Origin of the sequence: Paenibacillus sp. FSL H7-0716 (genome assembly GCF_038002705.1) — a bacterium.
GTDB classification, from domain to species: Bacteria; Bacillota; Bacilli; order Paenibacillales; family Paenibacillaceae; genus Paenibacillus_AQ; species Paenibacillus_AQ odorifer.
The window spans coordinates 115344-173014 of record NZ_JBBODA010000004.1 but is presented as its reverse complement, the minus strand read 5'-3'; the positions used below and the strand labels follow the sequence as shown (position 1 = coordinate 173014).

General features: G+C 42.4%; 56 protein-coding genes, 1 pseudogene and 1 riboswitch (2 of these 58 cut by a window edge). Of the genes and pseudogenes, 18 read left to right on the top strand and 39 right to left on the bottom strand.

What is annotated here, in order from left to right:
• From MHH60_RS07350 to MHH60_RS07335, 4 genes are all read right to left on the bottom strand, one after another.
• Positions 1 to 772 carry the start of an NPCBM/NEW2 domain-containing protein gene (locus tag MHH60_RS07350; RefSeq protein ID WP_076132779.1) on the bottom strand. 5042 nt of this gene lie to the left of the window's left edge, so 772 of the gene's 5814 nt are visible here — the first part of the coding sequence; it begins with the start codon at positions 770 to 772; its stop codon lies off the left edge, out of view.
• A 258-nt stretch (positions 773 to 1030) separates the two neighbouring features.
• Positions 1031 to 1117, bottom strand: a riboswitch (cyclic di-GMP riboswitch).
• A gap of 157 nt (positions 1118 to 1274) precedes the next feature.
• Positions 1275 to 1841 (bottom strand): hypothetical protein, encoded by a 567-nt coding sequence (locus MHH60_RS07345; RefSeq protein WP_076132953.1) that lies wholly within the window; start codon positions 1839 to 1841, stop codon positions 1275 to 1277.
• Positions 1842 to 1956: 115 nt separating this feature from the next.
• Positions 1957 to 2805: an EAL domain-containing protein gene (locus MHH60_RS07340; protein WP_306081646.1), complete on the bottom strand. Its 849-nt coding sequence runs from the start codon at positions 2803 to 2805 to the stop codon at positions 1957 to 1959.
• A gap of 190 nt (positions 2806 to 2995) precedes the next feature.
• Positions 2996 to 3679: a Crp/Fnr family transcriptional regulator gene (locus MHH60_RS07335; RefSeq protein ID WP_076132781.1), complete on the bottom strand. Its 684-nt coding sequence runs from the start codon at positions 3677 to 3679 to the stop codon at positions 2996 to 2998.
• Between the two features lie 135 nt (positions 3680 to 3814).
• Here MHH60_RS07335 and MHH60_RS07330 point away from each other — a divergent pair, with 135 nt between their 5' ends.
• Complete coding sequence (locus MHH60_RS07330; protein WP_076132783.1) at positions 3815 to 4666, top strand: leucine-rich repeat domain-containing protein; 852 nt, start codon at positions 3815 to 3817, stop codon at positions 4664 to 4666.
• Positions 4667 to 4683: 17 nt separating this feature from the next.
• Here the strand turns inward: MHH60_RS07330 and MHH60_RS07325 are convergent, their stop codons facing one another.
• The 3 genes from MHH60_RS07325 to MHH60_RS07315 all read right to left on the bottom strand — a co-directional run bounded on the left by MHH60_RS07325 (position 4684) and on the right by MHH60_RS07315 (position 7694).
• Entirely contained in the window at positions 4684 to 5673 is a 990-nt protein-coding gene (locus MHH60_RS07325) for a sensor domain-containing diguanylate cyclase (protein ID WP_076132785.1), read from the bottom strand.
• 38 nt (positions 5674 to 5711) lie between these two features.
• Positions 5712 to 6506 (bottom strand): alpha/beta fold hydrolase, encoded by a 795-nt coding sequence (locus MHH60_RS07320; protein WP_076132786.1) that lies wholly within the window; start codon positions 6504 to 6506, stop codon positions 5712 to 5714.
• A gap of 426 nt (positions 6507 to 6932) precedes the next feature.
• A complete protein-coding gene (locus MHH60_RS07315) occupies positions 6933 to 7694 on the bottom strand; it encodes an SDR family oxidoreductase (protein ID WP_076132788.1) in 762 nt (253 codons plus the stop codon).
• A 203-nt stretch (positions 7695 to 7897) separates the two neighbouring features.
• Here MHH60_RS07315 and MHH60_RS07310 point away from each other — a divergent pair, with 203 nt between their 5' ends.
• On the top strand, positions 7898 to 8530 hold the full coding sequence (locus tag MHH60_RS07310) for a TetR/AcrR family transcriptional regulator (RefSeq protein ID WP_256715032.1): 633 nt from the start codon (positions 7898 to 7900) through the stop codon (positions 8528 to 8530).
• Between the two features lie 67 nt (positions 8531 to 8597).
• Here the strand turns inward: MHH60_RS07310 and MHH60_RS07305 are convergent, their stop codons facing one another.
• Genes MHH60_RS07305 through MHH60_RS07295 form a run of 3 tightly spaced genes read right to left on the bottom strand, consistent with a single transcriptional unit; the run spans position 8598 to position 12110 of the window.
• Entirely contained in the window at positions 8598 to 10670 is a 2073-nt protein-coding gene (locus MHH60_RS07305; RefSeq protein WP_076132790.1) for a carbohydrate-binding domain-containing protein, read from the bottom strand.
• Between the two features lie 23 nt (positions 10671 to 10693).
• The gene (locus MHH60_RS07300) at positions 10694 to 11374 is read right to left on the bottom strand and encodes a DUF4956 domain-containing protein (RefSeq protein ID WP_076132792.1); all 681 of its coding nucleotides are present in this window, start codon (positions 11372 to 11374) and stop codon (positions 10694 to 10696) included.
• Positions 11367 to 12110: a polyphosphate polymerase domain-containing protein gene (locus MHH60_RS07295; RefSeq protein ID WP_076132794.1), complete on the bottom strand. Its 744-nt coding sequence runs from the start codon at positions 12108 to 12110 to the stop codon at positions 11367 to 11369. Before MHH60_RS07295 ends, MHH60_RS07300 begins: the two co-directional genes overlap by 8 nt.
• A 287-nt stretch (positions 12111 to 12397) precedes the next feature.
• Here MHH60_RS07295 and MHH60_RS07290 point away from each other — a divergent pair, with 287 nt between their 5' ends.
• Together MHH60_RS07290 and MHH60_RS07285 are read left to right on the top strand one after the other, a co-directional pair.
• Positions 12398 to 13075 (top strand): response regulator transcription factor, encoded by a 678-nt coding sequence (locus MHH60_RS07290; protein ID WP_076132795.1) that lies wholly within the window; start codon positions 12398 to 12400, stop codon positions 13073 to 13075.
• A complete protein-coding gene (locus MHH60_RS07285) occupies positions 13075 to 14349 on the top strand; it encodes a sensor histidine kinase (RefSeq protein WP_036682290.1) in 1275 nt (424 codons plus the stop codon). The genes MHH60_RS07290 and MHH60_RS07285 overlap by 1 nt, the downstream gene beginning before the upstream one ends.
• Before the next feature lie 59 nt (positions 14350 to 14408).
• Here the strand turns inward: MHH60_RS07285 and MHH60_RS07280 are convergent, their stop codons facing one another.
• Positions 14409 to 15164 carry a class I SAM-dependent methyltransferase gene (locus tag MHH60_RS07280; protein ID WP_076132797.1) on the bottom strand — a complete coding sequence of 252 codons (756 nt, stop codon included), beginning with the start codon at positions 15162 to 15164 and terminating at the stop codon, positions 14409 to 14411.
• A complete protein-coding gene (locus tag MHH60_RS07275) occupies positions 15161 to 15721 on the bottom strand; it encodes a hypothetical protein (protein WP_036682293.1) in 561 nt (186 codons plus the stop codon). The genes MHH60_RS07280 and MHH60_RS07275 overlap by 4 nt, the downstream gene beginning before the upstream one ends.
• A 95-nt stretch (positions 15722 to 15816) precedes the next feature.
• Between MHH60_RS07275 and MHH60_RS07270 the strand changes: the two genes are divergently transcribed.
• A complete protein-coding gene (locus MHH60_RS07270; RefSeq protein WP_076132799.1) occupies positions 15817 to 16731 on the top strand; it encodes a phosphatidate cytidylyltransferase in 915 nt (304 codons plus the stop codon).
• A 22-nt stretch (positions 16732 to 16753) separates the two neighbouring features.
• On the opposite strand, the gene MHH60_RS07265 is transcribed toward MHH60_RS07270, so the two are convergent.
• From MHH60_RS07265 to MHH60_RS07240, 6 genes are all read right to left on the bottom strand, one after another.
• Positions 16754 to 17413: a uracil-DNA glycosylase family protein gene (locus MHH60_RS07265; protein ID WP_256715033.1), complete on the bottom strand. Its 660-nt coding sequence runs from the start codon at positions 17411 to 17413 to the stop codon at positions 16754 to 16756.
• Between the two features lie 97 nt (positions 17414 to 17510).
• Positions 17511 to 18749, bottom strand: coding sequence for an amidohydrolase (locus MHH60_RS07260; RefSeq protein ID WP_076132803.1), 1239 nt, complete (start codon positions 18747 to 18749; stop codon positions 17511 to 17513).
• Between the two features lie 104 nt (positions 18750 to 18853).
• Complete coding sequence (locus tag MHH60_RS07255) at positions 18854 to 19618, bottom strand: polysaccharide deacetylase family protein (RefSeq protein ID WP_076132805.1); 765 nt, start codon at positions 19616 to 19618, stop codon at positions 18854 to 18856.
• The gene (locus MHH60_RS07250; protein WP_232061482.1) at positions 19618 to 20223 is read right to left on the bottom strand and encodes a YkoP family protein; all 606 of its coding nucleotides are present in this window, start codon (positions 20221 to 20223) and stop codon (positions 19618 to 19620) included. Before MHH60_RS07250 ends, MHH60_RS07255 begins: the two co-directional genes overlap by 1 nt.
• Before the next feature lie 23 nt (positions 20224 to 20246).
• The gene (locus MHH60_RS07245) at positions 20247 to 20843 is read right to left on the bottom strand and encodes a sensor domain-containing protein (protein ID WP_076132958.1); all 597 of its coding nucleotides are present in this window, start codon (positions 20841 to 20843) and stop codon (positions 20247 to 20249) included.
• A gap of 182 nt (positions 20844 to 21025) precedes the next feature.
• Positions 21026 to 22816: a helix-turn-helix transcriptional regulator gene (locus MHH60_RS07240; RefSeq protein WP_076132809.1), complete on the bottom strand. Its 1791-nt coding sequence runs from the start codon at positions 22814 to 22816 to the stop codon at positions 21026 to 21028.
• 270 nt (positions 22817 to 23086) lie between these two features.
• Here MHH60_RS07240 and MHH60_RS07235 point away from each other — a divergent pair, with 270 nt between their 5' ends.
• The 3 genes from MHH60_RS07235 to MHH60_RS07225 all read left to right on the top strand — a co-directional run bounded on the left by MHH60_RS07235 (position 23087) and on the right by MHH60_RS07225 (position 25871).
• Positions 23087 to 23695, top strand: coding sequence for a LysE/ArgO family amino acid transporter (locus MHH60_RS07235; RefSeq protein WP_076132810.1), 609 nt, complete (start codon positions 23087 to 23089; stop codon positions 23693 to 23695).
• Between the two features lie 166 nt (positions 23696 to 23861).
• A complete protein-coding gene (gene guaC / locus MHH60_RS07230) occupies positions 23862 to 24845 on the top strand; it encodes a GMP reductase (protein ID WP_036682307.1) in 984 nt (327 codons plus the stop codon).
• Positions 24846 to 24980: 135 nt separating this feature from the next.
• Complete coding sequence (locus tag MHH60_RS07225; RefSeq protein WP_076132812.1) at positions 24981 to 25871, top strand: diacylglycerol/lipid kinase family protein; 891 nt, start codon at positions 24981 to 24983, stop codon at positions 25869 to 25871.
• 103 nt (positions 25872 to 25974) lie between these two features.
• On the opposite strand, the gene MHH60_RS07220 is transcribed toward MHH60_RS07225, so the two are convergent.
• The 3 genes from MHH60_RS07220 to MHH60_RS07210 all read right to left on the bottom strand — a co-directional run bounded on the left by MHH60_RS07220 (position 25975) and on the right by MHH60_RS07210 (position 28527).
• Positions 25975 to 27156, bottom strand: coding sequence for a multidrug effflux MFS transporter (locus tag MHH60_RS07220; protein ID WP_076132814.1), 1182 nt, complete (start codon positions 27154 to 27156; stop codon positions 25975 to 25977).
• A 271-nt stretch (positions 27157 to 27427) separates the two neighbouring features.
• Positions 27428 to 27964, bottom strand: coding sequence for a DUF2798 domain-containing protein (locus MHH60_RS07215; RefSeq protein ID WP_076132815.1), 537 nt, complete (start codon positions 27962 to 27964; stop codon positions 27428 to 27430).
• On the bottom strand, positions 27961 to 28527 hold the full coding sequence (locus MHH60_RS07210; RefSeq protein WP_076132817.1) for a TetR/AcrR family transcriptional regulator: 567 nt from the start codon (positions 28525 to 28527) through the stop codon (positions 27961 to 27963). Before MHH60_RS07210 ends, MHH60_RS07215 begins: the two co-directional genes overlap by 4 nt.
• Positions 28528 to 28940: 413 nt before the next feature.
• Between MHH60_RS07210 and MHH60_RS07205 the strand changes: the two genes are divergently transcribed.
• Positions 28941 to 29342 carry a RidA family protein gene (locus MHH60_RS07205; RefSeq protein WP_076132819.1) on the top strand — a complete coding sequence of 134 codons (402 nt, stop codon included), beginning with the start codon at positions 28941 to 28943 and terminating at the stop codon, positions 29340 to 29342.
• Positions 29343 to 29480: 138 nt separating this feature from the next.
• Here MHH60_RS07205 and MHH60_RS07200 read toward each other — a convergent pair whose 3' ends face one another.
• Entirely contained in the window at positions 29481 to 30893 is a 1413-nt protein-coding gene (locus MHH60_RS07200) for an alanine/glycine:cation symporter family protein (protein ID WP_076132821.1), read from the bottom strand.
• Between the two features lie 379 nt (positions 30894 to 31272).
• Positions 31273 to 31860 carry an NAD(P)H-dependent oxidoreductase gene (locus tag MHH60_RS07195; protein WP_036682318.1) on the bottom strand — a complete coding sequence of 196 codons (588 nt, stop codon included), beginning with the start codon at positions 31858 to 31860 and terminating at the stop codon, positions 31273 to 31275.
• 121 nt (positions 31861 to 31981) lie between these two features.
• Here MHH60_RS07195 and MHH60_RS07190 point away from each other — a divergent pair, with 121 nt between their 5' ends.
• Entirely contained in the window at positions 31982 to 32419 is a 438-nt protein-coding gene (locus MHH60_RS07190) for a MarR family winged helix-turn-helix transcriptional regulator (RefSeq protein WP_076124207.1), read from the top strand.
• A gap of 439 nt (positions 32420 to 32858) precedes the next feature.
• Here the strand turns inward: MHH60_RS07190 and MHH60_RS07185 are convergent, their stop codons facing one another.
• The 7 genes and pseudogenes from MHH60_RS07185 to MHH60_RS07155 form a co-directional block, all read right to left on the bottom strand.
• Complete coding sequence (locus MHH60_RS07185) at positions 32859 to 33740, bottom strand: SMI1/KNR4 family protein (RefSeq protein ID WP_076132823.1); 882 nt, start codon at positions 33738 to 33740, stop codon at positions 32859 to 32861.
• Between the two features lie 219 nt (positions 33741 to 33959).
• Positions 33960 to 34877, bottom strand: a complete 918-nt coding sequence (gene hprK, locus MHH60_RS07180) for an HPr(Ser) kinase/phosphatase (RefSeq protein ID WP_076132824.1) — start codon at positions 34875 to 34877, stop codon at positions 33960 to 33962.
• A gap of 118 nt (positions 34878 to 34995) precedes the next feature.
• Complete coding sequence (locus MHH60_RS07175; RefSeq protein WP_076132826.1) at positions 34996 to 36072, bottom strand: ankyrin repeat domain-containing protein; 1077 nt, start codon at positions 36070 to 36072, stop codon at positions 34996 to 34998.
• Between the two features lie 247 nt (positions 36073 to 36319).
• Positions 36320 to 36556, bottom strand: coding sequence for a YiaA/YiaB family inner membrane protein (locus tag MHH60_RS07170; RefSeq protein WP_305953524.1), 237 nt, complete (start codon positions 36554 to 36556; stop codon positions 36320 to 36322).
• Between the two features lie 57 nt (positions 36557 to 36613).
• Positions 36614 to 36796, bottom strand: a pseudogene (locus MHH60_RS07165) (YiaA/YiaB family inner membrane protein); the annotation flags it as partial.
• A gap of 229 nt (positions 36797 to 37025) precedes the next feature.
• Positions 37026 to 37310, bottom strand: coding sequence for an alpha/beta-type small acid-soluble spore protein (locus tag MHH60_RS07160; protein WP_036682328.1), 285 nt, complete (start codon positions 37308 to 37310; stop codon positions 37026 to 37028).
• Between the two features lie 75 nt (positions 37311 to 37385).
• A complete protein-coding gene (locus tag MHH60_RS07155; RefSeq protein ID WP_076132960.1) occupies positions 37386 to 38573 on the bottom strand; it encodes an MFS transporter in 1188 nt (395 codons plus the stop codon).
• Positions 38574 to 38866: 293 nt separating this feature from the next.
• Between MHH60_RS07155 and MHH60_RS07150 the strand changes: the two genes are divergently transcribed.
• Complete coding sequence (locus tag MHH60_RS07150) at positions 38867 to 39448, top strand: TetR/AcrR family transcriptional regulator (RefSeq protein ID WP_076132827.1); 582 nt, start codon at positions 38867 to 38869, stop codon at positions 39446 to 39448.
• Positions 39449 to 39529: 81 nt separating this feature from the next.
• Positions 39530 to 40249 (top strand): DUF4386 domain-containing protein, encoded by a 720-nt coding sequence (locus MHH60_RS07145; RefSeq protein ID WP_076132829.1) that lies wholly within the window; start codon positions 39530 to 39532, stop codon positions 40247 to 40249.
• Between the two features lie 8 nt (positions 40250 to 40257).
• Here MHH60_RS07145 and MHH60_RS07140 read toward each other — a convergent pair whose 3' ends face one another.
• From MHH60_RS07140 to MHH60_RS07105, 8 genes are all read right to left on the bottom strand, one after another.
• Positions 40258 to 40842: a Crp/Fnr family transcriptional regulator gene (locus MHH60_RS07140; protein WP_076132830.1), complete on the bottom strand. Its 585-nt coding sequence runs from the start codon at positions 40840 to 40842 to the stop codon at positions 40258 to 40260.
• A 14-nt stretch (positions 40843 to 40856) separates the two neighbouring features.
• Positions 40857 to 43283: an RNA polymerase recycling motor HelD gene (gene helD / locus MHH60_RS07135; RefSeq protein WP_076132832.1), complete on the bottom strand. Its 2427-nt coding sequence runs from the start codon at positions 43281 to 43283 to the stop codon at positions 40857 to 40859.
• Positions 43284 to 43835: 552 nt separating this feature from the next.
• The gene (locus tag MHH60_RS07130) at positions 43836 to 45422 is read right to left on the bottom strand and encodes an ABC transporter substrate-binding protein (RefSeq protein ID WP_076132834.1); all 1587 of its coding nucleotides are present in this window, start codon (positions 45420 to 45422) and stop codon (positions 43836 to 43838) included.
• Between the two features lie 54 nt (positions 45423 to 45476).
• Positions 45477 to 46358 (bottom strand): carbohydrate ABC transporter permease, encoded by an 882-nt coding sequence (locus MHH60_RS07125; RefSeq protein WP_076132836.1) that lies wholly within the window; start codon positions 46356 to 46358, stop codon positions 45477 to 45479.
• Positions 46359 to 46398: 40 nt separating this feature from the next.
• Positions 46399 to 47319, bottom strand: coding sequence for an ABC transporter permease (locus tag MHH60_RS07120; RefSeq protein ID WP_076132837.1), 921 nt, complete (start codon positions 47317 to 47319; stop codon positions 46399 to 46401).
• Between the two features lie 196 nt (positions 47320 to 47515).
• Positions 47516 to 49096 carry a response regulator gene (locus MHH60_RS07115; protein WP_305953757.1) on the bottom strand — a complete coding sequence of 527 codons (1581 nt, stop codon included), beginning with the start codon at positions 49094 to 49096 and terminating at the stop codon, positions 47516 to 47518.
• 5 nt (positions 49097 to 49101) lie between these two features.
• Entirely contained in the window at positions 49102 to 50838 is a 1737-nt protein-coding gene (locus MHH60_RS07110) for a sensor histidine kinase (RefSeq protein WP_076132839.1), read from the bottom strand.
• Between the two features lie 100 nt (positions 50839 to 50938).
• The gene (locus MHH60_RS07105; RefSeq protein WP_076132841.1) at positions 50939 to 51373 is read right to left on the bottom strand and encodes an Lrp/AsnC family transcriptional regulator; all 435 of its coding nucleotides are present in this window, start codon (positions 51371 to 51373) and stop codon (positions 50939 to 50941) included.
• 158 nt (positions 51374 to 51531) lie between these two features.
• Between MHH60_RS07105 and MHH60_RS07100 the strand changes: the two genes are divergently transcribed.
• The 5 genes from MHH60_RS07100 (at position 51532) to MHH60_RS07080 (ending at position 55819) form a co-directional block, all read left to right on the top strand.
• Complete coding sequence (locus MHH60_RS07100) at positions 51532 to 51996, top strand: VOC family protein (protein WP_076132843.1); 465 nt, start codon at positions 51532 to 51534, stop codon at positions 51994 to 51996.
• A gap of 314 nt (positions 51997 to 52310) precedes the next feature.
• Positions 52311 to 52970 carry a class I SAM-dependent methyltransferase gene (locus MHH60_RS07095; RefSeq protein ID WP_341161124.1) on the top strand — a complete coding sequence of 220 codons (660 nt, stop codon included), beginning with the start codon at positions 52311 to 52313 and terminating at the stop codon, positions 52968 to 52970.
• 224 nt (positions 52971 to 53194) lie between these two features.
• Positions 53195 to 53737, top strand: coding sequence for a sigma-70 family RNA polymerase sigma factor (locus tag MHH60_RS07090; protein ID WP_256715035.1), 543 nt, complete (start codon positions 53195 to 53197; stop codon positions 53735 to 53737).
• A complete protein-coding gene (locus MHH60_RS07085; RefSeq protein WP_076132846.1) occupies positions 53730 to 54890 on the top strand; it encodes a DUF4179 domain-containing protein in 1161 nt (386 codons plus the stop codon). Before MHH60_RS07090 ends, MHH60_RS07085 begins: the two co-directional genes overlap by 8 nt.
• A gap of 23 nt (positions 54891 to 54913) precedes the next feature.
• Positions 54914 to 55819: a DUF5643 domain-containing protein gene (locus MHH60_RS07080; protein WP_076132847.1), complete on the top strand. Its 906-nt coding sequence runs from the start codon at positions 54914 to 54916 to the stop codon at positions 55817 to 55819.
• 106 nt (positions 55820 to 55925) lie between these two features.
• On the opposite strand, the gene MHH60_RS07075 is transcribed toward MHH60_RS07080, so the two are convergent.
• Positions 55926 to 57089, bottom strand: a complete 1164-nt coding sequence (locus tag MHH60_RS07075; protein WP_341161123.1) for a HAMP domain-containing sensor histidine kinase — start codon at positions 57087 to 57089, stop codon at positions 55926 to 55928.
• 453 nt (positions 57090 to 57542) lie between these two features.
• Between MHH60_RS07075 and MHH60_RS07070 the strand changes: the two genes are divergently transcribed.
• A protein-coding gene (locus MHH60_RS07070; protein WP_341161122.1) for a metallophosphoesterase crosses the window boundary here: on the top strand, positions 57543 to 57671 show its beginning. Its footprint extends 843 nt past the window's final position; the window shows 129 of its 972 coding nt (coding positions 1-129); the start codon lies at positions 57543 to 57545; its stop codon lies beyond the right edge, outside the window.

Sequence of the window (57671 nt, the reverse complement as noted above, 5' to 3'; positions counted from 1 at the left end):
CTTCTTTAAACTGCGTATACAGTGGATGTGCCTGCACTTCATTCTCTAAAGCTGTTAATTTCTCTGTCGTATTAAAGGCAGCACTAACTTGGCTCAGGGTATCATCTGTAAATAAATTTTTCATTTTAGCAGAGAGACTATCCTCTTTATAAAAAGAAAACTCAGCCGCACTCGCCCAATCTTGGTTCGCTTTTTTGAAGACAAATTTAAGTCTCTTAAAAACCGTAGGTGCGAACTGAATCTCCACTACATCACCGGTTGAGCCTGTATATTCTCCAGAAGACACGAGCGTAAAATCACCCGCATCGGTAGTGGAGCCATAGATATCAAATTCTTGAGCAAAACCTTTACCTTTAGCACCGGATTGCCTAGCCGCGTATACCATTCTATTTAATTCAGTGGACTCATTGAAAACAAACACAACCTCATTCGTAAACGTTGAACTATTCGGTTTGCCAGTCTCCCAATGCGTGCTCATATCCCCATCCATAGCCTTAGCTATAGGCGAGCCTGAGTAGTTGCCACCGTTATTTGTGATGGATTTAATATTTGCTGGATTCATTCTAAAAACCTCATTATAGGCATTTAGAGCATCCTTGCCGTACAGCTCAAACGGAATAACCGAAGCGTTGCTTAATAAGTTGACCTTACTTTGTGCCACTGTTGTTGTTACATTTACCTTGCTTACCTCACTTGCTAAAGCATAACCTGCCTCACTTGAAAAACTGGCCAACATGGCTGCCGATGTAGCGATCGCAATCATTTTCTTCATCACTTCTTACCCCCAGATGTCATATGAATCTCTCCAGTGCCCAAAAATGGGCACAAAAAAAACTACCCCAAAAGAGTAGCTTGATTGCGTATAAAGTCGCCTAAAAATTAAGACTTAATTTTTATTAAACCTTAACAAGCATAAACACCTGTGGCGTCCTTATAAGGACGGTAAGCGTTTAAGCGAGAAATATAAGATATTAAGTATAGGTGTATAACGTATACTTTCTTATATTTTAACAAAAAGCGTTACACACTCTTTGGCAGCTGGCTGACAATAGTTATGATAACCTTAGTCCCTTTAGCTTTGCGTCCCTACATTTCCATAGGTTTGCCTATGAAGTTTCGAATACATTCAAAGAGTAACATAAGCCTAGATCTGATCGCATGATTAATTGGTATGAAATGAGTATAGGTAATTGCAATTAGTTTTTCTTAGGTGATAGATATTATTTATTGACTATCCCGGAAGAGAAGGGCATCCTTTAGGACTGTAGGTCTACTTAACTCCCCGATCCAAACAAGCGCCGGAACCAATTCCATACATCGCCCGTGACGGGAATTAATCCGAAACCATGTTCGCCAACTGCGATTACACCATATGCCCATTGTCCGATAGCTATGGCACCCCCAGCGATCCTGCCTATCGCTATCGCACCAAACGCCGTATCCCCTATGGCGATGGCCCCCAACGCTTTTTCCGCGATTGCGATCGCTCCTACAGCCACCCCTGCTATCGCAATGGCTCCCACTGCGAAGCCAAGCCAGCTAAGTGCTATCGCTCCAAGGGCTAACCACATTCCTAGTGATATTGCTCCTAAGGATAGTACGCCCACGCTTATCGCACCTATGGAAATCAAGCCTACAGCTACATCTCCAATAGCGATTAATCCAACGGCTGTCTTCACACGGGGTTTACCTCCACGACCATACGCTTGACCTGAGTATCGCCCTAGATTACTGCGAATACTGATGACCGGAAAGGAGGGAGAAGGCCATTGATAATCAATCTCTCGTCCATCAAAGCCCCTAGAATCTGCCCAGCGCGTTACAAATTGATGCCATTTCATATCCATCCCGTCCCCCTTTTCAATTACCTAAATTGTACATCCCATTGAATTATCTGTAATCGGACTCTGACCTGAAATTCATCTCATCCTCTGGACGGATATATACTCATTAGGATTACTGTTTGGGAATAGGATCAGGCTTTCCAAATAAATATCCCTGAAACAACTGATAACCACTCTGCTTAAGCCATTCAAAGTCCTCTCTAAACTCCACCCCTTCTGCTAAAGGAACGGATTGGATTTCTAAAGCTTTTTCTAAAAATTGTTTAGCTATTTTCTGTTTGTTCAGATCGCTGGACACACCCTGAACATATTTCATATCCAGCTTCATGTAATGGGGTTTAAGCTCCAATAACATCTCGATCGTGCTGAAGCCCTCACCAACATCATCTAAAGCGTATTCAAATCCCCGATCCTTGTAATATGTCAAAATAGCTTTCAAATGAGCGAGATCATCCACTTTCTCCGTCTCAACAACTTCAAAGACAAAAAGAGAGGGATCGACGCCTAATTGATTGGCCAGTTCAACGGTTGATCTTAAGCAGAACTCTGGAGCGTAGATCGACGTTGGGATAAAATTAATAAACGTTTTTTTATTTAAGGGTGCAGCATATTTTACAGCGGTCATTCTACATAACCTGTCTAAAGCATATAAACGCCCACGATTCCGTGCCGCCGCAAAGATCTCATTAGGATAGATAAGGGATCCGTCTTCTTTTTTAAATCTGGATAGGATCTCGTATGCAAAAATCTCTTCCCTTACGTTCACAATCGGTTGGAAGTAACAAGTAACAAGACCCTTAGTGATAACCTCATCAATCCACTCCATATCAAGTACAGTGGGTAATTCGGATAGAGGTCTCCATGTTTGGTCATCTATACGGAATTCAACCTGCTCCGATTCCATATGGTCATTACAGAAATCTAGGAAATCCCGCACCCCAGCCTCCTTAATTGTAATCACATTTCCTTCCACCTTATGTATCGTATAACTTCTACTCAAATGATGAATAACCTCAGGTAAAACCCTAAGATTAAGCTCACCATGAGCCTTGATTTGAAAATTCAGCTCTCTTACTACACAATGATTACAAGCCACATTCATAACCCCTTTAATAATCGATTCTCTGAAAAAGATCCCGGAACTGTTCATCTCAATCGAAATCCGTATACTCCAGTAAATATACCGGGTCTAACACGGTGATCTGCTGATGTTGAATCTCAATAATCTTTTGCTCTTGCAGATCTTTAAGCACAAGGGTAGCCGTCTCCCGCAAAGTTCCGATCATATCCGCGATCTGCTGATGGGTCAATCGAAGATCAATCCGCTGTTTGCCTTGCTCCTCTACTCCAAATCTTTGATATAGTCTTTTCAGCGTAAATATCGTACGCGCTCTCGCATCATGAAATTTCATTTCATGTAATAACCGATTCGATAAAAATAAACGGTCCATTTGCAGCAGCATCAATTGCTCCTTAATCAACGGGTAATCGGCAAGCATCTGCTTAAAAGGCCCATGTTTAATCTCAAATAATACAGTTTCATTCATAGCCACCGCAGACAGCACTCTTATATTGGAGGGATGGATCACTTCCAGATCGCCAAAGAAATCGCCTTTTCCAAAAAGATCTACGGTATGCTCTTTCCCTTTCGTAGTAGCGTACACCCTTATAATCCCCGAATAGATAATGTAGGCATGATCCCCCGGATCTGATTCTCCAAACACCAGGGTCCCCTTAGAATATGCCTTATAAGTGAATAATCCTGAGACCGCCTCGATCTTCTCCGAGGGTAAACCCTGAAAAAAGCGAATGCCAGTCCAAAAAGAAGCTTCCATCTCATTATTCCTTTCTAACACATTCCATAGTTTTGTATGCCAACATACTGATAATAAATCATCACCCTGTTATATTCTATCGTAACGTTGTTACATAGGCTTGATGCCATTACGAATTACAAAGGAGATCCATTCATGAAATATAATTTTGACGGAAAAGGACTTATTGAAACGCCAGATGTCGTGTTTGAGAGCAATCCGCTACTAGAACTGAGCATGTACAACAATCATATTAAAGAGATTCCCGATCAGCTCTTCCTTCATGACGAATTAGAGGTACTTAATTATGCGGGCAATGAAATCGAACAGTTATCCGAGAACATCGGTCGCTTAGTTCACCTAAGAATGCTGGATTTAGGCCATAATCGGCTGAAGGTGTTGCCGGAGAGCATTGGCGGATTGCAGGGGTTGGATTCTTTTCTATACCTAAGCAATAATCAGTTCGAACAGTTGCCGGAGCAGCTCTGTATTCTCCAGAAGCTCAAGTATCTGAACGTAACAGATAATCATCTCAAGCAATTGCCTGCCTGTATAGGCGAAATGAGCAGTCTGATTGAATTGCGAGTTTATTATAATCAGCTGGAAAGTCTTCCTGATTCGATTACACTAATTAAAGGGCTAAGAGAGATTCATCTTTATGGTAATCAACTGGTCGTCTTGCCAGAGCATTTGGGCGCAATAGAAGCACTGCGGATACTCGATGTAAGTGATAATCGAATCACTGAGCTGCCTTCATCTATCGGTAATTTAAGCAAGTTAAGAAGACTGAACCTTAGAAAAAATAAACTGAATAAACTCCCTGAGGAAATAGGTCAATTAAACAGCCTCGTTGAGCTTGATTTAAGAGATAATCATCTGCAAGAAATTCCGAATTCCCTTTTACAGCTTGAACGATTAGAGAAACTGGATCTCAGATGGAATCACAGCTTGAAGGGAACAGACATTTTAGAGCAATTAGAGCAAAGAGGATGTATCGTTTATAAATAACAAAAAAAAGCCTCCAATTAAAGAAGCTTTTCACTCAAATCCATAATATGCGTAACGCGGTTTCTCCCCTGTTCTTTAGAAAAATAAAGCGCTTGATCAGCTTTTTCCAGAAAAGTGATATCTGTATCGGTTGCTTCAAAAGTAGCTATGCCAATGCTTACCGTAATGCTGCCAATCTCCCAAGTGGAGTTGGCTATGAATTGCCGCAAATTGTCCGCTATTGCCGTGGCATCCGATGAATCTGTATTAGGCATCAGAAGGATAAACTCCTCACCACCATACCTAGCTACGATATCTTCTTTACGAGATTGGGACTTCAGGATACTCGCCAATTTCTCCAGGACATAATCACCCATCTGATGACCGTAGGTATCATTCACATTTTTAAAGTGATCAATATCTAGAATACATAATGAAAAAGGCGCCTGATCACGGTGATGCGCTGCAATCTGCTCTTCCAGCTTTTCTTGCAGGAACCTTCTATTCTTTAATCCAGTAAGCTTGTCTGTAGTAGATAGCTCTACTAAAACGGCATTCATCTCCAGCAATTCAGCTTGCTTTTGCTCGATTTCCAGATGGATTTGTTTGAGCTTTGCCAGTGCCTGATCTTTTTCCCAATAGGCCTCTTCTATTTGTTTCTTTGCGGATCGTAACTCTAGCTCATAATCAATACGTTTGCCCATCTGCACGAGAATACAATCAAAGACCTCTATGCCTTTACACTCAAAGCGTCTGCCATTTAATAAGTAAGGGACGGCTTGTCCCTTACTGTCCTTCAAATTGATAAATAGCTCTTCTACATGTCCATTCAGATTGATAAAAGGATAGAAGTATGAATGAAAAATAAGCTTGTTGGCCGTAGACATGATAGATTCAAAATGTTTATTTACCAAATCAACCTGCTGATATCCCATCCTATCCAAAAAGGTTTGATTCACATCGAGGATCATTCCTTCATGGGTAATGGAAACATATCCGCATGGCGCATATTTTAAACGGTCATCCATTGTCTAAATATCCTTTCAACACCATAATCTTCTCCATCTCACCCAAGGTACTCATTAATCAAAGTAATGGTCTCCTGGGGATGGCTAATATGTGGATAATGGCCCTTGGCCTCCATTAACCGGAACGTACTGTTATTTAAGTGTCTATGTAAATATTCTCCTACTTCTATAGGAACGATACTATCATCCGAGCATTGCAATATGAGTGAAGGCACTGTCGCTTTAGGCAGATCTTTTCTATGATCCGAAAAAAATGTAACTTCCGCAAATTCTCTAGCGATAATAGGGTCGGCCGAAATAAAGCTTCGTTCCAGCTGTTTAGTCAACATTGGGTCAGGGTTATTCATCGCAAGTGGAGCCATAAAGCTGGCCCAGCCCGCGAAATTCATCTCCATCATATCCAGAAGCTCAGTAATATCACTTTTTTCAAAGCCCCCGAAATAGGCATCTCCCTCATTTAAATAACGTGGGGAAGGTCCGATCATTATCATTTTATCAAAATATTCCGGCCGCTCAATCGAAGCAAGCAAACCGATCATAGAGCTAATAGAATGGCCTATAAAAATAATATCCTTGAGTTCAAATGTTTCGATGACATCTAGTACATCCTGTACATAACCATGGAGAGTATGATATTTATCCGATGTATATGCGCTTAAATCTGAATGGCCTGAGCCTACATAATCAAATAGAACGATTCGATACTTTTTCTCAAATGATGGCGTGATAAACTGCCACATGCTTTGATCACACCCAAATCCATGCGCAAAAAGGATAGTTTTTTCTCCTGCTCCAATGACTTTTACATGATTCCGCACCATAACATCGTTCATTTCATATAACTCCTCTATAGTTAGCATTCTCTCTATTTTGCAGGGTTCCCCTGGAAATATCAAGCGTATAAAAAACTCCGCTAGATTAATCTCTAGCGGAGTTTTATGTAGCCTCCCGTTTGGGTCATCATTTGGCATAATGGTAGCGTGCCGGGGCACACCTTCGTTTAATCCGATAACATTTTGCCTAAAAAGTTGGTTATCGGACCCAGCAGACCTTAAATGCGCCATTATTCCACATTTGGATTACTAACGGACTCCACTGCAGCTATTGGCGCGAAAACACCAAATATGGGCCGTTTTATATGAAATAGCGTCTCTGAAGTCCGAATACCTTCTCAAAAGGCTGAAATTTTGCAAATAACGTCATCTGGGTCCTTAAAACTCCGGGGATAAACTGTTGAGGCAGAGGTAGACAACCAACATTTAGAATGCAGAAGTCCAACCGGCATCAGCAGCGATGATAGCGCCGTTTACAAAACTGGAATCATCCGAAGCCAGGAATAACGCAACTTGTGCGATTTCTTCAGGTGTACCTACACGAGGGATCACAGCCTGTGTTAATTGTGTACGGCTCACGCCGAATTCATTTATATTTTTCATTGAAGCACTGATGTTAGTAGCAGTAGCTCCTGGTGCGATAGCATTACAACGAATCCCTTTGTTGGCATACATAAAAGCTGTATTTTTCGTCAAGCCTACTACAGCATGTTTAGAGGCAGTATAAGTTGCTCCCGCATGGGCACCACTTACGCCACCTGTAGAAGCGGTATTAACGATAACCCCTTTCCCTTTTTCCAGAAAAATAGGCAGTGCTTTACGAGTGGACCGCATTACACTTTTGGTATTGATATCAAAGATAAGATCCCATTTCTCGTCGCTAATGTCGCCAACTGGCTCAAACCCATCCATAATACCGGCGTTATTCACAAGAATATCTAGTGTTCCGTATTCTTTTACTGCGGTATCAATCATGCTATCGATATCTTCAACTAGGGCAACATTTACTTTCAATGCCTTAGCTACTCCACCATTACTGTTGATCCCTGCGGCTACTTGTTCTGCACCTTCGAGATTAAGATCGGCTACAATCACTTTCGCCCCTTCTTTAGCGTACAACTCTGCGATAGATTTCCCCATACCCGATGCCGCCCCGGTAACCACTGCAACTCTGTCTTGAAGTTTCATGTTGGAAGTCTCCTTTACGTTTATCTATAATGTAAATATCAATATATAAAATCTCTTCAACACTTAAAATTTATACCACTCAAGTTTAATCCTCTAAAATTTAAGTATCAATATACAAATGAGACACCAAATGTTCATAAATATATATAACGCAGGATTCTGTTCAAATAGGATTAGAAAATAGACAGTTAGGTGGTCTTCTGTTGCTTAAAAATAATCGGAGAACTAGCAAATCGCGTAAAGAGCTTAAAAACGCATTGATATTACTCATGGAAAAAAAGAATTTCCGCACCATTACGATAACTGATATCGTTACCCTTGCCGACTTAAACCGAGGAACCTTCTATAAACATTATCAAACCAAAGAAGAACTTCTAAATGAGCTAATTGATGATGTGTTGGAGGATTTAATTAAAGCTTATAAAGAACCCTATCTTCATACCGATAAATTTATAGTTAGTGAGCTGACCACCTCGAGCATCAAGATTTTTGAGCATGTGGTCTCTTACTCTAATTTTTATACCATCATTATAAATTCCAATGTTCTGCCAGGGTTCCAAAATAGGATTTGCGACCTCTTAAAGGAGCTCACCAAGCGGGACTTAGTCGCAGTTAATAACACTAATACGAATGTAAATATCGAATTGTTTTCCAGTTATACCGCCTATGCTCTATTTGGATTAATCATAGAGTGGGTAAAAGGCGGATTTAAATATACAGCTAACCATATGGCAGAGCAGCTGATTGAAATTCTGTCTTTTAATTCACACAATGTGATCATCAACACTTCCAATCAACCGATTAAACAGAATTCCATCCCTGTTAACGATAACTAATACATCTCAAACTAAAAAAGCCACTCCAAAATAATGCTGGAGTGGCTTTTGATATGCAATTTATAACCTAAGGTCTTCTGTTCCCACCACCACCGCCACCTGGACCTTGATTAGTGTTTGCGGTTGTTACTCCGGATTCATTGAGCCAAGTTACGCTGCTTGTAATTTCGAACGCTACTACTTTTGTTCCTCCTGTGTATTCACCATCCGTATACAGTCCGTTCGCTTCACTACCAGTCGAGGTACCTCCCGAGTAGAGGGTGTAAGAACCGCCGTCCTTCAGATCCGGTGAACTAATCACCACCGTTTGATAGCTCTTCGAAGGAGCAAAGGTCAGGATCGTGTTGCCTTCGCTGTCCTCTAGATGAACCAATGTTCCAGCCTCCTGGGTCTGAGGGAAGGTCATGCTGACTGCATGTTGGCTAGAGGTGTCAGACGGTGCTTGTGCCATGCCCGAACTTCCCGCAGCCACCAAAGTTCCTCCACTCTGTTCAAAGCTACCGTCGAAATCAAGTGCACCGTTACCGCTATTGGTAGGTCCATTAACAATAACCGTGCCACCCGACATTGTGATGGAGCCGTTCGAATCCAGCCCGTCACCTGAAGCATCGACCGTTAGTGTTCCTCCACTAATCGTTAGCATATTGCTAGCAGAATCGCTGAATTGATCCTGCTCCTGAGGGCCGCCGCCTACAGTCGCCTCATCGTTACCTCCTGCTACATTCACTCCATCATCAGAAGCAACCACATGAGCTTCGCCACCGGAAATCTCGATGTTTGCTCCTTCAATCCCTTCGTAGCTCTTCGTAATATCAATTTTGCCACCGGATATCGCCACCAAGGCATCCGCATGGATTCCATCGTCGCCAGTTTTGATGTTGAATTCTCCATCAGCTATAGCAATGTTACTGTTGCTGTGCACTGCATCATCAGCAGAATCGATGGTAAAGGTTCCGTTGTTTACGCTAATATCTCCTCCAGCCTTCAAGCCTTTAGTACTTGGTGTTTCCGATTCTGTAGTTGTTGCCGTTGTTGTCATTGTTGATGCTTCCGTTGTTGGTATCTCTGGTTTTGTTTCTGGCATTGTCTCAGGTTTGGTTTCAGGTATTGAGGTTCCTGTTGTTCCTGGTGCTTGATCCCCTGTTCCCTGACCTCGGCCACCTCTCATGCCCATACCTTGCCCTTGATCACCTGTTTTCACTTCACCCTTCTCGTTGCCCCCACCCGTAACTAAGGTGTATGTTCCGCCATCTATGACAAGTGAAGTCTCAGCTTGAATTCCATCATTACCAGCCGTAATATCAAATGTTCCTGCTGAAATTGCTATGAAGCCTTTGTCCGTTTCAGTATCGTTGGTTGATTTCATACCATCGCCTTCTGCCGTTATGCTGACATTTCCGTCTTGTACAGCGACAAGATCTTTACCTACAATCCCGTCATCGGCAGCCTTAATTTCAATAGTGCCACCCATAATTTTCAGATCGTCCTTGCTCGTAATTCCGTCATTATAGTTAGCGGAAACAGACAGCTTCCCGGTACCATTAATCGTTAAATCCGCTTTACTGAAGATAGCCGCACTCGGTTCATCTGTAGTTTCATCGGCATACACATAAGTTGCTCCATCAGATACGGAGTTCTCCGTCCCGTCTTCCAAGGTAATGATCACTTTACCCGCTTCTTTAATATCAATTGCAGCACTATCGCTGTTCGTGATGTTCACACCGTTCAGTACCAAGTGCACAGTACCTTCATCCTGATTATTAACTACAATCTGTCCATCACTCAGCTTACCAGACAGCACATAAGTTCCTGCTGCAGTAATTGTCACTGATCCATCCTTAGACTCAGCCCCGGTGCCGTCAACAAGCGCACTTGTTCCAGCCAAAGCAATTTCGGTCGATTGGTCAGCTGTCCAAGTTGTATTAGAATCCTCTTCATCGAACGTCACCAGATCGGACAATTTGACGCTTGCCAGTTGTACTCCCGTGGCAGCCCCGTTCTGAGTTATCGTTGTTCCCGAGGCTGCTGCTGTACCCGCCGCATCAGACTGTGTTGTTGTGGAATTGGTGCTGCAAGCCGACATAAGTAATGCACACAATAGCAAGATTCCTACTTTACTTCCGGTTATATATTTATCCATTTTTCATCCATCCTTTCGTTATCTTAATAGTCATTAGCAGTTGGAGTCATGGTCAGAGACAGGTCTAAATTACCGTTCCGGGTACGAATTGCATCCAAAAATTCCTTCTGGTTCACAGCCTCACCCAGCGTTACAGCGTAGACCAGTTCATATAAACTGCCAAGCTCAGTCGTTCTAATCTTTTTAAGCTCATATCCAACGTTATATTTATTGAATACTTCAGCGAAGGCTTCCTCATATCCCAGACTCTCCGGGATGGTTACCTTTAATGTTTTTTGCGACGTTGTTCTTACACCAAAGTTAGTCCGGTTAAGGATAAACATAAGGGCGCATAGGATAAGGGTGAACAAGACTGCATATCCAAAGGAACCCACTCCACAGGCAAGTCCAGAAGCCATGGTGAACAAAACAAATGTGATATCCTTCGGATCGCCAGGCGCACTTCTAAACCGAATGATGGAGAACGCCCCGGCAAGACTGAAAGCTCTGGCAACATTACTTCCGATAAGCAAAATGATGATTGCCACAATTACGGGCAGCAGTACCATTGTTAGTGTGAAGCTTTGCGAATAGCCGCTTGCATTGGTCTTCATATAGGTGTAGCTAATGATCCCGCCAAGAGCAATAGCTATAAAAATAGTTAGCAGTGCGTTGGTAAACGTTAACTCTGTACTAGTTGCTACGGTAAATAATGAATCAAGCATAGAGGGCACTCTCCCGTTCTGTTTTACTGTTCTTCAGCATTTTTTTATATTCGTTGCCGTACTTGGAGAAGCTTGTACGGTACATTTGATGCTCTGAGAGCATTTTGGCCAGCCAGACAGGAATCGTATTCTCAGCCTTTACTTCCATAAGCCACTGCCCCGGCTCCAGCAAGGGTTCGCCATGAACACCGTGCTCCATCTTCAAATCGTACCGGCGGCTGCGAATATTTGTATCGAATGTAATTCTTAGATCGCGATTGTTTTTACAGAACAACGCTTTTCGGTCATAAGACAGATACACCTTGGGCTGCAAATCATAGCGTGTCAGAAAATATTTGATCTCTTCAATCACCTGTTTATTCATGTAATCCTTGAATTCCGGTTCCATGCCGGTGGCGACAAATTCATAAGCCTCGTTTAATTTGAGCGACGTTCTTCTTTTATTAACAAGACCAAATACCTTCTTCTTGATTTCCAGATACACCTTCGTATCTTGATTTGGAACACCGTAAGCTCTTAAACGAAGCTTCTCTTTGTACTTGGGCTTCGCAAGACTGTTACGAATCAGGGTGTTGTGCTCCGTGTCATAATATAAGTTGGTTATGGAGTAAAACTCATGTTGCTTGTTGAAATCGTCTAGTTCCATGTATTCAAGCAATTGGTTATAAAATTTATAGTAGGCTTCGTTGTCCAACAAATATTTGTTCTCATAACGGTTGAATACCTCAATCGCCATATGTGATCAATCCTTTCTCTTTATCGTTGTCTCGTGTGCTTATGAATGTATCTTAGATCCCAAACCTTTAATGAATCTTAAATGGTTTTACAAATTATTGATTATCTTTTACATTCCCTTAATAGTTGGAGAAGACCGCAGACGACTTTAACCGGTGTACATCGTAACTGCGTTGAATGTTGGACTTCCGGCCGCTGTTGTCTCTCTTCATTAAGGTTCAATAAAGGTAATACTGATATAATGACCTCAATAACAAATACTGGTTCTATGTAGGGGATGGCAAAACCATGAGAATATTAATAGTAGAAGACGAGCTTCATCTCGCTGAAGCCTTAACTCAAATATTAAAAAAACATAATTATTCGGTGGATGCAGTCCATGACGGCAGGTCGGGTCTGGATTATGCACTGAGTGGAATCTATGATTTGCTGCTGCTCGACATTATGCTGCCTGAGATGGATGGGGTTAGCGTCCTCAAGATGCTGCGAAAAAAGGGGATACCCACTCCCGTTATCCTGCTTACTGCAAAGGGTGAGATTACAGATATGGTCACTGGGCTGGACTATGGGGCTGACGATTATATCGCCAAACCTTTTTCCTCAGAGATCTTATTGGCAAGAATAAGGGCTGTACTAAGACGTAAAGGCGAGGTGATACCGGATGATGCTTTAAAGTTCGGGGATATTGAACTGAATACATCCAATCTGAAGCTTACCGTGGGTGGCAAAGAGATCAAGCTCAATCTAAAGGAATGTGAACTATTGGAGCTTCTTATCTTGAGGAAACAAGCCGTAACCTCCAAAGAACAAATTATTGAGAAGCTGTGGGGCTTCGATTCTGATGCTGAGCACAATAATGTAGAGGTGTATATTTCTTTTTTGAGAAAAAAACTGACCTTCTTAAATTCGACCGTACGTATTAGTACGATCAGAAACGTAGGGTATGTATTAGAGGTGACGGCCTAATGTTCACGAAGCTCAGAAATCGGTTTCTTATTGTTAACTTAGTCACTATCTCGGTGATCATGCTGGTGGCCTTCATCTCGATTTATGTAATTACGTACCAAGATGTCCAAAACAATATTCAGATGGATCTTCACAGAATCATGGAAAACTACAAGTCTCCCGGTGGTGATACAGGACGAATGGGCTCAACTAAGGGAAGTTCCCAGTTACCCCATGCTGATAATAAACGTATGGATAACGGGACTCCACCTCCTGAACGGTCAGTCTCATTTATGCTGAAGATAGATACAGCGTCGAACCTCATAGGGAAAGATTCCAAATTTACTATGGACGATGAATTTTATAATACGGCTCTGCAAGAAGCGCTAAGTGCCGGTAAAGATACCGGAAGGTTCACCTTGGATAGCAGCAAATGGATCTTCAACATCCAGCATACGAGTGATGGGGCGATGCTTGTATTTCTGGACATCACTGCAGAGCAAAAAATCCTCACCAATTTAATCTATACCTTCTCTGTAGTTGGTTCGGTGATGCTGATTATCTTGTACTTCGCTAGCCGCTTTTTTGCTAATCGTTCAATTGCGCCGGTAAAGGAGGCTTTTGAGAAACAGAAACAATTTATTGCGGATGCTTCCCATGAGTTGAAGACGCCGTTGACCATTATTAACACCAATGCGGATGTTCTCCTGTCCAACAGTGATGACACCATTCACAATCAGTCCAAGTGGCTGCACTATATCAAATCGGAAACAGAGAGAATGACCAGCCTGACCAATGATCTGCTGTACCTGACCGAGATGGACGATTCCAGATCGAGAATGATTTATTCGAAATTCAATCTGAGCGACGTGGTTGAAAATATCATTTTAACGATGGAAGCTGTAATCTTTGAGAAGCATATTTCCCTTGAATATGACATCGAGCCTGATCTGACAGTGCTAGGCAATAGTGAACAGATCAAACAAGTGATTATGATCCTCTTGGACAATGCTGTAAAATATTCGAACCCTAAAGGCTCAGTCACCTTATCCCTTAAAAAACAACATAATGACATGGTATTAGCAGTCACTAATACGGGGGAGGGCATTGCACCGGAGCACTTAGCGAGCATCTTTGACCGATTCTACCGTACAAATGCTTCCCGGGCGCGTAAACAAGGGGGATATGGCCTAGGGCTGGCGATTGCCAAATCCATTGTTGAACAGCATAAAGGAAAAATTTATGCCAAAAGTTTCGTCGGCGAGTCCACCACGTTTTACGTACATCTTTCATAACTACAAATAAAAAAGACTCAAACCCTATTATCACTAAGGTTTGAGTCTTTTTATTTATTTTACACTTCGCCCCAATAAATTTCGGTCTTATAATCAAAAAACACTTGCCCACTCTGGTTATTTCGTTCAAATATATTCCGCAGCTCAGTCATCATATTCTCATAGCTTGGATCTCCGGGGACCGGAGTGTAGGAAGACGATCGAAGCCGCCCGCTTAAGCCCTCCAAATCAAACACCTGCTGATTGCTAAAATACGCTACTTGCATCTGTTCTTTCTTGAAAAAGGAGCTAAGGATCTCAGGGGTAATGTTCTTATGATTAACTTGAGTGTAGTTCGTGCCGAAGGTCTGCAGTAGCTGCTCATATTCCTCCAGAAATGGGGTACCGTAAGTAAGCCGGGAATTCCATATCAGAATAACTTTTCCACCCGGTTTTAGAATCCGCTTGAATTCCAATTGCGTTGCGTCCCTATCAAACCAGTGAAACGCTTGGGCGCATACTATAAAATCCATCGACTGATCTGATAATTCTGTATGTTCAGCAGACCCCGGCGATACAGAGAAATGGTTATCCTTTGCGAACTTCTCTTCCGCAGCTCTACGCATTTCCGGATTGGGTTCAACGGCAGTCACACAACTCCCGCGCTCCAGAAGTAATGCTGAGAATATTCCTGTTCCTGCACCAATATCAGCAATATCACAATTGGGTTGGAGCCCAATAGTATTGTACAAATAATTAATGGCTTCTCCAGGATAGCTCGGCCGATATTTCACATACGAATCTACCCGATTAGAAAATATTTCTTTGCTATTCATCCTTCGTCTCCTCCTAGGCGCTCAGGTTCATATTCACTTAATTTACCTTGGTAAACCAATCTCAGCCGATCACTTTGGCGAAAATCATCCGGAGTAACGAGTGCAGGCAGCTTATTCCATAACTTAATACCCGACCGCTCTAGAATTTCCGCTACAAATTGCGAACAAAAATAAGAGTTGCTGAATTCGACAGGCTCCTTCAGGGCAATGCCAATTACGCCGAGAATATTATAGAGATACTTTTGACGGCTTCGGATAAAGACTTGCAAGACCCGCTCCATTTTCTCCACTTCGCGGGCTGTAACTTGAAGTTCATATAGGACACATGTTGTATTTGGATATTTGCTGAACGTACCTGTCTTAATATCCTCCTTCACAAACCCTCCATTCAGGGGGTTGCTCGGATGCTTCCTGCCAAAGCTATACAGCTCGGAAAGCTCCCGATTAAAGGAGATCGAGGCATGATTATACGGTGCTTTCGTATAGCCTTGAATGAGCTTCGTAAAAAGCGTCCCGGTATTCGTCAGTAATATAAAGACCGATGGATCTGCTGCCATTTACAATTTTCCCCTTATCAAGTTTGAGCGTTTCCTTCATAATAACATATGAACCCATTAATGGAATCTACTCTAGGACAAGTTGGTGATCAGTTATCGACCGCTCTTTATTAACTATAATTCTTATCTTTGCGGCCTTATCGGCCATTCACTTGATGTATGTAGTTATAGGGAAGCTACAGCCAAATAAGGATTATACGGGCATTGGCTTCCGCATCAAGACGTGGTGGGGAATGCTTTTTATCTTTTGCCTAGCTACCCTATTTAATCCCGTCGTCTCTCTGCTGTCTCTCATGGTGCTCTGCTTCTTTGCACTGAAGGAGTATTTCTCTATGATGAAATCACGAAAATCCGACCGCAGGCTATTTCTCTGGGCTTACTTATCCATCCCGTTGCAGTTCTACTGGATTTATATCGAGTGGTACGGAATGTTTATTGTCTTCATCCCGGTTTATGTATTCTTGCTCCTACCGCTGCCCAGAATGATTAATAAAGGCACGGTTGGTTTTATGCGTAGTGTCAGCTCCACCCAATGGGGGCTTATGCTGATGGTATTCGGACTTAGCCACTTGGCCTACTTTCAATTTGCTACACCGGAGTATGGAGCGGGGCTTGTACTTTTTCTAGTAGTGCTAACGCAGCTCAATGATGTGGTCCACTATCTGGCATCACTTTATGTAGGGAAGCGGAAAATAGTTCCCACCGCCAATCCGTATTTGACTTGGGAGGGTTTCGCTTTCGCATTTGTCATCACGACAGGAGTTTCCTATCTAATCTATCCCTACCTGACGCCGCTCAACCCAATCTTCGGGTTACTGTCAGGCATGTTGATCAGCTTGAGCGGCTTCTTTGGCAGTTTAACGGTTTCCGTGTTAAAGCGGGATCTGCTAATCGGCGATGGCGATAAATTCGTGGCATTGAAGCAAAGCCATTTAAGCCGGATCGATAGCTTGACCTACACTTCACCGGTCTTTTTTCATGTCATTCGTTATTTTTTTGACTTCATGTAGATCATCTGATAGGGGGCTTGAATCAGCCCTTCCATGAATGATTATGCAGTATCTTCACCATCTGTTCTTGCTGGCTGGCGAACTGCTTATATCGATGTCCGTTGGCGCCCGAGGGGTGGGGAAATCCCCATAAGCAGCGTTGTTTATCAAGCTCACCTACGGACACAAGGAGTTGAAGTATACTTTCCACTGTTTTTCCTAAGGGAATAATTAAGGCCCGGCTCAGTATGTTCAGCTCCTCACGCAAGGACGATAATGCCTGCGCCCTGAGGAATGAATTTGAAAGTAGCTTGGGCTGGGCCCCACTATAATTTTTCTTATCCACGAACACAGGAAAACGCAATAAAGAGCTGGTGTGCAGGATCGTCTGCTGCTGCTGAAATAATTCTTCACAAGAGGTTAGGTTCAAGTGTTGATGCAGTTTAAGTGTATCTAACATATGAATTAACGTGTTCCGCATGGAGCCTGCGAATCTGGCCGCTTCCTTTGCTGTCCTACATACTTCTTCATCTGACAAACCAGCTTCCAGACCTATGATCGCTTCTTGTATTGCTATGCCCATTTGTGTGAACCCGGGCGTTAACCCTATAATGATCACCTTAGCAGAAGGATTAATGTACTCATTATGGGGGGCATAATACATTTCCACCTTGCCATTACGCTCCATTAGAAGCTTATCCACCTGCAGATCCTCTTTAGTTAGCACTGTACCCTTCGGGAGTGAGAGAATCGCCGATTTATACTGTTGCAGATAGGTAGAGAGGAGCATATCATCTACCTCACAGGTCTCTATTTGTTATCGAACCACTCACCAGACGGCCTTCGTACCAGACGGCTTGGCGCTGCGCTCTTCGGGCTACTGCTTCAGCCGAACAGCTGGCATGCACCAGCACAAAGCTAGCAGTGTCGCCAACCTTTGGCCATACCTGCTCGCCTTTTGGATCAAGGGGTGTTAATCCTCCTGTTATAAATCCGAGGGATTGAGATAATGCCAATTCGTCATTGCAGCCGTACAACTCCGCGTAACGCCCTGCCTTCTCCAGTTGATCTCCATTTCCAAAAGGGGACCAGTGATCAGTAAGGCTATCCGTTGCCAGCTTCACTTTTACCCCTTGGCTGTGCAGCATTGGAAGTGGCATTATCATTCTTCCAATAGGCACTGTGGATGCAATAGTCATACCCAGTGATGCCATCCGCTTAGCTACCTCTTCTGCCTCTTGCTGCTGAGCTCCTGCGAACCAGAACGCATGACTGACCGTGACCTTTCCTTGCAAGCCAGCTTCTTCCGTCAGATCAGCTAACCGCGTCAGTGTTTTCTTTCCCGCTTCTTTTCCATCATGTAAATGAATATCAATGCCGGCATTACTCATCACTGCTAGTTCCACCATCGTCTGAAGTGACTTCTCGATATCTCCATCCACCGTATAAGGATCTACTCCACCTACAAAGGTTGCCCCCTCTGCCAGAGATTGTTTTACCAGCTGCACAGAATCCGAGCGCAGCAGGCCATGTTGCGGAAACGCCACAATTTCAGATGAAATTTTGCCCGCGAATGCATTTAATGCTTGTACAGTCGCTTCTAATCGTTGCAAGCCGCTGACAGGCTCAATATTGCAATGGCTGCGCACATGTGTGGCACCAAACCCCTGAATAAGCGTCAGGATGCTCTCTGCTTGTTGTCTCGCCATGGGCAGCAGCTTAGGCAATAATACCTTCTCTTCCTCAATCCGTTCGAAAACACTGGACGCAGGCTTTACCGCTCTCCAAGGTCCATCGAAATATGTTTTATCTAAATGGATATGTGCTTCTTCGAAAGAAGGCAGCATCAACAACTCTTTACAGTCATATTTCGGGAGCTGGCTCTGAAGCTCGATGTCTGCTCCAACAACTTCTGAAATCTTATCCCCGTCAATGCGGAGATGACAAATCTTCGTATTCGTACCCGCTACTTGCCCATCCTCAATAACATAACCTTGTTCTAATCTTATATTGGTTAACCAGTAAGAAGCATTCAACATGCTACCCCATCCTTTTCTCAACAATTTATATAGGTACGGACCGCTTTACTCTAAATGTTACCATAGCCCTTGCCATATAAAAAATGATTGAGAAATTTCAATAGCTACAGATCAATCTGCCCCCGATGTTTGACTCTGGATCTAGCTTCTCTACTATAACTAACTTCCTTGTTCAGCAGTTCATCCATCCGCAGACACTTCAGACCCTTTTTATCCATTTCTTTTAAGACTTCTTCTAATCCAGTGATCATATTCAAGGGCGCTTCTTCATCTGCCCACGGTGTATCTCCGCTGTCGTGTAGAACAATGATTGAGCCTGGTTTTATTTTTTTTATTAAGGCATCCTTTAATTGTTCTGCACTCAGTGACGCTTTCCAATCTCCGACCATGACAGACCACAATACGATTCGATAAGATTCTCTTAGCAAAAAGAAATCCCCTAGATTAAGAAGCCCCCAAGGTGGGCGGTAAAAGATAGGCCGCTCTCCTGTAATTCGCTCAACAATGTCTGCTGTGCGATCTACTTGCTTCCGTCTATTGGTCCAGGGGAACTGGATCCAGTTGGGTGTATGAGTATAATTATGAATGCCGATTTGGTGCCCTTCTCTGTGCATACGCTCGATCAGTTCCGGATATTTCTGCGCTTTTTTGCCCAATACGAAGAAGGTCGCCTTTATGCCATGCTCTTTTAATAGATCTAGAAGTTCAGGTGTATAACAAGGATCCGGACCGTCATCGAACGTAAACGCAATTTCCTTCTCTGCACCTACCTCCGAGTGAACCCCCCATCCCAATATTCGGGTAAGTGCAAAAGGAACGATCATATAAAGAACAATCACATCCACTGCTAAAATTATGAAGGCCCACATTAGGAAGCCGCCTCTGTCTTACGCGGGGCAAACCGCGCTTTCAAGGACTGCTTGCTAAGCACAAGCATCATGGGAGATAACTTCTCTGTGCTGTCCTCTACACGATGTTTCCCTTCCGGATGCAGCATGCGCAGTAAGAAACGAAGGTATATCCCGAACCAGTGCCGCTGCCATTTGGACTTGATAGGGCGCTGCTCAAACCCTATTCCATGAATAATCCCCCGGTGAAGCAGTGTAATCCCGGTTAGCGCATTTACTTTGCTTAGTTCCGGATTGCTGTCTAGATCACGACTGATCTCCTTCATAGCCTCGCGAAGCATGCGTGCCGTACGGATTCCGGCCCGATCTGCGCCAAGCGTACGTGTCAGCTGCACAATCTGGCGATTGTCCAAATGAAGCTCACCCACCCAATCTCCCGGAAGTATCCGTTGCCCATCTTGGCAGACCAAACTTTCTCCGTGATATTTCAACACTACCAATTTACATATCCCATATCTACGCACGGACTGACTACGAAATTTGGTGATGACAGCAAATAGGTTCTCCCAAATCATCCAAAGGGACTGTGAGAATAATTTTATAAATGGAACTGAGGTTACCATCATTTTTCCTTCTTTCCTGTTTAAATTTATCTTCTAGCAAAATCCTTCACTAAACGCCGTGTATACCTGCCGATCATCTTTACCAGACTGTTTCCGAGATAAGCACCTATCCATAGAGACACTGCACCTAACAACATGAAGAAAAGTGAGATGTTTAATGATTTATTTTCAATCCCAAATAGCGATATAGAGGACACATCTAATAAATACAGGACAGGTGACAACAAGAGAATAATAGGGGTCAAGTAAAAAAGAGTGGCGCAAATGAGACTGACCATGCCGATTCCAAACTGCAACATCAACCCTAAAATCGCTCTCCAGTTATGTTCATCCAAAAACTCTGCCTTAACCCTTTCCCACAAGCTGCCTTCTTCTTGAGATCGGGTTGGGAGCGTGCGAACCGAGATATCCGTATAGACTTTAGTTCGAATTCGCTCATGCTGTAAAAAAGTCTCGGTAGAACGCAAAACATAATAAAGGATCGGGATCCCCACTAAGGTGAAGGACATCGAAACTCCAAAGGTAATGCCCACCAAATAAAAACAAAAGTAAAATAGCCCTGTGGCAAAAGTAATCAATAAGAAACAGAAATTCCTCACATGTTTCCTGATTATTTGATTCATGTTTTTCTCTCCCTCTCTGCAATAAAAATTGTTCATATCTAAGCAACTCCTATGCTAGTGCTTTTGGTGTAAAATCGACCAGTGCCATAATGTCATATGACAAAAAAAACACCCTACTGCCTACTCCCACAAGGGAAAGCAAACAATAAGGTGCTCATCAATTTCAAATACTCCGGTCAGGATTAATCCGAAATGCCAAAAGCCTTCTCGACTGCCTCCTCACGGTTTCGTACCCCGAGCTTAGCATAGATGGTGGACGCGTAATTTCTCACCGTTCCATCGGACAGATATAGTTTAGCGGCAATAGATTTATAACGCATTCCCTTCGAGAGGCATTCTAGAATCTCCAGCTCACGCGAGGTCAGCCCATATTCATTATTCTTCTCCGTCGGCGGCGCCTCTGAAGCTGGATGCATCTCATAGTGATCAATTAATACATTCGTAATATCGGGTGTAATCATCTTTACGCCCCGATGTACGAGACGTATTCCTTCGAACAGCTCCTGCGGCTCGGTAGACTTTAACAAGTAACCATCTGCCCCATTTTGCAGTGCCTCGACTGCCATATCTGCTTCTTGAAAAGTAGTCAGGATCAACACTCGTACCCCTGGCCATTTTTGCTTAATAAGCTTAGTCGCTTCTGCACCGTCCATGCCTGGCATATTTAAGTCCATCAGCACCACGTGAGGTTCTTCCTGCTCGCAGAGGCTTATTGCTTGTTCACCATTCTCAGCTAACCCAATAATCGCAAAATCCGGCTCCTGCTCTAGAATAATTCGCAGACTATCGCGGATATAGGGTTGATCATCCACCAGCAATAAACGAACCGTTTCCTCCTGTATCTCTTCAAGCCTTGGTAAACTGCAGGTCACTAAGGTTCCTTCCCCTGGCTTAGAGTAGAAATACACCTGTCCTTGCAAGTTGGAGGCACGCTCCTTCATCGCATTGACACCAAATCCTGCTTTTAAATCTTCAGTGCCTAATCCATTATCCTGCACATCCAGCCGAATCAACTTCTCTTCATAATGTAAGCTGATGACAATTTCAGTGGCGTGACCATGACGTGCAGCGTTGGTTATCGACTCCTGCAAACATCTGTATAGTGCCATTTGGGCCTGCTTAGATACTGTATACGGCTCTCCGAATGTTTTTAAGCGAATCTTAACCTTGGAGAAGGCCTGGAAATCATCCACTAATTTCTGCAGGGACTGCATTAGCGTCAATGAATCCTCCGAAGCGCCCACATGGTGCAAATATCGCCGAATATCATCCAAGCCATTGCGGGTTAACTTTAACAAGGCATCTATTTTGTGCTCTCCTCCAGAAGTATTCACCTCCGAACGTAAAGTCTCTAGCCCCATAATAATTGAAGTATAAGAATGCCCCACCGTATCATGCAGATCTTTGGATAAACGATCTCGTTCTTCCAGAAGTGTCATACGCTCAACTTGCGAGATGTACTGCTCTAAAACAGCATTTTGGTCCTTAATAATTCTGCCCTGCTTGTGGTTCACCACCAGTAAATGAAAAGCAAACCCAAGCGTATACACCAAACCCATGTTAACAATCATCGATACAGCATCCATTTGTTGTGACAATCTAGATAACATAACTGGAATCAAAATGACCGTGATCGGAGCTGTCCAGCGATAGGACTTCTGTGCACTATTGCTGGCGATCATAAAAGCGATAGGCAGAAAAGTTACGTACGATTCAGGAAACAAAGCAGCCAAATATAAACAAAGCCCACCCGAAAAAAGGATCTCCGCGATCAGATAATACTTGTAATGCAGCTGCAAACAAAACCAAGGCACAGAAAAAGAGACCACGCCCCAAACAAACGCGATCCAGAAAGGAATCGTAAAATCCTCCGAAAGATAACACATGGTGACCAAAAAAGAAGTAGAAAAACAAATCCGAAACAGGAGGACGAGCCAATCGTACCAGAACCACTGTTTGACCAGATTAAACAAGGCATTTCCCCCTATATACTCTGCTGACTTAATCTTTATTATAGTGTAACCCCTTAAGGACTCACTAGTTACAAAAAGTCATGAGTTGAGATGACATTTTTACTAATGGTGTATAGTGTAATTGATCATTCAATGTCCCTCTGAATAACCAGCTTTTTAAAGCAAAGCCCAGACTGTATGATAGTACATATGATTTGTCCATAAAATTGTAGTAAACCAATAGGTCCGTAAATTTTATAACGTATGACCAGTATCGGGGGAATAATAACTATGTTAGCCGCACTACTTCATGGCATTGCACTAGCCTTTGGATTAATTCTTCCACTTGGCGCACAAAATGTCTTTGTATTTAACCAAGGGGCCTCGCAGCCACATTTTAAAAAGGCCATTCCCGTTATTGTTACAGCCGCTTTATGCGATACCCTGCTTATTTTATTAGCCGTATTAGGTGTTTCAGTCCTTGTGTTTGCCATCCCCGTTCTGCAGACCGCTTTATTTGCTGTAGGACTTTTATTTCTTTTGTATATGGGATGGTCTATCTGGAAAAGTACACCGGCATCATCAGCACAAGACGCAACCCCTTTATCCTCCAAAAAACAAATCCTGTTCGCGCTGTCCGTTTCTTTATTAAATCCACATGCGATCTTGGATACTATCGGCGTTATTGGCACTAGCTCGCTTAGTTATACAGGCGTAGACAAAGTTGTATTTGCTGGCGCGACTATCCTAGTGTCATGGATTTGGTTCTTTGGGCTGGCTGTAGCCGGAAAAACTGTAGGACAAATCGACGCCAGTGGCAAAATCATGCGGATCATTAATAAGATCTCCGCGATCATTATTTGGATCGTTGCTGCTTATATTGCCTTCAAGCTTTTTTAAATGGAGGAAAAAGAATGCTGTACACCAATTTGCCGTATAATTATGTCCAATTTACACCATAATGTACTAGAATTTTGACTTACGGCGCAGAATGAGGTACATTACAATTTGGACGAACAATTAACAAACCAAAATACTATAATGTTCGCATTTAGAGGTGTAAATTATGAAAGAAGTATTCGATTATGAAGATATTCAATTAATTCCTGCAAAATGTATCGTAAACAGCCGTTCGGAGTGTGATACATCAGTCACCCTCGGTGGGCATAAATTTAGATTGCCGGTGGTACCTGCCAACATGCAAACCATCATTGATGAGAAGATCGCTATCTCCTTGGCGCAAAATGGCTATTTCTACATTATGCATCGTTTTGAACCGGAGAAACGTACGTCTTTCATCAAAGACATGCACTCCCGTGAATTAATCGCATCCATCAGCGTCGGAGTTAAAGAAGAAGAGTATGATTTCGTCGAACAATTATCCAAAGAACAGCTGGTTCCGGAATTCATCACAATTGATATTGCACACGGCCATTCCGAAGCAGTTATTCGGATGATCAAACATATTAAACAATACCTGCCTGCTAGTTTTGTTATTGCAGGAAATGTAGGAACACCTGAAGGCGTTAGAGAATTAGAAAACGCTGGAGCTGATGCTACTAAAGTTGGGATTGGACCAGGGAAAGTATGTATCACTAAGATCAAAACTGGATTCGGTACAGGCGGCTGGCAGTTAGCTGCACTACGCTTGTGTGCCAAGGCTGCAAGCAAGCCAATTATTGCCGATGGTGGCATTCGCACACACGGTGATATTGCTAAATCCGTACGATTTGGCGCTTCTATGGTCATGATTGGTTCGCTATTTGCCGGTCATGAAGAATCTCCGGGTGAAACCATTGAAATCGCTGGGAAGCTCTATAAAGAATACTTTGGCTCCGCTTCAGAATACCAAAAAGGTGAAAAGAAGAACGTCGAAGGTAAAAAAATTGCGGTTGAGCATAAAGGGGCTTTAGCAGAAACCCTAAGAGAAATGGAGCAGGATCTTCAATCCTCCATCTCTTATGCAGGTGGCAATAAATTAGAGGCTATCCGTAATGTGGATTACGTTATCGTTAAGAACTCCATTTTTAATGGAGATAAAGTCTATTAATTGAATACACAGGTGGGCAGGATGACTTAGGTCAATCTTGCTCACCTTTTTTTATGAGAACGAGTTCCGCTGGCCTACTTTGGGGTAATGGTAAGAATAAACTTCTATTAGATCACAATAGAGAGGATTATCCTTATGCGGCAAGCTATGATTATTATTAACCCCTCATCCGGTAAAGAGGAAGCCAGCCAATATGTCAGATACGCAACAAGAGTTCTAAGTGACAAAGACTACTCCGTTACGATCAACGAGACGGAAAAAGAACTAGACGCCACTCGTTATTCCATCACTGCTTGTGAGGAAGGTTATGACCTGGTTGTCTCCATCGGCGGGGATGGCACGCTTCACGAGACCATTAATGGTCTTATCGATCAGGAACACCACCCAAGATTAGGTGTGGTTCCTTTAGGAACGGCTAATGATTTCGCCCGTGCACTACAAATTCCACTGAATCCCGAAATAGCCATTCAAACCCTTGCCTCCTCTAACCTAAAAAACGTAGATATCGGTCGCTTAAATGACCGCCTATTCGGCAACGTTGTTGCTGTAGGTTCAATTGCCGGATCATTATCCTCTGTATCCTCCGAAGATAAAACCAAACTCGGCTCATTGGCATACTTGAAAGAAGGTCTTAAACAACTTACAAGCCCTACAGCCCACCCCCTTGTCATTCACCATGATGAACAATTATGGCAAGGAGACTCCTTACTCTTTCTCGCCGTATTAACCAACTCCGTCGGCGGGTTCGAGAATCTAATACCGGATGCTGCGGTGGACGACGGTCTGCTTCATTGTTTTATTATTTTGGACCTCAGTATATTCAATACCATTACAGCCAGTATATCTTTACTGCTAGGTACCCTTAAGGATCATAAAGACGTTGTCTATTTCACAGCCCACAATGTAAGTGTAAGCTCTCCAGAAACCGTAAGAACCAATGTAGATGGCGAAGAAGGTCCAACTTTGCCTATTACGCTAAGTGTTCTCCCTCGTCATATCCAAGTCATTGTGCCAGAAGTGGACTAACAAACAAAAAGCAGTCTGGAACTCAAAAAGTTCCAGACTGCCCTTAATTTATGGACGCCCCGATCCATATCTTCCTGCTAATCAAATGACTAAGAAGTTATTTCTATTCCACTACAATAAATTTTTTGCCTAATAACCACATTCCGCCGCTAATCCCTAAGAAATAAATAGGCATCGTCAGTAATGAACCATTATGAAGAGTGCTCATTCCCCACGTCGCCAAGCTAACAAGCAAATAATAGCCCAAGCTGAATATCGCACCTGCTGTTCCTACAACATCCTGAAATTGAACAAGAGCAAGACTTAGACAATTAGGTAAAGCAATCCCTGCACCCATTAATAGGACAAACAGCGTTATTAAAATACATACGATCACTATCATATCCGGCAGCGAGTCAAGACTGCTTGCGATTGTTAATAGCAAGGCTCCGCCCGCCATTACTAGACAGCCGATATGGATTATTTTTTCTGGGGCATAGAGGGTTAATAACCTTTTGGAGATCATTGCTCCTACAATCGACGCCAAAGCCACAATAATGCCGAGAAAACCATAGACTCCTGGCGAAATCTGAAAGTGTTCAATAAATATAAAAGGAGCTTCAGCATAATAGCTGAACAAGATTCCGTTAATGCCTCCAATTAGTAATCCAAACACCAATACACGTGGCAATGCGAGCATTTTTTTGACTATAGGCAGAATAGCCACCTTTTTTCTCATGGAAACATCAGTGGTTTCTGGCAGCTTCCAAAAAGCATACATAAATAACAACACACTCATCATTACTAATGTAAAGAAAACCGCTCGAAAACCAAAAGCTTGATCCACCCATCCGCCAATTAACGGACCTACTGCGGGAGTAAAAGCAATGACCGCCGAGATTTGGGCAAACATAACATGCCGTTTATTCCCGGAGACACTCTCACGAAGAATGGTTTGGGTAATAATCGAACCTGTTGCTGCTCCAAACGCTTGTATAAACCGGCTGACTAACAGCAGATGAATGGATTCTGAGTAAAAACACATCAAGCTTCCCATACCGTATACAAGAAGACCAGCCAGCATGGAAGATCTCCGCCCGATGAAGTCAGACAACCAACCCCAGCTAAAAACACCTATAGCAAATCCAATAAAATATATACTTAACGTTAACTGTACAGAACTATTGGTGGCCCCAAGTGCTACTGCGATATCCGGTAACGATGGGGTGTAAATCGTCTCACTAATTTGCGGAAAAGCCACAAGAACAATCATTAAAAGTAACGATGGTGCTGCATATTTTTTCATCTTATTTTCGCCCTCCTACAAGCTTATATCCTCGAACAACTACAAGAATATGAGCCTAGCTAGGGAAATGGGGGCATCATTATGGCAAGACGACTATAAATCATCATGTTAGAAAATCACCTTTCATTGTTATGCTTTCATTGTTTTATAGGAGGGCTTACCCGAAAGATATCAGGCAAAGATTTGAGTTCAATTATTCAACCAAAACATCATTATACACGGTAATAGAAAAGCTCTCAAACGAATCGCTTCGCCTGAGAGCTTATTTAGGTTAGGAATTTTGTTCTGATAATCCATGTATAGTTACGCCAACAGCGCTGGATTTCTTTTTGTCCTGAGAAGCATGTAGCTTTACCATCACAAATCTTGCAAACGGCTGTATTAATATACTTTCAGCGAACAGTGCAATCAGGAAATTTCTTGGCCAATTGGCTAAGAAGTGATTAAACGTTTGAGAACTCAACCCGTTTCCGATAATGTCTCCAATAAACGTCATACAAAATGACATCCCTAGTACGGTGAACAAGATACGGAATAGGATTTTGGCGTTGAAGCTATCGGTGGCTTGTGTGAATGTAGCTGTCAGCTTTTCGGCAATACGGCCAATAACAACAGGCTCAATAATCATGACAATTACCCAAATGATCGGAAACACCTTAAGAATCGTTAAGGCAACCTCACCATTAAATTCTCCAACCCCTAAAATGATATTTATTGAAGACATAAACAGTACCGTCAGTGTACAAATGATTGCACCATATAATGCCCCCTCCTTACCGTTTCTTGGTAATCTTACTTCTTGATTCATGATGTTCTTCCTTTCAATATTGTCGGTAATAGTTTGGCGATAGTTTTTAAGGGAGTTGTAGATTTTTGCGTTAGGCACAACATCATCGCCCCTTCAATCGAAGCCGTCATCCACAAAGCCATATCGGAGGCTGATTCCTGCGAATAACCTTCAGTTACAAGCTTATCGCAGTAAATTCGTTCCATGTTCTCATAGAGCAAGCTACATGCCTGGCGAACAGGTTCACTCACCGTAGCCATTTCACTGACAATACTGCTAAAGGTATATCCGGTAATCGTGCCCTCAGTTTCTAAGTTGTGAACTAACTTGTCGATCATGGATTGTGTAGCTGCTAACGTCGATGGATGCTTTTTAAAAATATCCTCAATATCTATCGTAATTGCTTCATTTAAGCCCTTTAAACAAGCAATTAATAGTTCTTCTTTTCCATTTGGAAAATGATGATAAAGCGCTCCTTTGGTCACATTACAGGCTTTTAAAATTTCACTCACGCCTACATTTTTATATCCTTTTTGCTGAAAAAGAAGTGTCGCCGTCTCAATCATTAGCGATTTTGTATCCACAATAACGTACTCCCCCTAACATACCAACCGGTCTGTTTGTTATTATAACAATATAAAAATGATTAATGTAAGTCTTTTTTGCTTTTTTTCAAAAAATATTTCATTATTTTCATTTATAACCCCAAAAAAAGCTTAGAAAATTGTGTCGAAAGTGGAATTGTTGCAGTATCACTTGGATTAATGATATCATTCTGAGGAAACTTATCTTACTTTAAATATGAAGGAGGAATACCCGGTGAAAAAGAGATCGCTAAAATATCTATCTTTTGGTATTGGGTATTCTACTGCTGTTTTTTTCTAGAATTAATTATTGATAGGATAGGTCTGTCAAAAATTAAAAGAAACTAAAAAACAGCGGAGATATATAACTTAGATATCGTTATGTATCTTCTATTTAAAGGAGAATTCACAAAATGAACTTAAATAATAATGTTATTACAAGATATAATCCAGAAAATATTGCTAAACCGGTTGGTAACTATAGTCATGTAACAAAAATAAGTAGAAATGCTGAAATGTATGTATTTTCTGGCCAAATTGGAATCGATCAAAACAATCATATCCCTACAGATTTTAACCAACAGGTAACAAATACGATGAGTAATATTGTTGAGGTCCTTTCTTCTCAAAGGCTAACACCTGATAACGTAATCAAAATCAACATTTGGGCTACGGAAGAAATCGATTGGAACCATTTCTATGAAGGTTGGAATAAAGTATTCGGTATGACACCTCCTTCAATGACAATTGCTTATATTAAAGGATTAGGGTTACCTGAATTAAAAATTGAGTTAGATGTATGGGCTGCTGGTTAAACCCTAAATCAAGAGGGACTAATTTAATATTCTGTACACCAAACGAGCCTAAGAAGAAATTCTAAAGGCTCTTTTTTCTACCCCCCTCTATAACAGCAAAAAGGGCTCAGTTTCCTGAGCCCGCAAATACTTACTCTACTACGTTTTTATATCTGAAGAATTGTCCCAACATTCCACGTTCTCCAAACCCTCTATGCTATCTTTATAAAAGACAGGGTCCTTGCCTGCGCGCTTCTGGCGCTTATAATCCTGCAGGGCGGCAAAGGCCACCTTAGATAATAGAAGAATAGCGATCAAATTCACGATGACCATGAAGCCCATAAATAAATCAGCCAAATCCCATACCAATTGAACCTTAGCTACGGAGCCAAAAATAATCATCGCCAAGACGCTGTATCTATAGAATAGTAATACTTTTTTATTGGAGTTCAAGAATTCTATATTGGTCTCACCATAATAATAATTTCCGATTAACGTACTGAAAGCAAACAACAAAATCATGATCGCTAAGGATCCAGAGGCCCACGAACCAATATGTTCGCTTAATGCCGCTTGTGTCAGCTTAATTCCATCCAGCCCTGGCTGTTTATACGCATCAGATAACAAGATAATAAAAGCAGTACTCGAACAAATAAGTAACGTGTCTGTAAGTACACCCAGCGCTTGCATCAGCCCTTGTTTCACCGGATGACTAGTTGTTGCAGTTGCCGCAGCATTCGGAGCACTACCCATTCCCGCTTCATTGGAGAATAGTCCCCGTTTCACCCCTTGCAGAATAACTGCCCCAAAAGATCCCCCCGCGATTTGTTCAAATCCGAAAGCACTTTTCACAATAAGCGCCAGAATCGCCGGTATTTCCGTAATATTAATTAACATAATAATAACAGCAGCCCCAATATAGATCCCTGCCATAACCACTACAATATATTCGGACATTCTAGCAATACGTTTAACCCCACCAAAGATAACTGCCGCAAAAGTAGCGGCGACTAGAAGTCCAAGAATCACCCGATTAGTGCCAAATGAATTCTCAAAGGCCACTGTAATCGTATTGGATTGAACTGCATTAAATACAAGACCAAAGGATAACGTGATCAAAACCGCAAATACCGCGCCCATCCAGCGTTTTTTCAGGCCTTGCTCCATATAATAGGCGGGACCCCCACGAAATCCAGTCTTGTCCTTCACTTTATACACCTGTGCCAGAGTACTTTCAATAAATCCGGACGCTGATCCAATAATAGCTATGACCCACATCCAAAAAACAGCCCCTGGACCACCTATTGCGATAGCAATTGCGATCCCTGTAATATTCCCTGTCCCAACCCTTGCTGCCATACTGATACAGAAAGCCTGAAACGACGAAATGGAATCTTTTGACCTTTCATTGGACTCTTTAAGAACCCTAAACATTTCTTTAAACATGCTAAACTGAACAAACTTCGATCGAATGGTGAAATAAATTCCACAAACAATAAGCAGAACCACCAAAATTTTCGACCAAAGAAAGTCATTTGTTGCGCTAATCATACTGTCTAACATTTGTTGCATGTAAATCCGCCTCTCCATTGTGTCGATACCCAGTTGCTGAACCTTTAGTTACATAGTATTTTCAAATATAACAGCCCTTATTTCAAAAGCCAACAAAAAAAATTAGCCAGCAACACCATACCTTACACCGGTGTGAGAGCTATTTCTCCATCTTCATCTGAGCTCACAAGCTGCTTTGGATTAATCTAGGTATTATAAAAAAAATGAAAAAGCATCCGGTGGAAGAAATGTATGACAACAATGTATGCGCGCATTTATATCGTGGAGAACATTTGGTTTGATCCCACCGTTGTTTTGGACCATCCAACTAATGGGATCACTTGAGACATCCATTTCCGGGGTTATCTTGAATAATCATAGAGCAGATATTTTCGAGGTATTAATTAGCCACAGCTTTAAAATATTGGTACACCTGATTTAACTTCTTATCATGTTTCCCTTTTGGACTCTCCATATTCCCAAATTCGAAAAACTTCACTTTCTTGATGCCACAATATTGAAATAATGCTTTTCTCATCAGCACTTTATGGGAATTATTCAGCCAATATAAAGGATAAAGGGTCGGTCCCTTCATGCTGGAAATGCAAACCACAGACTTTCCTTTCAGCAGCCCTTCGGGGATGAGGCCACCCTTTTCTCTGTAAGCAAAATTAGAAGCAAACATTTGGTCAATATAACCGAGCAACATCGCGGGAGGCCGGCCCCACCAGATTGGATACACAAACACAATTTTGTCGGCCTGACGAATCTGCTCCCGATACTTCTCTAGCTTGGGATCGATATGCATGTCTCTTCTACGTTTATTTTCATTAAAGACCAGTACAGGATCAAATTGCTCTTCGTAAAGATCAAGGACCTCTATCTTCGTGATCTTTTGATTCTCATTACTTCCCTGAATGACTTTATTGAAAAAAGCATAACTTAAACTTTTATGATTCGGATGTGTATAGATGACTAAAACGTTCATTGCTCCACCTCTTTAATTATCATTTGATAACAAAATGGTATCACAACCGTTATTTAGTTGTCAAATGATAATTGTATTATGATAATTATTTTGTTAAGGTTTACAATAAGAGGTGATCCTTATGGACAAACAAGCGTTTTTTCAGAAAATTGTTACCTTTACGACAGCAGTCCATGAAGTAACATTTGACTTTACCAAAGATGTTAGACCGGAAGGCATTACGCCCGTTCAATATAGTATTCTGGAATATATTGCGGTTAGCCAGCCTGTTACCCTCAGCCAAATCAGCGATTGTAAGAATATCTCTATGCCGAATACCAGCCGTGAGCTCAAGAAATTAACAGAAAAAAACCTGTGTGAGAAGCTTGATGTCGCCGAGGACCGGCGTAAGCAAATGATTCGGTTGTCTGATGCTGGACAAGCGATGATGAACGAGGCTTTTGAACGGATCGGTGAACGTTTTTTGAACCGGATTAAAGAGGTTCCCCCAGAGGAATTAGCCGAGATTAACCATGCCCTCGATATCCTGCAATCTAAGGTGTTTAATACCCAGCAATGATCCGAGAAAAAGACAGCAGAGCAGCGGTTCCCCATTAATGGGAGCACCGCTGCTCTGTGTTTAGGTCGTTGGTTAGTTGACTCAAGACCGATTATTGGCTAGTTAAAGCCTAACGACTTCGAATCAGCCTCACCTTCAGCTGAATCGCACTCGTCCACTGAGGCTTTCGGACCCAGATGACGTTATTGGCATGTTTTTAGCCTTTTGTGCGTAGTTTCGGACTCCAGCGACGCTATTCCTATGAATCAGATTCATATTGGGTGTTTTTTATGCCAATAGCTGCTATGCGGTCCGTTGGCATTCCAAATATGCGAAAAAACTGCATTTAAGGTCAGCTGAGTCCGAAAGACGCTTCCCTAATAATCACCTAATAGAAATAGGCACTCCTCTTAAGGAATGCCTTGATTTGATTATAAGTATTCTTAGCCAGCGAAACGGACTATTTCACCAGTCCGCTGATAAAGGTCTCAAAATTATCAGCCAAACGTGTGATTTTGTATTTGTTATCCCGATCTACATGAATAACCTCAGGTTCGCCATCATTCCCGAATTCGCGGTAATCCAGCATCACCACTTCATTCTCAGAAGGACAATCACAGATCACCACACCAACTTCAGGATAACGCCCATTTTCAATCACAGTCCGGCTGCCTGAAGCTCCACACAGCGACTTATTCTTATCTCGTCCAATTCCGTGGATACCAGAAATCGTAATAAATTCTCCTGTTCCCGGAATCGGATAACGATTGTTATGAGGAATTCCCCCATTATGTAACTTCATCATATCCACATAGGAAGCAGGCAGCTTGAAGACCAGCTCTTCTTGTACTGAAGTAATCAATGCATCTGAAGGCGGATCAGAGATATATTCTGAGAACGCATACTCGCTGTCATCCCAGAAATTAGTGGTATCCAACGCTATTACAGGCTTCTTTGCAGGTTTGTTTACAGGCTTTTTCGCAGCTTTTTTAGCCAATTTACGTTTGATCCAGCCCAGAAACTCCAGTGTGTCTTCATCATCAGGCTCCAGCTGATCGGCAATCGTAAACGCTTTTAAAGCTTCGTCATATCTTTTCAGATAATAATAAGAAACCCCGATACGGTAATGCCAGAGCGGGTCACCTTCACCCTCTTCTTCAATGCTCAAATACTGCTCTAAAGCCTCTTCATATTGCCCGAGATTATTAAGCGCCCTGCCCAAATGACTAGTTAGAACATAATCTCTTTCCTCTTCAGGAATTTCCGTGATTGCATCCACGATTTCTTGAAATTCATCTTCCTCATGCCATTCATCCAATTTTGCCAATAACTCATCACTCATCATTAATACCTCCTATTAACGATCACTCAAAATACCTATTAGAAATTATACCATTTCTAACCTATGCCCAGCCAATAACGCATGTCTTAGCCATATCAATCAAAAGACAACTTCCCTTTTTGCTGTGAAAAACAGACCGCAGCGTTTATCTGCGGTCTGTTTTGAGTATACATAAAACCATTATATTTATAGCTATAATTGCTGCCTTCTATCTTGCCTTTACGACTGCATCCCGTTTTCGATCCTCTGCAGGAACTCTTCAACGGCACTATAGCCGAGCTGCTTAAGGTACCAATTGTTCGCAGCCGCTTCGATCAGACCAGCCACATCGCGGCCAGGCTGAAGCTGAACTTCAATATGCGGAATTTGCACACCAAGATAGTCTGTGAACTGAGGTTCGATTTCGAGCTCATTGTTCAGGGAATTCTCCCGCCATGGTGACAACTCGATGTCGAGTACAATTCGTGTCTCTTCCTGAAAAGCTCTACGCCCGTACTGCCGTACAACGTTGATCAGACCAATACTGCGCAGCGCTAGGAATTCACGGGTCGTTTCATTATGTGTGCCAAGAAGCGTAGCCGGTCCCAGCTTCTTAAGCACAACTACATCATCGGCCACAAACCGATGACCTCTTCTAATGAGCGTGTGAGCGGTTTCGCTTTTTCCGATCCCGGACTTGCCTCTCAATAGGACCCCTATGCCGGACACGTTCACACACACTCCATGAATTGAAAGTTCAGGCGCCAGCGCCTTCACCAGATAAGTATCAATCTTTGCGATGAACTCTGACGTCGTCTCTTCCGTTCGAAGTAGTGGTATACCTTCTTGGTCGCAGAATAAAGTCAAATAAGGAATCTCCTGCTGACCCGTCGTCACAATAAAGCATGGGGGATGATACTTAACAATATTGCCAATATGTAACTTGCGTTGCTCAACGCTTAGCTTTAGCAGATAATTGATTTCTTTGCGGCCCAATACTTGTACTCGCTTCATGGGGAAAAAATCGAAGTAACCCACGAACTCCAGGCCAGGTCTATGTGTCTTTGAGCGAGTAATCTCACGGTCCATGCAGCTAGCACCCGCAAGCACTTCCAGCTTAAACGTTTCCGTAAGGCTTTGAACGGTAATCGATTTCAATGTTGTTCTCCTCCTGTGGCTACGTATTTTGAATACGTAATACGGTTACCGGGATATATTCAACGACGAATAGAATGATTCCTGCAAAAGAAATAGACAGATCATGAGATATTAACAACTATGTTCCTTCAAGAAAATTAATGAGGTATATCTCCGGTTGCGTGAGAAAATCTGCAAAACTACATAAATCCGCGTACGTCTGATGTTCCACGTCGTAACAGCCGATCAGTCCTTTTTTCTTCGGATTCCACATAAGCAGCAGATCAGAGTAATTATCTATATCGGCTGACAGACGGAGCAGCTTTTGCCGGCCAATTTTCATTTCAATGGTATCAGTTAATGTGAAAATGTCGATATATCTAATTTCATATTCATTTTGTGTTAGCTCAAGACGCAGATTTTTTCCAGTAAGAAAGCTAACCAATTCATCAGACAATTTATATTTTCTCAGCTCAAACTTCTTGTTCTCGATATCATGAAATTCAGCCGGCTCTAACGATTTCAAATAGTCAGCCAAAGCTGTATTCTTATTGCTCACTGCAATGGTGTACGGGCGATCGCCATCTTTTTCTGCCAAGGTAACGTCTGCGCCACGTTCAATCAAAAATTGTACCATCGCTTGATTACCCATTCTTGTGGCAACTGTTAACGGATTCGCTTGATAAGGATAGACCATATCGGATTTGTTGTAATTAATGTCCACCCCATGATCCAGTAAATAAGTAACGGTCTTAAGGTCATGATCTGACACCGCTTTGCGTAATACAGCCCCACCATGCTGCTTAATATCTAATCCTAGCTCATGAATGAGCGGGATATTGTTTTTGTTGCCATAGTAGGCCTGCGAATATGCACCTGACTTGACCTGATTAAGCTTGTCCAGTTTAGCCCCTTGTGCTGCAATATAGCGGACGATATCTTCTTTGCAATAGCGAACCGCGAGCAAAAAAGCCGGATTATTCTTCACATTCAGATTTACACCGTGCTGTACCAGCAGCTTTATGACATCCATTCTCTCTGATATAAGCGCCAAATCTAACGGGGTTAACGTAGTATATTGGCTAAGGACGATGCCCTCTTCAATATCCCAGCCTGCTCTAATGGCAGCCTCTAATTCCGGAATGTTTCCATTGTAAATATGCATGGCCATTTGCGGCAGTTCCTCGAACTTCCCTATATCCTTCAGACGGATCATCCATTATCCACCCCTACTTCAAGTATTATGAAGAGTATAGAGAACCGAATAGTAAAAAACAATCCAAACTAAGGATGTTGTTCTAACAAATAGTCATCATAATGTTCAGATCGGCAAGATTATTGCTGCTATTTCAAAAATAAAAAGAAGCTCCGTAAATACACGAAGCTCCTGTTTACAATTTATGATGGTAAGTAAAGTTGAAGCAGCTAGCTGTTGCCAGCGAAAAAGCTGGATATATCCCTCTTTACCCTTGGATGTCCCGTCTCGCCTCTTGCTCGGCAAGAATCTCGTTATCTTCCGCGTTATCCCGCGTCACTTTCTGAACGCCAATAGCGCTATAAGAAATCAAGAGAATAACAGCTATGTAATACCCCTTTACATTTAATTCAAATGGAGCATTGTAAAGGCCAATAAAAAACATCGCATAACCGATAATCAAACCCACAAAAGCCATAATTGTGAAGGCCCCTGTGTTTCTCATCCTGTGTTTAGGGTTATCCAAACGAAATTCTTTATCCTCTGTATTGTCCCTAACCACCTTTTGCACAACGATACAGGAAATCGTAATTAACACCATACAGAGCAAATAATACCCTTTTACGTTTAGCTCCCAAGTGTCGTTGTACACTCCCAAACAGAATAGAAAAAGTCCTGCCCCCAATGCAAAATACGATGCCCCCGTAAAAGCAGCCGTGTTGCGTTTGCGATATCTCTGATTCATCTGATAATTCCTCTCCCACTACAGACTTGAATGATGGTATATCCTTCTCCACTATACCGTGGAACATCGGTAAAATTCTACCACGAATCAGGTTGTTTTAGGGAATTTCAGGAATTTTTTTACTATACGAATATAAAATAACGCAAACACTGAAAGGACGGTCTCAGTCCCATACAATATAGGACGAAAACCGCCTCCCGCGATCACTGCAACATATATTAGAAAAATGCTACTGCCTTTCCTGATCCACCAATTGCTGCTGTGCGAGACGAATCATTTCGCGGACCATCGATCCACCAATTTTACCGCCGATCTGGCCCACCGATTCTGTGCTCAAATGACCATTTTGACCGTGCTCCAAAGGGACACCCAGTTCTTTTGCGACTTCGTATTTCACATCATCAGGCCGCTCCGGATCTACATCATACCCCTCGCGCCGCATCACTTCCGCTTTAAAAATTTGCATTCCGCGGCTGGCTCCCGGCACTGCATATTTCCTGTTTCTTCTAGACATCCTTATCCCCTCCCAAACCTGTTTTAAATAACATGCCCGGAAAACGGAACCTCCACCCTTATGGACTTGCCCCGATTATTTCCAAGCAGGGCGCCGTTGCAACGCGGCATTCGTAGCACGCAAGGTTACAGCCCAAAATAAAAAAGCCGCAGCACTAACAGAAGCTCCAAGCCAACACACCCCGTTCCAGCCATAGTGAGAATAGATTTGAGTGGAGGCAATCGATCCGGTAGCACTTCCAATGGAGTAAAAAACCATATATCCTGCGGTAAGCCTACTACGTGCCTCCATGCGCAAGGTAAGTATTATACTTTGATTGGTGACATGCACCGCCTGCACAGCCAAATCAAGCAGAACAATACCAATGACCAGTGCCAACAGCGACTGCTCGGTAAAACTGATAAACCACCATGAAATCAACAATAGAAGTAAGGCTATGCCTGTCGTTCTCTGTCCATGACCCTGATCAGCTAGCTTTCCCGCCCGCGCAGCAGCTAATGCTCCCACAATTCCCGCCAGACCAAATGCCCCAATTGCAGTATGTGAAAGTGATAACGGCGGAGCACTAAGAGGCAAGACCACAGAAGTCCACAGAATACTAAAAGCAGTAAAAATCAGTAAAGCCAGAATAGCGCGGATACGTAATACTCTCTCTTGTACAAACAACATAAACACTGAGCTAAGCAGCTGAGCGTATGACAGTGTTTTTACCTCACGTTCCACATTTGGTAACACCCTAAATAATGTACACACCATACAAAGCATTAAAGCAGCAGAAACAAGGTATACGGAACGCCAACCTGCAAGATCTGTAAGTATTCCTGAAATGGATCGTGCAAGAAGTATTCCAATCACAATTCCACTTGTGACCATGCCTACGACTCGCCCGCGTTCGGCAGGGGCAGCCATTGTCGCCGCGAACGCAACAAGCGTCTGCGTTACAACAGCGAGTAGTCCCACTGAGGCCATACCTACGAATAGTACCGTGATGGAAGAGGCAGTACCCACGATAATCAAAGCCACCACAGATAATAACATCTGGCCGGTAATCAGGCGGCGCTGATTCAGTAAATCTCCAAGTGGCACGAGCAGTAACAGCCCCACTGCATAAAAAATCTGCGTGATAGTAATAAGAATACCAATGGTTGAATAATCAATACCAAATTCTCTCGATAAATGATCGAGCAACGGTTGTGCAAAGTAGATGTTTGCAACCGACATCCCGCAGACAACGGCAAACAAAAGTGTCATATAACGAGGCATCGAGGAAGCATGAAAAGAATCAGATGGCGTATGCGTCTCGTGTGACGAAAGCTTCTCTTTAGTCCCCTGCAATTTGGACACACCCTTTCTCTGTTAAATTTAAATCGCAAACACATTTCATACCGATCAGTATGTTATTGTGCTCAGTAAATTTATCTTACAAAATGGCGTGTGTCAACATAAATATTTGATGCCACCGACTTTCATTTGACAATTTATACGACTAGTTTTAGTATTATAAAATACTGTTCGGTAATAAATTATTGAAATCAAATATAACGAGGGGTGTTATAATGGCTCGAACCCGCGAATTTGACGAGGAAAAAGTATTAGAATCAGCTATGGAGCTATTTTGGGAGAAGGGATATGAGGCTACTTCATTAAGCGATTTAACTTCCAGAATGGGCATTCAACGCCCCAGTATATACGCAGCTTTTGGAGACAAAAAAGAATTGTTCGAAGCTGCGCTACGTAAATACACGATGTCCCATGCTTCCCGTGTCCGAGCCCAACTTCAAAGCAATCCATCCGTAAAAAAAGCCTTTAGGAGTTTTTTTGAAGATGTGGTGGCTGAGGAGTATGCAGGCAGTGTGAACCGAGGGTGTTTTTGCATCAATACAATGGTTGAGCTGGCACCTCATGATGAGAAATTCGAGATTCTTACAAGAGAACACCAAATGTATCTATCGGTCATATTTCAAGAAACTATTGAACGCGGTATACAATCAGGTGAGCTTAAGGGTGGTGTAAATGCGAAGGCCTTGGCACAAGCACTAATCGTATCGCTAATAGGGCTTACTGTACTCTTGAAATCCCGCCCGGAGCGATCCTTTGTTGATAACGCGATAACAATGATACTTACTTCGCTTGATTAAATTCAGAGTCTTGATTTAAGTCAATGCCCGCCATAGTACTCCTAATTACAATGAAATAAAAGTCCTTTAGGAGGCTATCTTATGGTTATCTCAGAAAAAGACCTAACGAATCAGCGTAAGTCCGCTTTAACAGCTGGAATATCACTGATCATCATGACCCTCGCTTCATTTTTTTCATATGGCTTTGTCCATGGGACTCTTGTTGTGCAAGGCGATGCCAGTACCACATTTATTAACATCGTATCTTCCAACAACCTTTTCAAAGGGGAAATCTTGGGCTGGATCATCATTATGATTACTGACATTCTGGTCGCCTGGGCGTTTTATGTGTTTCTAGAACCCGTCAACCAAAATCTTTCATTACTCGGCGCATGGCTCCGTCTAACCTATTCCGCTATATTGGCAATCTCTATTTTAACCTTGATATTTGTGCTGCTGCTCACGGGAAACACAAATGGCTTTTCCTCATTAACAATCGAACAAACTCAAGCATTTATGATGTTATTTCTGGATGCATTTCAATCCATTTGGTCTATGGGGCTGGTCGTTTTTGGCGGGCATTTGTTAATAGTGGGCTATGTGGCTTTAAAATCCGATGTCATTCCTAAAGTAATCAGCATCTTGCTGCTGCTTGCTTCAATAGGCTATATTATCATTCATCTAAGCAAAATGTTTCTCCCACAATATGAGGCGGTCATTACAACACTTAATTTTATTTTTACTATTCCTATGATTGTAGGAGAACTAGGCTTTGGGATATGGCTACTGCTTAGAGGTGGAAAAATCCCCAAAAGTGTATAACGATTTTGTTATTCATCACTGGAATGAACCCGCTTTTTAATTCTACTTAATGACTCTGGCGTAACCCCCAAATAACTGGCTAATTGATGTTGGGGGACACGGGTAAGTAAATGAGGTCTTTTTTGTAACAAGGCTTTGTAACGTTCTTCAGGATTGGAAGCAATAAAAGAAGTCAACTCATCCTGAACCTCACCCAAGTTTTCCTCTACCATTTTGCGTATCATGGTTTCCAGCTGAGCGTATTTATGGAGCATATCCTGTTCCGCATTAAGATTACCAACCACCAACATGCTGTCTTCTAGGCAGGTTAAGGTGTACGCTGAGGGTCTACTCTCCTGATGCCGATTAAAAATCGAAACCGCTTGCTCTTCCGTATAAAAATTAGATGTGACCTCTTTTCCCGATTCATCTATCGAGGACTGCCTTACACATCCCTTTAACACAAAAAAACATTTTGAGGGAACGTCTCCTTGTCTAAGGAGTACAGTTCCCTTCTTGTATTCCTCAATAGGAATACCTTCAACAATATCCTGCTGTTCCATTTCGTTAAGAGATGTAAATTTACTCATATACTTATACAATATGCTTTTCATTTATCTCTCCAATCTCATTGCACGACCTCATATAAAGATCCCTCTAACGGCTGAATAAAGTGTGACCACTCACCTGTTGTGTACAGCAGAAGCCGATGCATCGCACGCGTACAGGCTGTATAAAAAAGCTTGCGTTCGCTTTCCCGATCATACGTCTGTGTGGAAGCATCATAAATCAGTACGGCGTCGAATTCAACCCCTTTTGCGAGATACGCGGGAATTACCAAAACGCCCTTCTCAAAAGTGAGCGTCTCCTTCGTAATAAGCCGCAGAGCTTCGCATCCTTGTGACTTTAATTCTTCATAGGCCGCACGGCTTTCAGCTGCAGTCTTGGTAATCACGGCAATAGAGTCGAGCCCTTCAGCCATCAGCGCCGCAAGATCCTCTTTAATTCTTTTCGCCCGCTCTACGTCACTACTCGCCTTCACTAGGAACGGCTTGTTACCCTCTCTTTCAAAAGGTACGATCTCCTCATTAGGCAGCAACGCCTTCGTAAACTCCACAATCTGACGGGTTGAGCGATAACTTCGAATTAGACGGATCAGGCTCGTTTCACCTTCACCATAAAGCCCGATCAAAGGCGAATCCACCTCGTGTAAATTCGTTGCTTGAGGAAAAATCGCTTGGCCGAAATCGCCGAGCACAGTCATGCGCGCGCGGGGGAACAGCTGTTTGAGAAACGCGTATTGGAACGGCGAATAATCCTGGCCTTCATCGATAAACAGATGCCGCACCTCAGTGTTCATGCGAGTACCCTCGACAAGCTCTTTTAAATACAGGAATGGAGTGGCGTCCTCACAAAAGAGCTCATCGCGGCTCAGCTTTTCCTTTGTTTGCTTACAAATTTCCAGCCACTGAGCAGGTACCTCAGTCTCGTTCGTCATTCTTCGATAAATGACATCGTCGCTATATAACTGATTGTATAAACCAATCGTATCTATGAACTTAAGCCGTTTGGTATCCCGTCTCAGCGGTTTAAAGTGCTCCTTCACAATCATGCGGCGCAGCAGTTCTTCTTCCTGCAGACCAAAGTCAAAAACATTCTCTTCCCCTTGATCCTGATTAGGAAAATCCCCATAGTTCTCAAGATACTGAGTCGTAAAATCAAAGACGGCTTCTTCCCGCCGATACTTCTTAAGTATCTCACTGTAGGCTTCGGCATACTGATCGGTATCGAGGTAATCGAGTTCATCTTGAACCCAGAATGCCTCCTGTTCCTGACGCTCCAGCGAAGCCAACTGACGCAGTAGCCATTCACGCAATAAAACGATGCGATTAGCCAAACGAATGGAGCTGTCATAGCTGTAAAATTGTGATTTCATCTGCTCCGCAGTAATCAACTCGCGGTCCCGAAAACGGATACTATGGAATAGCATCCCTTCCTTCCCTAACCACAACGCATAGTTTTGCAGAGCATGCAAAAAAGCTTCTGAAGCTTTATACAACATTCCAGTTAGGCGCGCTTCATACTCTGGAGAAGCTTTGGACGTCAGTACAAATTCAATCTGCTCGAACGGGTCCTCTAAACGAAGCGTAGATCCGAGCCAATAATCAACATACTCCTGAAAGGTGGTTTGCTGCATATTCTCCTCGCCAAGCTCGGGAAGCACCGTAGATACATAACTGTTAAACATCGGATTAGGCGAAAAAAGAACAATCTGATCTGCCTTGAGCCTATCGCGGTGTTTATATAGTAAATAGGCTACCCGTTGCAGCGCTGCGGATGTTTTTCCGCTGCCCGCCGCCCCCTGCACAATTAGCATATGGCTACTGTCGTTGCGGATTATAGCGTTCTGTTCCTTCTGAATAGTCGCCACGATGCTCTTCATTTGTGAATCCGCGCCCTTACCAAGCACCTGCTGAAGTAATTCATCACCGATCGTTAAGCTCGTATCGAACACGTTCTGAAGCTGACCCTGACGGATCTGGTATTGCCGCTTCAGCATCATTGTCCCCGAAATTTGTCCTCCGGGTGTATCGTAAGAGGCGGCGCCTGGCGAATGGTCATAATACATACTTGCAATAGGTGTCCGCCAGTCATATACCAGAAAGTTGACACCTTCTGCATCGATGAAAGACGCCACCCCGATATAGATTTGCTCATTAGAGTTCAATCCATCTTCTTGAAAGTCCATTCGTCCAAAATAGGGTGACGGCAGCAGCCGTTTCATGTTCTTATAACGCTGCATCCGTTGGCGGTGGCTACGCTCCCGCTCAGACAACAATGCTTCCTGCTGTTTTATACTGTAAAAGGTCTCCTCGAAATCCTCATGTGTGCTCGTATTGACCGTAACTTCCTCCCAAAACTGCTTGCGGATGTCCGTCACCTGTTCACGTAATCCTGTCACTTCCGGTTCCAGCTCGCCAATCTTTGATTGCAATTCTTCCGTGACCAAATCTAGCCGTTTCTGTTCTCCCTGCCAATCTTTTTCGCTTAACATTTTTACTAACACGCTCCTTTTCAAGGTTGTTATCAAGAAGCAAAAATACAAATTTGACAAACTGCCAATCCGCGTGGTATTATTAATGTATAAATAAGATGTAATAAATCTGTCTAAAATACGCAGATCAACAGTGGTCTTCTCATATTATCACGTTATTTCATTGCGCGCAAATTATATATTAAGAAGAACCGGCAGCTCATGCCGGTTCTTCTTTTTTATTCCTTTTGACAAAGAGTAGCGGTTCTCCCTAACAGAAGGGCTGATGCTTTTTGTTTTAGTCTGCCTAACGGACCGAGGTGACTTTATTTACTGATTTTCAGCCTTTAAAGCAGACTTTCGGACTCCAGTGCAGCTATTCTTTATCCTGAGCTTCATTCTAGGCGTGTTTTAGGCTAATAGCGACTGTGGAGTCCGTTAGTATTCCAAAAGTGCGATAAAGCTGCCATTAGGGTCAACTGTGTCCGATAGCGGCTTCAACCGCGGATGACCAATTAAACAGGGAGACCTAACAGCCATTTGATGACTGTTAGGTCTCCCTTATTCTGTAGCTTATTTGTTTGCCAAGAAAGCATCGATTTGAGTTTGCAGTTCGGTTTGGATTTTATCAATGCCCGCGGATTTCAGTTGCTTGTTCAGATCTTCAAGACCTTTGTCGATATCTTTGATTACGCCGTACTCAAGCGGAATCGCATAACGGAGCATTACGTTACCAACGTTGGCAATTTCCGTTTTCACTTTGCTGTTATCGAATACGAAGGTTTCAAGCGCGTAGTGATAGACATTTGCTTCCCAGCCTTTAGCCAGATCGTTTGCTTCTTGCGGGAATGCTTCATTGTCACGGTTAAGTGGCGAGTTGAAGTTCCAGTTAGAGAAGCCAGTATAGTTCGGATTCTTTTCAAGGGCTTTATATTTGTCATCGCCAACCGCTTCGTAATGTACACCGCTAAGGCCGTACATCATTAGGTCGTGCAGTTCTTTATCATTTTGCATCAGATCGAGGAACATCAAGGAACGTTCCACATTTCTGGAAGTAGCATGGATCGAAGTACCGTTTTGTGTGGAAATCGCCACTGATTTCTTCTTGCCTTGGTTGATGTCAGCCAATGCTACTTCATAAGGGGAATTCTCTTGGCGCATCAAAGCCATAAGTGCTCCAAGTGTTCCGTTGTTGTGCGTAATCGATGCTGTTTTGCCTGCTTTAAAATCGGCCTGATGATCATTTTTACTGTTTAAAACGTTTTTCGACCAAGCATTGTTATCAGCGAGATCTTTGTAATATACAAGTAGGTCTTTAAACTCTTGCGTTTCGTATACGTTAAATACTTGCCCTTTTTCATCCGTCAATTTGAAAGCAAACGGAAGGTCGAGATCAAACATATTCCATTCGTTTTGTTGCTTCAGCAATACACGGTCCAAATTATGATATTTCCAGTCTCCTGTTTCCGGAGTGAACGGCGTAATTCCTTTTTCATTTTGCGCTATGGTTTTCAAATAAGTGGCATACGCTTCTGGGCTGTTGATCTCAGGAAGATTATATTTCTTACGCAAATCCTCACGGTACAAAATCAATTTCTCAACGGATTCCCCTCTGTTTTGTGGAACCATGTACAGTTTCCCATTTACCTTAGCCTGATCCCAGCTCACATCAGACATAGCTGCTAAAGTCTGCGGCATATATTTGGTAAGCAGCTCGTCGGTCAATTCCAGGAATCCGCCTTTCAGCGCCTGGTCATTGTAACCAGCCCAGTTTGCCGAATAGATGAGGTCAAAATCCTCATTTGCTGCCAGCTTCAGCGGATATTTTTGCGCCCAGTCCGACCAATCCAGAAACTCGCCCTCTACAGTAGCATTAATTTTTTCTTTCAGCTTTTTATTAATTTCAGCAAAAACGCTATCATAGTCTATCGGTTTAGGACCAACAAAAATCATTTTCAGCTTCACTTCTTTAGAGGTATCAAGGGTGTCTGAGGTAGTTGCAGGTTCTGAGGTGTTCGTAGTGTCGCTTCCTCCCTCTGACGCATTATTTGTAGCCTGTGCAGACGTATTAGCATTGTTATTGCCACCACCACATGCACTTAGAATCATTACGAAGGTTAAAACGAGCGCTAGCATCATCAATCTATTTCTCTTCAGCATCTCAAGCCTTCCCCCTTGTGTTTAATTGTATTGATAAACCGAGTTTCCCCGGGTTCATCCTTTCACAGCACCAATCGTCAAACCTTGGACAAAATACCTCTGCACGAATGGATAAGCCAGCAAAATTGGGCCAGTGGCCACAACTGTCATCGCCATTTTCAAGCTCTCGGTTGGGATCGATGTCGTTACGACTGCCCCTGCCCCCATCATCGCTTTGCGCATGCCATCCATATTACCAAGCATTTTATACAAGTAATATTGGAGTGGCATCAAGTTTTCATTCGATACAAACAGCAATGCATTATACCAGTCGTTCCAGTAGGCAAGTGCTAGAAACAATCCAATGGTAGCTAACGCAGGCTTGGACAGCGGCAGGATTAGACGAGCGTAGATCTTAAAGTCGCCTGCGCCGTCAATTTTTGCCGATTCTACAATCGCTTCCGGAATGCTGCCCATAAAAGACTTCATAACAATGATATAAAAGACATTAAGCATCATCGGAACCACTAAGGCCATTAGCGTATCCTTCATATGCAGGTAGTTGACCATAAGCAGATACCACGGAACCAAACCGCCGCTGAACAAAGTCGTAAAGAAAAAGAAGAACGAAAATTTATTGCGCCACTTAAAATCTCTTCGGGATAGCGCATAAGCAGTCATCGAAGTCAGAAACAAGCCAAGCACCGTGCCGAGTATAGTAACCCCTATTGTCACTATATAGGCTTGAATCATCTGTTCGGGATACTTAAACAAAATGCTGTACGCCTCGGTTGAGAAGGCAGTCGGTATAAATTGATAACCATCCGTTAGGATTTTGGATTCCTCCGTAAAGGATGAAGATACGACAAGTATAAAAGGGAAAATACATAAAACTGAGAGAAAAATCAGGGACACATAACCAATACCTGAAAATATTTTACGATCGAGCTGCTTCATATCGTTACCTCCATTATGAAAGACTTAACTCTTGACACGATTAGAACAGAGCGCGGTCTTTGTCGTATTTACGGACAGCATAGTTCACTGACATGATCGTCGCAAAGCCAAGAACGGACTGGAAAACTCCAGCTGCAGCTGACATGCCGATATCATTCGAAGTAATCAGTGACCTAAATACGAAAGTGTCGATAACGTCTGTCGAGGAGAACAACAAGCCGTTGTTGCCGATCATGTTATAGAACATCCCGAAATCACCACGGAAAATGTTCCCGACTGCCAGCAGCACCAGAATAATAATCGTTGGATACAAATTCGGAATGGTTACTTTCATAATTCGCTGAAAAATATTAGCCCCATCGATTTCGGCTGCTTCATACATTTCTGTATCTATCCCCGTAATCGCAGCCAAGTACATCACCGTTCCGTATCCAAGACTTTTCCATGCAGAAACGAGAACCAGAATATACGGCCAATAGGAAGGTGTATTATAAATATCGACAGGCTGGAGTCCGATACCTCTGAGCAAAGCATTCACGGTGCCGATATCATAATTTAGCAGGTTATAAGCAATCGCACCGACAACGACCCATGAGATAAAGTACGGCAGGAACAACGCCGATTGTGTGATTTTGCGGAACCATTTACCACCGACCTCAAACAACATAATCGCTGCAAAAATTTGCAAACTGTTATTGACGACGATAAATGCAATGTTATATAGTGCTGTATTTCGTGTTACCCGCCAAGCATCACCTGATTCAAAGAAAAAGCGGAAGTTGTCGAGCCCGTTCCAGGCACTTCCAAAAATACCGCCCGCGTAATCGTAATGCTTGAAGGCAATAATAATGCCCGCCATCGGGACATAGGCAAACAGAAGGAAAAAAGCAACCGCCGGAGCCAGCATCAGCAAGAGAACCCTATAATTCTTTAAATCGCTCCAAAATGTATGCCCTTTCATCTTTGCACCCCTCTCTTCTCTATATCACTTATTATAAAAGGGCGAAGGCGCTTAGATAATTCAGCGAAACAACTAAACATAATACTAATTCAACGATTCGATAAAAAAAGGTTAGCCGGCAGACCAAAAACACCCGGCAGCGATTCTCCAATAACCGAAAAATCATCGCCGGGTTTTCATTTTCACCGCTGGTTTGTTAGATTTTATTTTTCTTCCGGTACTCTCCGGGCGACATGCCCATGTATTGCTTGAACTGTCTGTTGAAATAAATAATATTTTTATATCCGGCTTGTTCCGCAATCTCATACACTTTCTTAGTCGGATCTTCGAGCAGCTCGCATACCCGTTTCATCCGTAATTCACTTAGAAAATCACTGAATAAACTGTTGGTTTCAACCTTGAACAAATGCCCCAGATAATTAGGCGTAAAATCGAAATGAGCGGCCACTTCGTTCAGCGTTATTTTTTGATCTAGTCTCTCTTTCACATATTCCGTGATTTCATCAATTAACTTCCGCTTTTGTCTTTGCCGTTTCAAATAAAGCAGCTCCGACAACTCAAAAAACCTTCTTCTCAGCCAAGAGAGAATATCATGCACCGTTTCGAACTGAAACAGCACAAAGGGATGATGTGAATCCCAATTCAAAATCTCATATAGATGCTCGTTCATTTGCTGCAGATCGGCATGAAGCTTGGAGGTAATCCGAATAATGATATCGTAGATGTCGTTTTTCTGGGAGAGCGGACTGTCCCCGGCAAACAGCTGCAGCAAACAATCATCAATGGTGGTAAGGTCATAATCGAGCATGGCTTTAAGCATCCGGTCCACAATAACCTCTAAATCTGAGGCGATTTTTTCCTTCGGGCTCCATTCCGAGGCATCTTGGATGATTCTATTTTTCCCAACAATCCATTTAATACTTAAAGCAGCCTGAGCCTGCCGATAGGAATCATGCAGCTTACCCAGTTCTGTTGTGTACATCCCTCTTCCAATCGTAATTGAACAGGAGAACTCCTGATAGAATGTCCGAATGAGCTCTTCCATCAATGCGGTAAAATATTGTTCCTGAACCGCAGCAAGGATCACAAAATGATAGTCATAGGTTGTGATGACCATGCCTAAATTTTGATCTTGCGCGAACTTCCGGATAAACTGATTGGCTGTGCTGCTCCATAAACTCCGCTCTTCTTCCGTCCAAGTTTGGATTTTCCGTGCCATATCGTCGATCTCGACGATGGCAACCGCCGACGCGCCTTGTAAGTAAGACGTAAGAACGTTGTGAATATGCGTCTCGACCTGCCCCGGGGCAGTCTCATTAAACCAGCGCAGCAGCAGCTCCTGATTCACAAGCGTCAGTGTTTCCGATAAGGAAATATGCTGCTTCCTCTCCTTCTCGATCTTGGCGCAGAGTTCAGTCAGCGTCTTATTCAACTCGTCATCATCGACGGGCTTAAGCAAATAACCGGAAGCATTTAATTGAATTGCCTCTTTGGCATAGTTGAAATCCTGATGTCCGCTAATAAAAAGCAGATGGACCTCAGGGTTAATCTCCTTCGCTTTCCGGGCAAATTCCACGCCCGTCATAATCGGCATGCGGATATCGGAGAGAATGATATCAATGCGGTGCTGCTCCATCATTTTTAAAGCGGCAAAACCGCTCGTTGCCGTTCTCACGCTATGCAAAGGCAAATGATCACTGCCCGCCACCCGCCGTCTAAGCCATTCCAAATCGATCACTTCATCATCCACCAGCAGAACGTTGATCTCCATCGCCATACTATTTACTCCCCCATAACTTCCCGGATTTCCGCATTATCCACCGGTAAGATAATTTGAACGGTCGTTCCTGCCCCAAAGTAACTGCCGATATGAATGCCGAAATCATGGCCGTATCTCAGCTTGATTCGTTCCTCCACGTTTCTCAGTCCATAGCTGCTCGAATGGAATGAGCTCGAACGCATATTTCGCAGTGTATCCGCCCGCATACCAATTCCGTTATCGATGACCTTGAGCTCGATGCGTTCACCCAGCCGTTTTCCGGTAATCCGGATCGCAATCGTCTCCCCAAACCAAGCATGCTTGAATATATTTTCTACAAACGGCTGCAAAATCAGCTTAATGATGGGAACCTGTAAAATATCAGGATCAATATCATAATAAACCTCAAACGCATCGGCATACTTTACCCTCTGAATTTCAAGATACATCCTTACCTGCTCCAGCTCTTTTTCAAGAGAGATATAGACATGTCCTTCATTCAAGGTGAGGCGATAGAATTTAGAAAGACCTTGTACCATCTGTGTAACCTTCTCAACTTCGCCTAAATTGGCCAAGCTGCCAATGGTCGACAATGTATTGTACAAAAAATGCGGACTGATCTGAGCTTGAAGCACATCCAGTTCTGCTTGCTTTTTCTGAATACCTTGCTCATAGACGTTCTGGATCAGGTCCTGGATGCTAGTCGCCATCTGATTAAAACTATTAGCAATGTAGACAAATTCATCGTTCCCGGCAAACCCAATTCTTTTATAAAAATTCCCTTCCTGAAACGACCGGACCAAATATACGATCCGTTTAATTTTTTTGCCTGATATGCGGGCAACGAGGAAGCCGATCACCGCCATGACTAAAAAGCTAATTAAACAAACGGTGGTGATCACCTTCTGCATTCGGCTAGCATCTTTATTCAAGTATGCATGTGGCACCCGTACCTCGATAGCATAGTCAGACAACGGAATATCTTCACTAATGATCAGATAAGCGTCTTGCTTCGCATGTTCATCGACAATACCTTGTTCATAAAGAGTTAATCCACTAACCCGATCCACTAGACGAAGGTCTATGCCCTGTTCAATCGGAAAAGTATCGAAATTGCCAAAAAGCTCGTCAATTCTCGCCGTGACGCGAATATAACCAATAATCGATGGCCCTCCCTTGGAAGAAACCAGCTTGCGGAAATAGGAAATATTGCTTAGTTCACTGTCGCTGTCCGCCTGAAGCCACAAGCTGTCTTTGTTATTGGCAACAATCGACTTGAACCATTCCTTATCTTCAATAACCTGATCAGAAAGAATATAATAATCGCTTCTACCGATAGGTACAGACATATCATCACCGGGGATTTCAAGCATCGTTTCATTTGCGGTATAGAGCACAAGTCTCAGATTGTTCCCATACAATTGCAGAGGGGCTTTCATATAAGGAACGATATCATCCCTCATTTTGAGCATGTTTTCCAATGCATCTCCCCTAAACTGCAGAGCATTCTGGAAATTCGTATTGAGAAACAGCGAGTTAGTCATTCGTTTGATTTCATCTGTCTGATATTCGATATTGTTCCTCGTCTGCTTCAAAGCTGTCCGCACATTCGTTTCCGCCATTTCCGTTCTGGACTCTACGAGCATCGTATAAGCTATATAACCCACCAATACATCTGTCAGCAATACTAGAATGAGGTATGGTATCATCATCTTATAGGTGAACGGAATATACTTTTTCCTGAATAAAAACCTCTCCATACCCATGCTCCCTTGTATCCGAGTCAATGCTAACGTTGTTTTCATCCATTCTACAATGGAATGAAAGCGGTTACTAGATATTGTGTTTGGAAAATGGGCTTTAGAGCAACACCCTGTTTTCCAATATATTTTTCAGACTGATATGAGATTTTGAAGGTCCAAACTTTATAAGGTTGTCTTGGAATTCAGCTAACTCCTCAATCGATGCGGTTTGCACCTTTATGAGGTAATTATATTCTCCGCTAATCCGATATAAATCGGTAACTTCCATAGCTTGTTTGCAAAAATCCGTAATCTCTTGGCAATGTTCTGTTTTTAATAGAATAAACGTAGTTGTGCCCCGATCCAGATCTCGTAGATTAAAAGCTGTATGATACCCAGAAATGATATTCCTTTCCTCCAGCTTGATCATTCGTTCTTTAACAGAGGGTTGTGACATCGAAACCTCTTTACTGATTTGTGAAATGGACATTCGGGCATTGTACTGAAGTAATTGCATAATCTTTTTATCAATCTCATCCACAAGTTGTTCCATAGCAAGCGCCTCCTAAACCCATTTTATAAAATAAACTTATTCCACTAAAATACCTTAAATTTAATAACCATATTACTACAAAACACTTATCTTATATATATATCTCATATTTTAATACAACTATAATAAGTATATATTGAAGTTGGGAGCGATTATAAATGAGTGTAACAGGCCTTGCACATGTAGCGGTTCAAGCCAAAGACTATAAAGCAACTATTTCATTCTATATGGAAGTTTTAGGATTCAAGCTAGGTCATCATTGGAGTCTGCCATCCTTTCAGATCAAAGAAGCCTCCATGCTGATTTCACCTGACCGCAGAACCTGCATTGAGATTTTTGATAATGATGCAGTCATCGCCGCTCAAGGAAAAAAAGCCTTGTCTGATGAAGATATAGCGCACGGAGCGTTATTACATCTTGCCTTCTATGTAGATAATGTAGAGGAGACGTATCAAAAAGCCCTTGCACATGGCGCAAAAGCTTTTATAGCACCGGATTCTCTGTCTCTGGGCGAACCACCTCTTCTAATAAAAAACGCGATCATTCACAGTCCCAATGGAGAAGTTATCGAATTTCTTGAAGAGGTTGATTTTGATATGTCCAGCAAAGTTCATGTAGAATAAACGCTAGGGAGGGTTATGAATTATAAAACATACCATTCTCAGTAAAAAGTCGCTTTTCCTCTTAATTTTTTTGATATTTCTTATAGGAATCTACTTTTTATTCTTTGGACTTCCGTGGAAGTCTCTGGCTTTAAAAAAGCAATTTGAAGTCTATTTAGAAGATAAATATCAAATCGATTTCCAGCTGGGTAAGATGGACTTTGATTTTATTCATCGCACTTATCTTTCTTATGCCCATCCAGTAAATGATCCCACTCTGATTTTTTATGTAGGTCAAGATATTGAAAGCAAGGAAATTCAGGATCTTTATCCATATGAAGTTAATAAACGAAATGCTGAGAGAAAGTAATAGAATTCGAAGCCTGCTTCTAGCAGTTGAAGAAGGAATGATAGTATTGATCGTGATTCAAGTCATCGCTTGGCTCATCGCCTTCGCAGCCTTGTTATCCATGGTGTCGATTGTGCTGGTGAGCTGGAGGAACGGGATATCGCCGATGCCTACGTCAAAATCTGTACGCTCGGCTGTTGCCGTTGAGGTGAATCGGATTCCGGGATATAGCAGCATTGTGGAGGCGGGATCGGGTTGGGGAACACTTGGCATGGATGTTATTCGCCAATGTCCAGGCAAAAGGCTGACGGGCATTGAAAATTCCAGTATTCCCTTGTGGACATCCCAGCTGCTTGCTAGGTTCGGCACACGTATGCTGCGAGCAGACGAAGGCCAGAATCTGCTCCACGGAAGGCTTCATTATGTACGTGGGGATATTTATAGCAGCTCTTACGAGCATGCGGATATTGTTCTTTGTTACTTATTTCCCGGAGCGATGAAACGGCTTGGGGACAAGTTCAAGCGTGAGCTACTGCCGGGCGCGGTGGTCATTAGCATTTGTTTTGCCCTTCCAGGCATGCAGCCTGTCCGTACCCTAACATGCACGGACACACTGCGTACCAAGATATATGTATACAATTTTTAATTCAGGATTACCCCACTACTTCTTTTCAGATAAGGTGGTAATTCTGGATTTTTTTCAGTTTATCCACTTGAAACTCCCCTTGCCAAAAACAATGAATTGCACGGACTTTATACCACTACCGAGGTAAGTGATTTGTCCAGGAGAATGAATTTTATCCTAAATATAACTTTTTGTATGTCTTCTCCATCTAATTATACAGAGGGCCCTCAAGGAGGAAAAATCATTTGCTGGAAAACGAACTGGATATCAAAAAAGCGCAGAAAGGCGACCACGAGGCGTTCACCCGTCTTTTCAGGCACCTGGAATCCCAGTTGTACAGATTAGCCAAAACCATTCTGCTAAAAGATGAAGATTGCGCGGATGCTCTTCAGGAAACAACACTGAAGGTGTATAAAGGGTTGGCCAACCTTAAGCAGCCTAAGTTTTTTAAAACCTGGGTTATACGCATCCTGATTAATGAATGCAATCAGTTACTTCGTATGCGAGAACGAACTATAGCCGTGGCGGAAATTCCCGAGGAACCGGTCGTTTCCTATGTGCATTTTGAAGATTCAGGCAACGTAGACCTGCAAAGCTTCATTAATCAGTTGGACGAATCCCTGCGGCTTGCTATCGTGCTTTTTTATTATGACGATTTATCCATTAAGCAGATTGCAGATGTGCTCGACATCTCCGAGGGAGCGGTCAGGGCACGACTTCATCGCGCACGGAGATTGTTGTCCAAACAGATACATCCTGTGCCGGAGGAGGGTCTTGCTAATGAATAATAACAATTTAGAAAAGCAGATCAGGGAGCTAGGGAAAGCTAATATACAGGAGCTTCCTCCTTTACTACGATCACGGCAGGATTCGATTTATGCGTCGCTGGCCACCATTGTCCAGGATCCTATGGAAAAGGAAAAGAAAAAGCGGATATATCCAAAAATCACAGCTGCTGTGACTGCGGCGATATTGTTAAGTGTTATGCTAACGGCTATCTATCCGCCTACGTTGGCCAATGCGCTCAAGCAGCTTCCCTTGATAGGCGGTATTTTTGAACGGGCAGATGATATAGGATTACAAGCGGCCCAGCGTCTGGGACTGACTTCCCGTCTAAACAGCAGTGATACGCATGAAGGGATCACCTTGTCTGCCGAAGAGGCTGTATTTGATGGCAGCCGGTTGGCATTCTCGGTGAAGCGTGAGGGAGAAAAACTGGAAGGTAAGCTAGCCGGAGTAACGATTGGAGCGGATGGGAAGCCTTTTTTAGCGAAAGGTGCAATAACCTCTGCAGAAGTATTGATCGACGGCGCTTCCCTGGAGCAATTTTCTGATGGTCTCTGGAAAGCTATGCCGTTTCTAAGCTGGATAGAAGGTGCGGAAAGCAACACAGCTATTTTTAGACTAGTGGATTCCTCGAATTCCGGAATCTCCAACAAACCTTTTCCTGATCGATTTGTATTGACTGTAACCCTTGGCTTAAACGGTATGGATGAACCGTTTGTTCTCCAAATTCCTGCGCGGAAGGCTACGATCAATAAAATTTCCACACCTGACATACGCGCACAAGTTGGAGGATGGAGTTTGATCCTGAAAAAGCTGGAATATAGTCCATTAACGACACGCCTGTCGCTCATGCTGGAACAGGATACAGACGAAGATCATGCAGCATTGAGTTTAGTGGGCTTTGAAGTAAAGGATCAACAAGGACAGGTGCTGAAAGATATTTCACAGAAAGTCCTCTCGACCTCCAATAGGTCACTTAATGTCGATTTGCTTACTGAGCCATTTGAGAAACACCCTAATATGCTCACAATCCGTGGCTATCTTTATGAGTTTGAGAACCCACAAAGTAAGAATGGAGCATTTAAAACAGACAGTTCTGGAAAGCCAGTGAAGCATTATATTGACGGTCTAGAGATAAACGTGCTAGTTAAATAAAAAGTAAGGAGCTTGATAATATCATGAAAAAAATGACTAAGAAGATGTCTGTAATTTTAAGTGCTGCTGTATGCCTAGGAGCGTTGGGAATGCCAGCTTTAACTCAAGCATCCAGTGCCCAACCCGCTGTTGAAGCTTCCCTGAATACAACAAAAGTGGCCGATTCACACGATCAGCTTACTTTAAAGGGCAGTGCGCAGTTTGATGGTAACTATATTAAGATCGACCTGAACCGTGAGGGATCGCTATTTTCAGGAATCCTCGCAGGAGTAACTTTAAATGATAAAGGTGAGCCCTATCTTGCAGAAGGTACTATTGTGGGAATAGACGCCAAGCTCACTCAACCAGGAGGCATTGATTTAAAAACACCACGCTGGATCAGTGACGGTGATGCCAACAAGGCGGTTGTTGTATTGCAGACCGAATGGCTAACTGAGCAACAAAAGGCAAACCTGGCTTCCTCTGAATTGAGTATCCATGTGAAGCTTAACGGAATCGATGAACCGTATGTACTTAAATTTTCTCTCAAGCAAGCAGGATTAGTGCGTAACATTCAGCTGCCTGCTATAAAGAAAGACAACCAATTTGAAATCAAAACCACCCGTGTTGCTGCGGGAGAGACTTCTGTGCGTATCGCTTTAGCGGTTAAAGGGGTTGCCACCCAAGCACAGGCTTTAGGATATGACATTTATGATAATCTGGGAAATGAATTAGAATTTATTGCAAGGGATTCTGTTGCAGCAACTCAAAATACGGTTTCTGAAGATTTATTGTTCGAAGCGCCTAGTTCAGCGGCAGAATATCTGATTATCAGACCGTATCAAGCCGTATTTGAAAAGGGCAACACCGGGGCTTATAAAGTAGATGCCAAAGGCAATGTAGTTAAAAATTATAACAAACAACTGGAGATCAAAATCCCTCTAAAATAATCGTTAACGCAGCAAACATAAACATATTTATCTAGGAAAAGGGGATTACCTCTCCAGCCGAAGGCTTGAGGTAACCCCCTTTTTTCAATGGAAAGAATGTTCGGTTTTACTGGTCATTTATAGCTAAAAAGCGGATAGTAGCTGTTGTCCCCTTACCTTCGGAACTACTATAATTAATTTCCCCGCCGTACTTTTCTACGATATTAAAGCAAATCATTAATCCTAAGCCTGTTCCATTACTTTTTAATGAATAAAAAGGAGTCCCTAGCGACTTAACCTCAGCTTCCGACATCCCGCTTCCTTCATCGATGATTGTTATCTCAATAAAATTATTGTTCCTATTCGCCATAATAGAGACAGATTTACCAACATCCGAAGCCTCTAAAGCATTTTTTATTATATTAATAAGCAGCTGCTTAAATTCAATTTTATTAATAGAGATCTTGCAGTCTTCTTCTACATAGGTAACAATTTGATTATCAGATAACATTGCGTAGGAATGGAGCAATCCTGTGACACTCTCAATAACATCCTTCACATCTACTTTTTCTAGTTTTTGTTCTCCATTTGGCTTTGAAAGGGTTAGAAATTGCGAGATAATCTGTTCTACTGTGTTCAATTCATCAATCATTAATTTAAATTTTCTTTTCATAGGATCATCAAATGAAGGATCCTCATCAAAAAACTGCAAAAAACCTCTAACCACTGTCACTGGATTTCTAATTTCATGCGCAACGGCAGCTGTTAATTGCCCAACCATCTTTAAACGCTCAGATTGCTGTAATTGTTCATAATAAAGCTGCTGTTTTTTCATCCGTTTAAATGATATTTGAAAAATGAAAAATAATAACACTTGAACCGCTATTATATTAATGAAATTCCCTAGAATATCATAATGTAAATATGTATATAGATCCCCTCTATCAATCAAGAGGATATAACCAAATGTAATTACCATCAGTATTCCATTTATAATGAAGGAAAAATAGAACAATTTTAAATCAAAAAATAGAATAGAGAGTGCAGGAATAAGACAAATGAGGATATAGGTAGTCCAAGTTTGAGGATATAAAAAGAATAGCGTATAAAAATACGCAAATCCAAATAGAATGATAATCTTTCTAAAAGTATGTGTCTCATGCTTAGGGTAAATCCATAAACAAACCGTTAGAAACGCCACACATAAAAAATGAATGATATAACCAAAATCAATCCCATCTAACTCTAGAGTAGATAGTATTAATCCAAACATCATAAGAACGATGATCATTAACATTAATATGTAATAGGTTTTTCGATTCACCCGACTGTAGAACTCTCTCATGAATTCACCACTTTTAAATTGATTTTACCATTACGATAGTGATCTTACTTGTAAACTTATTGTCGAAATAAGAATTATATCAGCTGAAATAGTAATAAACAATAACTGAAAAACCCAGTAAACTCAATACCTCATTTAATTTCTGAAATTAGTAATTATTGCTATAATCATTGTATTAACTTTAGTTCTTATATCTAAAGTACTAGGATGGTGTACCCTATGGTATTTGCATTTTTATTTATATTCGCTATGTACGCGGCAACTAACTATTACATTGCGAGAAAGATTTTTAAATGGCTACAACATATATTTTCAAATATAAACGGGATCATATATGGAGTCATCTACAGCTTATGTGCATTAACAATCATTATTAATTTACTATTGTCTTCTTCAGCTATGACGACCGATTCAAATATTGTTAATTTTATTGGTCAATTCGGAGACTATTGGATGGGGATCTATTTCTATTTATTCCTGCTATTGATCCTTTCAGATGTAATCTTACTAATTAGTAAGTGGATTAAG

Bases quoted from the DNA above. Each gene is read 5' to 3' on its own strand.
- MHH60_RS07150 (WP_076132827.1), top strand. From the start codon at position 38,867: ATGGCTCGAACCCGCGAATTTGACGAGGAAAAAGTATTAGAATCAGCT.
- MHH60_RS07285 (WP_036682290.1), top strand. From the start codon at position 13,075: ATGTTCACGAAGCTCAGAAATCGGTTTCTTATTGTTAACTTAGTCACT.
- MHH60_RS07115 (WP_305953757.1), bottom strand. From the start codon at position 49,096: ATGGCGATGGAGATCAACGTTCTGCTGGTGGATGATGAAGTGATCGAT.
- MHH60_RS07195 (WP_036682318.1), bottom strand. From the start codon at position 31,860: ATGAACGTTTTAGTCATCTATACACATCCGAATCATAAAAGTTTAAGT.
- MHH60_RS07085 (WP_076132846.1), top strand. From the start codon at position 53,730: ATGAATAATAACAATTTAGAAAAGCAGATCAGGGAGCTAGGGAAAGCT.
- MHH60_RS07300 (WP_076132792.1), bottom strand. From the start codon at position 11,374: ATGCTTGATTCATTATTTACCGTAGCAACTAGTACAGAGTTAACGTTT.
- MHH60_RS07205 (WP_076132819.1), top strand. From the start codon at position 28,941: ATGAACTTAAATAATAATGTTATTACAAGATATAATCCAGAAAATATT.
- MHH60_RS07250 (WP_232061482.1), bottom strand. From the start codon at position 20,223: ATGATGGTAACCTCAGTTCCATTTATAAAATTATTCTCACAGTCCCTT.
- MHH60_RS07095 (WP_341161124.1), top strand. From the start codon at position 52,311: ATGAAGTTAATAAACGAAATGCTGAGAGAAAGTAATAGAATTCGAAGC.
- MHH60_RS07320 (WP_076132786.1), bottom strand. From the start codon at position 6,506: ATGAACGATGTTATGGTGCGGAATCATGTAAAAGTCATTGGAGCAGGA.
- MHH60_RS07220 (WP_076132814.1), bottom strand. From the start codon at position 27,156: ATGAAAAAATATGCAGCACCATCGTTACTTTTAATGATTGTTCTTGTG.
- MHH60_RS07280 (WP_076132797.1), bottom strand. From the start codon at position 15,164: ATGAATAGCAAAGAAATATTTTCTAATCGGGTAGATTCGTATGTGAAA.
- MHH60_RS07080 (WP_076132847.1), top strand. From the start codon at position 54,914: ATGAAAAAAATGACTAAGAAGATGTCTGTAATTTTAAGTGCTGCTGTA.
- MHH60_RS07190 (WP_076124207.1), top strand. From the start codon at position 31,982: ATGGACAAACAAGCGTTTTTTCAGAAAATTGTTACCTTTACGACAGCA.
- MHH60_RS07245 (WP_076132958.1), bottom strand. From the start codon at position 20,843: ATGAATCAAATAATCAGGAAACATGTGAGGAATTTCTGTTTCTTATTG.
- helD (WP_076132832.1), bottom strand. From the start codon at position 43,283: ATGTTAAGCGAAAAAGATTGGCAGGGAGAACAGAAACGGCTAGATTTG.
- MHH60_RS07075 (WP_341161123.1), bottom strand. From the start codon at position 57,089: ATGATCATCGTTCTTATGATGTTTGGATTAATACTATCTACTCTAGAG.
- MHH60_RS07105 (WP_076132841.1), bottom strand. From the start codon at position 51,373: ATGGAACAACTTGTGGATGAGATTGATAAAAAGATTATGCAATTACTT.
- MHH60_RS07100 (WP_076132843.1), top strand. From the start codon at position 51,532: ATGAGTGTAACAGGCCTTGCACATGTAGCGGTTCAAGCCAAAGACTAT.
- MHH60_RS07325 (WP_076132785.1), bottom strand. From the start codon at position 5,673: ATGGATGACCGTTTAAAATATGCGCCATGCGGATATGTTTCCATTACC.
- MHH60_RS07175 (WP_076132826.1), bottom strand. From the start codon at position 36,072: ATGATCCGTCTGAAGGATATAGGGAAGTTCGAGGAACTGCCGCAAATG.
- MHH60_RS07185 (WP_076132823.1), bottom strand. From the start codon at position 33,740: ATGAGTGATGAGTTATTGGCAAAATTGGATGAATGGCATGAGGAAGAT.
- MHH60_RS07145 (WP_076132829.1), top strand. From the start codon at position 39,530: ATGGTTATCTCAGAAAAAGACCTAACGAATCAGCGTAAGTCCGCTTTA.
- MHH60_RS07315 (WP_076132788.1), bottom strand. From the start codon at position 7,694: ATGAAACTTCAAGACAGAGTTGCAGTGGTTACCGGGGCGGCATCGGGT.
- MHH60_RS07160 (WP_036682328.1), bottom strand. From the start codon at position 37,310: ATGTCTAGAAGAAACAGGAAATATGCAGTGCCGGGAGCCAGCCGCGGA.
- MHH60_RS07170 (WP_305953524.1), bottom strand. From the start codon at position 36,556: ATGAGAAACACAGGGGCCTTCACAATTATGGCTTTTGTGGGTTTGATT.
- MHH60_RS07255 (WP_076132805.1), bottom strand. From the start codon at position 19,618: ATGTGGGCCTTCATAATTTTAGCAGTGGATGTGATTGTTCTTTATATG.
- MHH60_RS07330 (WP_076132783.1), top strand. From the start codon at position 3,815: ATGAAATATAATTTTGACGGAAAAGGACTTATTGAAACGCCAGATGTC.
- MHH60_RS07345 (WP_076132953.1), bottom strand. From the start codon at position 1,841: ATGAAATGGCATCAATTTGTAACGCGCTGGGCAGATTCTAGGGGCTTT.
- MHH60_RS07120 (WP_076132837.1), bottom strand. From the start codon at position 47,319: ATGAAAGGGCATACATTTTGGAGCGATTTAAAGAATTATAGGGTTCTC.
- MHH60_RS07335 (WP_076132781.1), bottom strand. From the start codon at position 3,679: ATGGAAGCTTCTTTTTGGACTGGCATTCGCTTTTTTCAGGGTTTACCC.
- MHH60_RS07225 (WP_076132812.1), top strand. From the start codon at position 24,981: ATGCGGCAAGCTATGATTATTATTAACCCCTCATCCGGTAAAGAGGAA.
- MHH60_RS07305 (WP_076132790.1), bottom strand. From the start codon at position 10,670: ATGGATAAATATATAACCGGAAGTAAAGTAGGAATCTTGCTATTGTGT.
- MHH60_RS07260 (WP_076132803.1), bottom strand. From the start codon at position 18,749: ATGTTGAATGCTTCTTACTGGTTAACCAATATAAGATTAGAACAAGGT.
- MHH60_RS07130 (WP_076132834.1), bottom strand. From the start codon at position 45,422: ATGCTGAAGAGAAATAGATTGATGATGCTAGCGCTCGTTTTAACCTTC.
- MHH60_RS07140 (WP_076132830.1), bottom strand. From the start codon at position 40,842: ATGAAAAGCATATTGTATAAGTATATGAGTAAATTTACATCTCTTAAC.
- MHH60_RS07295 (WP_076132794.1), bottom strand. From the start codon at position 12,110: ATGGCGATTGAGGTATTCAACCGTTATGAGAACAAATATTTGTTGGAC.
- MHH60_RS07275 (WP_036682293.1), bottom strand. From the start codon at position 15,721: ATGGCAGCAGATCCATCGGTCTTTATATTACTGACGAATACCGGGACG.
- MHH60_RS07125 (WP_076132836.1), bottom strand. From the start codon at position 46,358: ATGAAGCAGCTCGATCGTAAAATATTTTCAGGTATTGGTTATGTGTCC.
- MHH60_RS07200 (WP_076132821.1), bottom strand. From the start codon at position 30,893: ATGCAACAAATGTTAGACAGTATGATTAGCGCAACAAATGACTTTCTT.
- MHH60_RS07235 (WP_076132810.1), top strand. From the start codon at position 23,087: ATGTTAGCCGCACTACTTCATGGCATTGCACTAGCCTTTGGATTAATT.
- MHH60_RS07155 (WP_076132960.1), bottom strand. From the start codon at position 38,573: ATGCCTCGTTATATGACACTTTTGTTTGCCGTTGTCTGCGGGATGTCG.
- guaC (WP_036682307.1), top strand. From the start codon at position 23,862: ATGAAAGAAGTATTCGATTATGAAGATATTCAATTAATTCCTGCAAAA.
- MHH60_RS07290 (WP_076132795.1), top strand. From the start codon at position 12,398: ATGAGAATATTAATAGTAGAAGACGAGCTTCATCTCGCTGAAGCCTTA.
- MHH60_RS07110 (WP_076132839.1), bottom strand. From the start codon at position 50,838: ATGGAGAGGTTTTTATTCAGGAAAAAGTATATTCCGTTCACCTATAAG.
- MHH60_RS07215 (WP_076132815.1), bottom strand. From the start codon at position 27,964: ATGAATCAAGAAGTAAGATTACCAAGAAACGGTAAGGAGGGGGCATTA.